The organism is Actinophytocola sp., assembly GCF_035634895.1.
Taxonomy (GTDB): Bacteria; Actinomycetota; Actinomycetes; order Mycobacteriales; family Pseudonocardiaceae; genus Actinophytocola.
Genome location: NZ_DASQCC010000185.1, coordinates 1 through 57,275, shown reverse-complemented (window position 1 = coordinate 57,275; position 57,275 = coordinate 1). Strand labels below are relative to the sequence as shown.

Here is a 57,275-nt window from a genome sequence, read left to right as displayed (position 1 = left end):
GTCCGACGTGGCCAAGCGGGACGGCTACCGCAACGCGTGGAACTGCCTGATGTCGCACACCGGGGTCGCGCTCGGCGGCACGCTGTTCCACTACGGCACCGAACAGGACTTCGGCGGCGTGTGGTTCAACCTGGTGCCGGGCAACGAGAAGCGGCTGTCCTACTTCTCGGTCGCCGCCGCGTTCGGCGGCACGCCGCCGGCCAACCGGCCGCCGGTGATCTCCCGGATGGACCTCAGCCGGGTCACCGACGTGCCGGCCGGCGGGACGTTCACCGTCAGCGTCGGGGTGTCCGATCCCGACGGTGACCCGATCACCTACGAGCTTCGGCAGAACAGCAAGTACATCGACAACTCGGGCGCGCTGGTGCCGGCGTCCTACACCGGATCCGGACCGTTCACCGTCCGCGCGCCCGATCGGCTGGGCGTGTGGAAGCTGTACGTCCTCGCCCGCGACGGGCACGGCAACGTCGGCATCGAGTCCCGGTCGTTCCGCGTGGTGGCCCCGACTCCGCAGGGCGAGAACGTGGCGCGGGGCAGGCCGGCGACCGCGTCGTCCTACCAGCAGCAGGGCGACGGAGCGCCGTTCCCGCCGTCGAACACGGTGGACGGCTCGCTGACCACCCGGTGGGCGTCGGACTGGAGCGACCCGCAGTGGGTGCGTGTCGACCTCGGCGCGACGACCACGTTCCAGCACGTGCAACTGGTGTGGGAGGCGGCGTACGGCCGCGCCTACGACCTGCAGGTGTCGGACGACGACCGCACCTGGCGGACGGTGTACTCGACCACGACGGGCGACGGCGGCGTCGACGACGTCGACGTCACCGCGACCGGCCGCTACGTCCGGCTCTACGGCCACGCCCGCGGCACCGGGTGGGGCTACTCCCTGTACGAGCTGGGCGTCTACCGGCGCTGATCGACGGAGAGCGCTCTCTCGCCGGCCGGCGAGAGAGCGCTCTCGGCCTCGATCGGCATGGGGCCGCCTTCGCGGGGCATAGTGGCGGGGCAGCTCTACAATCGACCGACAGTTGGGTGAGCCCCCGGGTAGGCACGGGTCACCCGGGGGAGAGACGACCACCCGATGGACGATTCCGCACCGGCGCTAGCGCTTTTCGACGACGACGCGCCGCACCCGCTGGCGGACCGGCTGCGGCCACGGACCCTGGAGGACGTGGTCGGCCAGGAGCACCTGCTGGCGCCCGACGCCCCGATCGGACGGATGGTCGCCCAGCAGCGGCTGGTGTCGATGATCCTCTGGGGTCCGCCCGGGTGCGGGAAGACGACGATCGCCCGGCTGCTGGCGGAGCGGACCAAGCTCGCCTTCGAGCCCCTGTCGGCGACGTTCTCCGGCGTCGCCGACCTGCGGAAGGTGTTCCAGGCCGCCACGCGGCGGCGCACGGTCGGCCAGGGCACGCTGCTGTTCGTGGACGAGATCCACCGCTTCAACCGCGCCCAGCAGGACAGCTTCCTGCCCTACGTCGAGGACGGCACGGTCCTGCTCATCGGGGCGACGACCGAGAACCCGAGCTTCGAGCTGAACGGCGCGCTGCTGTCCCGCTGCCAGGTCTTCGTCCTCAAGCGGCTGGGTGACGCCGCGTTGGAGACGCTGGTCGCCCGCGCCGAGGCGCTGACCGGCCGGTTGCCGCTGACCGACGACGCCCGCGAGGCCCTGACCGCGATGGCGGACGGGGACGGCCGCTACCTGCTCAACATGGTCGAGCAGCTCCCCGAGGGCACCGAGCAGCTCGACGTCGCCGCGCTCGCCGAGCAGGTACAGCGGCGCGTGCCGCTGTACGACAAGGCGCAGGAGAGCCACTACAACCTGATCTCCGCACTGCACAAGTCGATGCGCGGCTCCGACCCCGACGCGGCGCTGTACTGGCTCGCCAGGATGCTGTCCGGCGGGGAGGACCCCCGCTACGTCGTGCGCCGGCTCGTGCGGTTCGCCAACGAGGACGTCGGGATGGCCGACCCGGAGGCCGTGCGGCAGGCGCTCGCCGCGTGGGAGGTCTACGAACGGCTCGGCTCACCCGACGGCGAGCTCGCGATCGCGCAGGCCGTGGTCTACCTGGCCACCGCCCCCAAGTCGATCTCGGTCTACCGCGGCTTCGAGGACGCGCAGCGGAGCGCGCGGCAGACCGGGTCGCTGATGCCGCCGGCACACATCCTCAACGCGCCCACCCGGCTGATGCAGGACATCGGCTACGGCAAGGACTACCAGTACGACCCCGACTCCCCCGACGGGTTCTCCGGCGCCGACTACTTCCCCGACGGCATGGCACGCGAGACCTTCTACCGCCCGACGCGCAACGGCCGCGAGGCCCCCATCCGCGACCGCCTCGAACAGTGGGCCGCCCTGCGCGCACGACGGCAGGAGAACCCCGGGAACTGAACGGGCCTGTCCCGGTGGACGGTCCCGTTCGCCGCGGGGTCCGCCGAAATCCGCGCCCGGCTCGTGGGTTCGTGGCCCGCGGCCGAGGTGTCCGGGCGGATCTTGCTGGCCAGGTCAGCGCTTCCGCCGCACCGGGTGGTACTCCCCCGTCTGCTGGGTCGAGCCGGGCCTGCGCACCGGCTGCCGTGCGCAGCCGTCGGGACCGGTGCCCTGCTTGCCGAGCCCGTAGTGGCGGAACAGCGCCGCCTGCTCCTCGTCGGTCATGTGGTCGTCGGTCGCCTCGATCCTCGGCGACTCCATGACCTTCTCCTTGTCGACCGCGACGCACAGCTGGTCATCGCGCAGCTCGGCACGCTGCAGCGGCACGAACGACTCCTTCGTGCCGAACAGCCCGGTATGGACCGACGCCCACGCCGGGTCGCCGGTCCGGTCGTTCACCCACACCCTCTTGACGGGGCCGATCCTCTCCCCCCTCGGGTCGATGACCTGGCACTCGTGCAACCGGTCGATCACGTCATGGCGAATCACGTCGTCCCCCCTTCCACTGCCGACAGCCCACCTGGGCTACTGGCATGCTTGCCCTCCGGCGCAACGACTATGCGTGCGTGATCGCCTTCTCACCCGTGTGAGCGAACAGTCCGTACCTGGTCAGGGGCGGCTGTCGCAGCGTGTGCGGTAGGGAAGGGCATGGGCACCGTCGACGAAGGCGTTGCGCCAAGGAGGCGAGGAACACGAGTCCGTGATCGCCGCCTGCTGGTGGCGGACACCCGCCACGCCCGGCCACGGTCGAGGAGGTTCGACCGCATCCGGGTGATGATGTCCGGATGAGATCGCGGCGCCGGAACCTCACCCCGCACGGCCTGCGCCTGCTCGGCCGGTACCGCCGGAGCTGGCTGCGCCCGGACGTGCTGGCCGGCGTGACGGTCGCCGCGTACCTCATCCCGCAGGTGATGGCCTACGCCGGCGTCGCGGGGCTGCCGCCGGTGGCCGGGCTGTGGGCCATCATCGGGTCCCTGCTCGTCTACACCGTCTTCGGCACGTCCCGGCAGCTCTCGGTCGGCCCGGAGTCGACCACCGCGCTGATGACCGCGGTGTCCATCGCCCCGCTCGCCGCCGGCGACCCCGCCCGCTACGCCGCCCTCGCGGCCCTGCTGGCGCTGTTCGTCGGCGTGCTGTGCCTGCTCGGCGCGCTCGGCCGCCTCGGCTTCCTCGCGGACCTGCTGTCCCGCCCGGTCCTCGTCGGCTACCTGGCCGGCGTCGCCGTCATCATGATCATCGGCCAGCTCGGCAAGGTGACCGGCGTCCCGGTGGCCGGCGGGTCGACGGTCGACGAGTTGCGGTCGTTCGCCACCGGACTCGGCCAGGTGCACGGCCCGACGCTGGCGCTCGCGGCCGGCGTGCTCGTCTTCCTGCTCGTGGGGGGCCGGCTGCTGCCCAGGCTTCCGGTCCCGCTGTTCGCCGTCCTCCTCGCCACCGGCGCCGCCGCGGTGTTCTCCCTCGCCGACCACGGCGTCCGGCTCATCGGCACCATCCCGGCCGGCATACCGGTCCCGGCCGTGCCCGCGGTCTCCGGGGCCGACCTCGCCACGCTGCTGCTCCCGGCGCTCGGCGTCGCGGTCGTCGGCTACTCCGACAACGTGCTCACGGCCCGCTCGTTCGCCACCCGCAACGACTACCGCGTCGACGCCAACGGCGAGCTCCTCGCGCTGGGCGCGGCCAACATCGCCGCCGGCGTGCTGCACGGCTTCCCGGTCAGCAGCAGCGCCAGCCGCACCGCCATCGGCGACAGCCTCGGCAGCCGCTCACAGCTCCACTCGCTCGTCGCGGTCGGCGCGGTGGTCCTGGCTCTGGTGTTCGGCCGCCCGGTACTGGCGACATTCCCGATGGCCGCGCTCGGCGCGCTGGTGATCTACGCCGCGCTCCGCCTGATCCAGCTCGACGAGTTCCGCCGCATTGCCGCGTTCCGGGCCAGTGAGCTGGCCCTGGCACTGGCCACCACGGCGGGCGTGCTGCTGCTGGACGTCCTCGACGGCGTGCTGGTCGCGATCGGACTGTCCATTCTGGACCTGCTGCGCCGCATAGCCCGGCCCCACGACGGCATCCTCGGCCAGGTGCCGGGCGTGGCCGGCATGCACGACATCGACGACTACCCCGAGGCCACGACGATCCCCGGCCTGGTCGTCTACCGCTACGACGCGCCGCTCTGCTTCGCCAACGCCGAGAACTTCCGCCACCGCGCCCTCACCGCGGTCGACGACTCCCCCACGCCGGTCGAATGGTTCCTCCTCAACGCCGAGGCCAACATCGAGGTCGACATCACCGCCGTGGACGCACTCGAGGACCTCCGCGCCGACCTGGCGAAACGCGGCGTCGTCTTCGCGATGGCCAGGCTCAAACAGGATCTCCGGGACCTGCTCACCCCGACCGGCTTCCTCGACCGGGTCGGCGAGGACCACATCTTCCCCACCCTGCCAACGGCCGTCCGCGCCTTCACCGCGAGGTCACCATGACCATCCCAGCACGCCGGTGCCCAGTACCATCCCGGCTGGGAGGAGCGATGCACGGTCTCGGCGAACTCGAATCCGCGGTCATGGACGTGTTGTGGCAGGCGTCCGAGCCACTGCCGGTGCGTGCGGTGCTGGAGCGGCTCGACACCGGTCGCCGGCTCGCCTACACCACCGTGATGACGGTGCTGGACAACCTGCACCGCAAGGCGTGGGTGAGCCGTGCGCAGCAGGGCCGCGCCTACCACTACCGGCCGGAGATCAGCCGTGAGGAGGCCGCGGCGCGTGCGGTGCGCGCGGTGCTCGACTCCTCCGGGAACCCCAGCGCGGTCCTGATGCACTTCGTCGCGTCGGTGTCCGACGAGGAAGGGGACGCGTTGCGCAGGGCACTGCGCAGGCGGCGGCGTTGACCCTCAGCCGACCAGGAAGTCGACCAGCACGCGACTCGTCGCTTCCGGGTGGGTCATCAGGCCGGCGTGTGCGGCGCCGGGGATCTCGACGAACTCACCGTGCGGCAACAGCTCCGCGGCGGCACGGCCGGCCCGTGGCGGGAACAGCGGGTCGTGCTCGAACGCGGCGACGAGCACCGGCACCGTGATCCGCCGCAGCGCGGTGAGCCGGTCGGTGCGGCTCACCCACGTGCCCGCGGCGGCGGACTGCCCGATCTCCCCATCGGCCGAGGTCCAGAACTGGCCCTGCACGGCGAGGATCTCCCGCCACTGCCTGACGAACTCGTCGTCGTCGCGCAACGCGTTCGGCGCGAGCCCGGTGCACAGCGCCTGGAACGTCGCCGCCGCCGCCGGGATCCGGCCCGCGACGGTGATCAGCTCACGCTCCATGGCCAACGCCGCCACCAGTGCCTGGGTGGTCGGGCCGGCGCCGGCGAGCAGCACCGCGCGGGCCACGAGGTCGGGGCGGGACCGAACGAGGGACTCCAGCGTGAAGCTGCCCAACGAGTACCCGACGGCGGCCACGTCCCGCAGCCCCAACGCGTCGAGCAGGCCGGCCGCGTCCGCCGCCAACTGCCCGACGGTGTAGGGGGCGGGCGGCGCGTCGCTCGGCACCACCCCGCGGGCGGCATAGGTGACCACCTGGAAACCCCGGCGCGCCAACGCTTCCACGAGGCCACACGCCTGCCACGCGACCGGCGGCATACCGGTGCCGCCGAGCAGCAGCACCGGCCGCCCCGCACCCGCGAGCTCGTAGGCGATCCGCACCCCGCCAACCACCACCGAGTCCACGCCGTCTCTCCTTCGAGCTACTATTCTGCATAGTAGCTTGAAAATCTTCGACGGTCGGGACCCCACGTGGACATCGTGTCCGCAGGCTACTAACCCACATCGTAGCCAGCCTACGTCGCGAACCGGAAGAGCTCCTGAAGGTCGTACAGGCACTCACAGGTCCACACCACCGTGCTGACCGCGACGAGCAGCGGCACCACCGCCGGGAACCGGCGTTGGACCGACGTGTCCAGCAAGGCCATGACCCGGCGCGGCGTCTGACCGTGCCGGGAGCCGACGTGCAGGGCCCCGGCCCGCCGCGCACCCGTCGTGTGCGTCGCCACCAACCCGAGCGCGTCGGCGACCCGCTGCCGGTCGCCGACGGTCCTGGCCGCGGTCTCGTCGGCCGTGCGTTCGGCCAGGTACTCGACCTCGCGGACCATCGGGAACAGGACGGGATGGATCGCCGCGCCCAGCCGGGTCAGCCAGACGAGATCGTGGTGCCGCTGGTCGAGATGGCCGCGTTCGTGGGCGATGACCGCGGCGAGCTGGCCGGGGTCGAGCAGGTCGCGCATCGCCGTGGTGATCACGATCCGCGCGGGGCGGCCGGGCAACGCGAAGGCGTCGACGACCCGGCTCGACGCGACCACGACCTGTTCGCCACCCGGCAGCGCGGCCGCCAGCCGGCTCGCCACGCCGACCGCGCGACGATGCCGCAGGACGGCCAGGAGCACGGCGAGACCCGCTGCCGCACACCACACCAGGCACAGCCAGGGCGCCCACGGCTCGTGCACGCTGTCGGCCGCGACGACACGGTAGGACCAGCCGCCGAGGACCGCGACGGCCGGTATCTCGGCCAGCGCCTTCACCGCGAAGCTGGCGAGGTTCAACGCGGCCGAGACGCCGACGGCGAACGTGGTCCACGCGAACACGCGGACCGCGAGGTCGGGCCGGAGCCGGTCGACGAGCAGGTGTCCGGCGGCGAGCACCAGCAGCGGGACGACAACCACCGACCACGCGAAATGGTCAAACATCGAACCCCTGTACGGCCACTGACTCTCGGGTTGGGACATAGCGAGTTGGACATCTCGGGTTGCACACAGAAGCTAGCCGACCGGACGCGCCGGTGACAACGCCGGCCAGCCGGTCCCGTCCGGACCGTGCCTGACGAGGACGGCTCTGGTGTAGAGCAGGTCGAAGCCCTGTCGCTGCGCGTTCTGCTGCGACCTGGACCCGGGCTGGGTGGTGATCACCGCGATGTCGCAACCCGCCTCGGCGGCGTCGGCCAGCCGGGTCGACAGCAACGCGGACTGGACACCCCGACGGCGGTGTGCCGGCAGGGTCGCCGCGCCCGCGAACTGCGCGACGCCCTCCGCGACACGCAGGCCGGCCCCACCCGCGAGGACACCGTCGCGCAGTGCGGCATAGCGCCCCACGCCGGCCGCGGCGAGCCGGCGCTCGGCGCGCAGGTAGGTCTCACGGGGAAACTCCTCGTGCCAGGGCAGTCCCTGGCTGTCCGGGTGGGCGACACCGTCGGCCACCACCTCGAGCCAGCGTTCGAACTCGTCGTCCCCACTGCGGCGGACCACGACCCCACTCGGCATCGGCCGTTCGTACTCGCCGTCGAGGGCAAGGCCGAGCACGTTCTCGAACGACTCGAGACGGTAGCCACGCCCGGTGAGCAGCACCCCGACCGCGGGGTCGGCGAGGTGCGCGAGCTCGACCTGTACCGCGGCGCCGTGCGCGGCGAAGGCCTGCTCGATCCCGTCCAGGTCGGCCACGCCGGGCACCCCGCCGAAGCCGAGGCCGGCGACCTTGTTGAACGGCGAGCCCGGCTCGGCGAAGCACGCCACCCCGCCGGCGATGGCGCGCACGAATCCCGCCGAGTCGACCTGAGCGGCGCGACCGCACGCGGCGATGAGGCCCGCCTCGACCCGCTCGATCCGCCCGGCGAGCGCGGTGTCACAGAACAGGGACGTGCGGTTGGCGTTCACAGCGGTCCACTGTGCCCGACCCGATCCGCCGGCTCCACGCCTTTTGCCTGGCCACCGGCCCGGCGCCGGCAGCGCTCCCGAGTGGTAGTGTCCGACTACTATTCGTAGTTCTTACGGTTGATGACGACGAAAGTCTGTATGTCAACCACAAAAGATGCTTCCACTTTTGCTGTTCTGACGGAAAGATCCTCCTAGGTGGCACGACCGGGTTCCGGCTCGGGTGATCTTCAAGGAGGAAGAATGCGTTTACCATCGCGGCGCCATCGCAGGAGAGGCCTGGCCGGTCTTCTCTGTGCCGGCGTCCTCGGCTCGCTCGCCGTCCTGACGGCACCGGCTGCCACGGCCCAGCCCGCGGAGCTGCCGCCCCAGGAGCCCGGCGTCACCCTGCGCACCTACGACCTGCAGGTGCCGTTGACCGAGGTCTGCACCCTCAAGACCGGCCAGACCCCCAACGTCGACAAGCTCATGCCGACGATCGACTGGACCACCGGCGCCCAGTTCGGGCTCGAGAGCAACTTCGTCACCCATGCCATCGGCAACCTCGACATCGCGGAAGCCGGCACCTACACGTTCCGCCTGACCAGTGACGACGGTTCACGGCTCTACCTCGACGACGCGCTCGTCATCGACAACGACGGGCTGCACGGCGAGCAGGCCAAGGACGGCACGCTCACCCTGACCGCCGGCCACCACAAGCTGCGGATCGAGTACTTCGAGGCGGGCGGCGACCAGGTGCTCCGGCTCGCCTGGCTGCCACCGGGTGCCACCGACTTCGCGATCGTCCCGAGCGACGTCCTCTCGACCGACGCCGGCGTGGTGCGCGTGACCGCGCCGGGGCGCAAGGAGTGCGAGGGCCAGACCGACAGCCCCGGCGACGGTCTCCCCCTCCACGACGTGAACCCGAACTACACGCTGACCAACCTGCGCCCCGACGGGTTCGAGCCGCAGGTGTCCGCGATGGACTGGACCAAGGACGGCAGGCTCGTCATCGCCACCTGGGGCGGCAGCCTCAACACCCTCGGCGAGGTCTACATCCTCGACCACGTCACCGGGCGGACCGGCCCGAACAAGGTCACCTACAAGAAGATCGCGAGCGGGCTGCGGGAGCCCATGGGCCTCAAGGTCGTCGACGGGATGATCTACGTCTCCCAGAAGCACGAGCTGACCGAGCTGCGCGACACCAACGGCGACGACGTCATCGACAGGCAGCGGACGGTCGCGACCTGGCCGCTCGGCGGCAACTTCCACGAGTTCGCGTTCGGCCTGCTCTACCGGGACGGCAACTTCTACATGAACCTGTCGGTCGCGATCGACTACGGCGGCGCGACCACCAACCCCCAGCTCGTGCCCAACCGCGGCACGAGCCTCGTGGTGAACCGCAGGACCGGGAAGGTCACCTACGTCGCGGGCGGCCTGCGTACCCCGCACGGCATCGGCTGGGGACCGCACGACGAGGTCTTCGTGACCGACAACCAGGGCGGCTGGCTGCCCGCGTCGAAGCTGGTGCAGATCAAGCAGAACCGGTTCTTCAACCACTACACCAACCCCGCGGGTCCGTTCGACGCCAACCCGGTGACCAGGCCCGTCCTGTGGATGCCGCAGAACGAGATCGCGAACTCCCCGGCCATGCCGGTGACGCTGCGGTCCGGGCCGTTCAAGGGGCAGCTGCTGATCGGCGACGTCACCTACGGCGGCCTGCAGCGCGCGTACCTGGAGAAGGTGAACGGCGAGTACCAGGGTGCGTTGTTCCGGCACACGCAGGGGCTGGAGGTCGGTCTCACCGAGACCACGATCGGGCCCGACGGCGCGCTCTACGTCGCGGGGCTCGGCGCGGACGGCAACTGGGGCCAGGAAGGAAAGCTGAAGTTCGGCCTGCAGAAGCTGACTCCCAACGGCCACAACACCTTCGACATGAAGTCGATGAGCGCCACGCGGACCGGCTTCCGGGTCACCTACACCCAACCGCTGTCGGACGAGACCGTCGCGAAGATCGCCGAGGACGCCGGCGCGGCCTACCAGGTCCAGCAGTGGCGCTACGCCGCGACCGAGCAGTACGGCGGCCCGAAGGTGGACGAGGAGGCGCTGCCGGTCACCTCCGCCACGGTGTCCCGGGACCGCAGGACCGTGACGCTGAAGGTCGTGGGCCTCAAGTCCGACCACGTCGTGCACCTGCGCTCACCGCGCCCGTTCGCCGCGGCGAACGGCGAGGAGCTGTGGAGCACCGAGGCCTGGTACACGCTCAACGCCATCCCCGGCAGGCATGAGCGCCAGGTGTTCTACGAGGCCGAGGAAGGCCGCCGCGAGGGTGGTGCCGGGGTGAACGCCGACCACCGCGGCTACACGGGCATCGGGTTCGTCGACCGGTTCGGCAACCAGGGCGCGTCCACCACGATGCACGTGACCGTGGACCACGCCGGCCGCTACGACGTCGGGCTGCGTTACTCCAACGGCCCCAACCCGTTCTCGGGCGACAAGTCCGTGAGCGTCTACGTCAACGGCGAGAAGATCCGCCAGACCGTCCTACCCACCACCGTGACCTGGGAGGACTGGGCCACCAGGACCGAGACGCTGTCCCTGCGCCGCGGGCTCAACACGATCCAGTACAAGGTGGACGATGGTGACACCGGGCACGTCAACCTCGACCTGATCTCGGTCCGCGAACCGGGCAGGCGGGTCGTCCTGTTCGACGGCAGGAACACCGACGAGTGGCGGCACACCGACGGCCGGGTGGCGAGCTGGCCACTGGTCGGCGGCGGGGCCATGCAGGTCAAGAACGGTGACCTGCGCACCAAGGACTCGTACACCGACTTCCGGTTGCACGTCGAGTTCAAGGTGCCGCAACTGCCGCCGGAGGTGACCGGGCAGAACCGCGGCAACAGCGGTGTCTACCTGCAGGAGCGCTACGAGGTCCAGATCCTCGACTCCTACGGCGACACCACGCTCGCCGACAACGAGGCCGGCGCGATCTACACGCGCAAGGCACCGGACGTCAACGCGGCCAGGCCCCCGGAGACCTGGCAGACCTACGACATCTGGTTCCACGCCGCCCGCTACGACGCGGCGGGGACCAAGACCGAGGACGCGCGGGTGACGGTGGTGTGGAACGGCAAGGTCGTCCACCGCGACTACGCCATTCCGGGCGTGACCGGGGGCAGCATCGCGGAAGGCCCCTCGACGGGGGCCATCCGGTTGCAGGACCACGGGAACGCCGTCCAGTTCCGCGACATCTGGATCCAGCCGCTGAGCTGACGGAGCGGGTGGGGCCCGGCACCGCCGGGCCTCACCCGGTCTCGTTGTCGGCGCGGGCGGCGATCGCCGCCGCCGCCCGGCGGCCGGAGAAGACGCAGTCGGCGATGGCCAGGCCGCTGACGTAGGACTCCGAGCAGACACCCACCGCGGTGCGCCCCGCCGCGTACAGGCCCGCCACCACGCCGCCGTCCGCACGCAGCACCGCACCGGTCTCCTCGCACACCGCGAGCCCGCCCAGGGTGATGACCGGGCACGGGAACCCGGGCTGTGTGCGCAGCGAACAGTCGAAGGCGTAGTACGGTCCGGTCTCCAGTGGACGGACGTGGCCGGCGTCCTTGCCCATCGCGTCCGGCCTGCCGCTCCGGGCGTCCTCGTTGTACGTCTCGATCGTGTGCCGGAGTCCCTCGGCAGCCACGCCCAGCTCGCCGGCCAGCTCGTCGATCGTGGCTCCCCTTGCGTGACCGAACAGGAACAGGTACTTCATCTGCGTCCACTGGAACCACAGCGTCTGGCTCGGCAGCTGCCGCTTCGCCTCGTCGAGGACGCGCCGGTCCACGACCAGGTAGGCCCTCGACCCCGTCTGCCGGGCGATGTGGTCGCCGATCCTGGCGCCGTAGAGGGTCTCGTCGCAGACCCGCTCGCCTTCCTGGTTCACCAGCACGCCGTCGACCAGTGCGATCGGCGGGTTGAAGAAGCGCCAGGCCGACACCCGGTGCAGGCGGTCGGTGACCCCGCCCGCCTGCACCCCGAGCCGGATCCCGGTGCCGTCGTCGCCGATCGTGCCGAGCGAGGAGCCACCCTTGTAGGCGGGTGCGTGCTCGGCGAGCATCTTCCGGTTGAACACGAACCCGCCCGCGGCCAGGATCACCCCGTCGCGTGCCAGGAAGCGCCGCGTGACGCCGTGTCGTGCCTCGATGCGCCGGATCGGGCGGTCGAGCAGCCGGCCCGCCGGGCGGTAGTAGATGTTGAGCTTGCGGTTGGCCCCGGCCAGCATCCGGTGCGCGAGGCGGGCGAACGGCGCCACGATCTCCCGGCACTCCACCCCGACCACCCGGCCGGACGCGTCGGTGAGCAGGCGCGACGCCGCGGTCTGGTAGCGCACCCTGACGGGTCGCCGCGCCACCGCCCGGCGCAGCGCCGCGAACAGCGTCCGGCCCGACATGCCGGCGCCGTGCGCGCGGTGGCCGCGCGGCGCGGGCGGGGCCTGGTCCCGGTAGGGCCGCGCGAGCTCGTTGCCGGAGTAGTAGAGGTAGTGGTCGTTGGTCGGGTACGACGTCTTCCTCGGGGCCATGCTGGCGTCGAAGGGAACGCCGTTCTCCTCCAGCCAGCGCAGGTTGTCCACGCTCTGCGCGCAGAAGCGTTCGAGGGTCGCCGCCGACACGACGTCGCCGGTCTCGAACCGCAGGTAGGCGAGCATCGCCTCCGCCGTGTCCGTGACGCCGGCCGCCACCTGCTGGCGGGTGCCGCCGCCCGCGTACACGATGCCGCCGCTGATGGCCGTCGCGCCGCCGCCGGAGAACCGCTCCACCACCAGGACGTCGCGGCCGCGGTCGGCCGCCTCGATCGCGGCGCAGGCGCCCGCGCCGCCGAACCCGACGATCACGACGTCGGCCTCGGCGTCCCAGTCCGGGGACATCACGCGCGTCCGGGGGTGAACGTCACGGGCATGGACTCGATGCCCGACACGAAGTTGGCCCGGGGAGGAAGCCGGCGCCGCGGTATCCGTGCCATGAGGACATGCCGGCCACAGGTCAACGTGATGGACATCCGCGTCCTCCCCGGCCTCGCTTGCGTTGGACACTACAGCAAACTATCGTCTGGACACATGTCCAGTCTAGGGTGGTGGTCACCGGACGCCGCGCACCTGCTGGTCGACGGCGGGCTTCGCCCCGGACGCGCGGGCAGGTTCCCGACGGTCGACCCGGCGACCGAGGAGGTGCTCGGCACGGCGGCGAACGCGGGCGCCGCCGACCTCGACGACGCGATCGGCGCCGCCCGCCGCGCCTTCGACGACACGGACTGGTCCCGCGACACCGCGCTGCGGGCACACTGCCTGCGCAGGCTCGGCGAGGTGCTCACCGCACACGGCGACGACCTGCGTGCGCTCACCGTGGCCGAGGCGGGCGTCCCGGTCGCGCTGACCCACGGCCCGCAGCTCGACGTCCCGGTCGCCGGCCTCGCCTGGTTCGCCGAACTGGCCGGCGCCTACGAGTGGCGCCAGGACCTGGGGATCGCGACGCCCATGGGGGTCCGCAGCCGGCGCACCGTGGTGCGGGAGCCCGCCGGGGTCGTCGCCGCGATCACACCGTGGAACTTCCCGCACCAGATCGCACTCGCCAAGCTGGGTCCGGCGCTCGCCGCGGGCAACACCGTGGTGCTCAAGCCCGCGCCGGACACCCCGTGGTGCGCGGCGGCCGTCGGCAGGCTGATCGCGGAGGAGACGGACTTCCCGCCCGGGGTGGTCAACATCGTGACCTCGGCCGACCACGGCATCGGCGCCCTGCTCGCGGAGGACCCGAGGGTCGACCTCGTCTCGTTCACCGGCTCCACCGCCACCGGGCGGTCGGTGATGGCCGCGGCCGCGACCCACCTGACGAAGGTCTTCCTGGAGCTCGGCGGCAAGTCCGCCTTCGTCGTGCTCGACGACGCGGACCTCGCGAGCGCCTGCGCGATGGCGGCGTTCATGGTGTGCACGCACGCCGGGCAGGGCTGCGCGCTCACCACCCGCCTGCTCGTGCCGCGCGCCCGTCACGACGACGCGGTGGCGGCGACCGCCGCGGTGCTGAGCGGCATCCGCTGCGGCGACCCCACCGACCGTCGCACGATCTGCGGACCGCTGATCTCCGCGCGGCAGCGCGACCGGGTCGAGGGCTACCTCGCGCTCGCGACGGCCGAGGGCGGCAGGATCGTGTGTGGCGGCGGCCGCCCGCACCACAAGGGTTTCTACGTCGAGCCGACGCTCATCGCGGGGCTGGACAACGACTCGCGGGTGGCACGGGAGGAGATCTTCGGGCCGGTGTTGGTGATCATCCCGCACGACGGTGACGACGACGCTGTGCGGATCGCCAACGACTCCCCCTACGGGCTCTCCGGTGCCGTCCACGGCACCGACCTCGACCGCGCGCGTGCCGTGGCCGGGCGGATCCGCACCGGCACGCTCAGCGTCAACGGCGCGGTCTGGTATGCCGCCGACGCGCCGTTCGGCGGCTACAAGCAGTCCGGGATCGGCCGGGAGCTGGGTGTTGCCGGCTTCGAGGAGTACCTGGAGACCAAGGTCATCGCCGAGCCCGCGTAGAGGAGCTTTCATGGGTCGTTTCGACGGCAAGGTCGCCATCGTGACCGGTGCGGCACAGGGCATCGGCGAGGCCTACGCCCGTGCCCTCGCACAGGAGGGGGCGAACGTGGTGGTGGCGGACGTGAACGCCGAGCGCGGCGAGCGGGTGGCCAAGCAGATCACCGCCGACGGCGGCACGGCCGCCTACCGACAGGTCGACGTCTCGGTCGTGGCGTCCACCACCGCCATGGCTGAGTCCACTGTGGACCAGTTCGGCGGTATCGACCTCCTCGTCAACAACGCCGCGATCTACGGCGGGATGAAGCTCAACCTCCTGCTCGCCGTCGACTGGGACTACTACAAGAGGTTCATGGCGGTGAACTTCGACGGCGCGCTGCTGTGCACCCGCGCCGTCGCACGGCACATGCGGAAACGGGGCGGCGGCGCGATCGTCAACCAGTCCTCGACCGCCGCGTGGACCTACTCCTCCTTCTACGGCCTCGCGAAGGCCGGGGTCAACAGCCTCACCCAGCAGCTCGCGACCGAGCTCGGCGGCTCGGGCATCCGGATCAACGCCATCGCGCCCGGCCCGACCGACACCGAGGCCACCCGTACGGTCACCCCACCCGAGATCGTCCGGCAGATGGTCGAGCGACTGCCGATCAAACGCATGGGCACGCCGGCCGATCTGGTCGGCCTGTGTTTGTTCCTGCTCTCCGCCGAGGCGGGATGGATCACCGGTCAGATCTTCAACGTCGACGGCGGACAGGTAATGCGATGAACGAGAAACGCGAACGCGGGCTGGAGATGATGCGCGAGGTCTACGGCTGGGAGATGCCGGACCTGCCCGGCGAGTTCTTCGCCCAGACGGTGGACCACCTGTTCGCCGAGATCTGGACCCGACCGGGCCTGACCCTGCGCGACCGCCGGCTGCTCCTGCTCGGCGCGATCGCCGCGCAGGGCCTCGACGACATCGCCGCGATCCAGGTCAAGGCCGCGCTGCGCAACGAGGAAATGGACGCGGAACAGCTCCGCGAGGCCGTCGTCTTCCTCACCCACTACGTCGGCTGGCCACTGGGCAGCAAGCTGTCCATGACCGTGGACAAGGCGATAGCGAAACACGAGAAAAAAGACTCGTGAGAATTCGGTTGTCCGCGCCGCGGACCCGGCAATAACCAACCGTTCATCGCCGGCGGATATTGCCGTTCACACGCCGGGAAAACGAACGACCGCCATGATGTCGAATATCTTTCGACCTTGTCTCGACGCCGCCAACTCCCGTCGACCCGTCGCGGAACGCGCCTACAGTCGGGATATCGGGCGCCGGCTGGCTCAGGCACCCGATCCGCGAGCAGACGCCTACCGTCTGTCGAAGAGGGGAGACGAGAATGTTGGTCGCAATGCCGTTAGGAACTCTGGTCAAGCTGGTCCTGGCACTCGTCGTGGCACTGACGGTGGTCGTGGTTCTCGTGAGCGGGCTCGGCACGCAGGACACCAACGTCCCGCGGGACACGCCACCGACCGCGGACATCCGCGCCGACCGCTGAGCACACCGGTCACCGCGTGACTTCGGCCGGCGCATCGCCGGCCGCCGGCCGAAAACAGCGCACCGCTCAGCGCGGCGTCACCCGCATGGGCAGCGTCGCGAACCCACGTACGTTCGTCGAGTGGACCCGTGCCGCTGCGGTGTCGTCGATCTCGTAGTCGGCGACTCGGGCGACGATCTCGGTGAGCGCCACCCGTGCCTCCAGCCGCGCCAGGGACGCGCCGAGGCAGAAGTGGACGCCCGCACCGAAACTGGCCAGCTTCTGGCCGGGTTCGCGGTCGACTCGATACGTGTCACCGTCGGGGAAGGCGGCCTCGTCCCGGTTGGCGGAGCCGATCAGCAGCAGCACACGGGCACCGGCGGGCACCGTCCGGCCGTGGTAGTCGAGGTCGGTGGCCGCCGTGCGGACGAGGATCTGGCTCGACGTGTCGTAGCGCAGGGTCTCCTCGACCCACGCGGGCACCAGCGCCGGGTCGGCCAGCACGCGCGAACGCTCACCGGGGTTGCGCCACGCCCAGTACAGCGCGTTCCCGAGCAGCTTGGTCGTGGTCTCGTTGCCCGCCACGACCATCAGGAACAGGAACCCGACGATGTCCTCGTCGGACAGGCGTACGCCGTCGAGCTCGGCGTCCAGCAGCGCCGAGACCAGGTCGTCACCCGGCCGGCGCCGCCGTTCCCCGATCATGGTCACGTAGTACCTGGCCAGTTCGAGAGCGGCCTCGATGGCCGCCGGCGGCACGTCCAGCACGCCGTCCGCGCGGTGCATGACGGCGTCGGCCAGCGTGCGCAGCCGGTCCCGGTCCGCCACCGGAACCCCGAGCAGCTCGGCGATCACATCCATCGGGAGCTTGCCCGCGAACTCGCCGATGGCGTCGAACTCCTTTTCTGCCAACGCCTTGTCGAGGTGCTGGCGCGTCAGCTCGGTGACCCGCCCCGCCAGCTCGGCGACCCGCCGGGGCGTGAAACCCCTGGACACCAACGCCCGCATGCGCAAATGCCGCGGTTCGTCCATGGCCAGGAAGGACATCGTGCGGTACGCGTGCGGTCCGTAGGCGGCCGGGTCCAGTGACACGCCGTTGGCCGACGACAGCCGCGTGTTGTCCCGGAACCCCGCCGTCACGTCCGAATACCGTGACAGCGCCCAGAAGTCCTGGTCCTCGTTGTGGTACAGCGGCGCGTGCGCGCGCAACCACGCGTAGGTGGGGTATGGGTCCTCGTGGAAGTCGTAGTCGTACGGATTGAACTCACTGGACACATGTCCAGACACTACTCTTGACGGCGTGCCGGGGCAACGCCACGGAACAGCACCAGCACCGCGGTGGCGGTCGCGGTGACCTGGTCGCCGGCACGCAGCTCCGCCGCGGCGGACAGCCTTCGCCCGTCCCGCCGGACCAGCCGTCCCTCGACGTGCAGCGGCACCCCGTACGGCGTGCCCGCGTGGTAGTCGACGGTCAGCGAGGCCGTCATGCCGGGCGAGCCGGCCGATGCCACCGCGCGCCCGACGGCGTGGTCGAGCACGGCGGCCACCCAGCCGCCGTGCACCCGGCCGGGCGGGCCCTCGTGCGCCACCGAGAACACACACTCGGCCAGGACCGAGTCCGCGCCGGTGCGGTGCCACACCAGGGGTGGCGCGAGCGGGTTTCCCACACCCTCCACGGGATTGTTCACGCTCAGCCGGCCACCACCGGCCAGTGGCGCGAACAGCGCCGCCGTGTCCCGGGCACCCGGGCGCAGCGACGCGGTCACCGCGCCGACCCGCGCCGCGGCCGCGAGCAGGTCCACCGCGTCGTCGTCGGCCAGCAGCGCGGCCTCGACCAGCTCGCGGATCCGGGCCGCGAGCGCGACCCGGCCGGGCGGCGGTTCGCCGACCACCGGCGGGTTCGGCAGTCCCGCCGTCGCCACGAGGTCCGGCTGGTCCATGGTCGTCCTCCTCGGGCCGAACGAGAACACGTTCTTGTTCTTCGGCCATTTGACCACACCCGGAATTCCGAACTACAGTCCAGACACTTGTCCACCCATCGGGGAGGCGACCGTGAAGCCAGTGGGTTTCGTCGGGCTCGGCCAGATGGGCGCGCCGATGGCGCGGCGGCTGCTCGACTGGCCCGGCGGTCTCGTCGTCCACGACGTGCGTCCCGAGGCGCTCCAGCCGTTCCTCGAGGCGGGCGCGCGAGCGGCGGGCAGCCCGGGCGAGGTGGCCGAGTCCGCCGAGGTGATTTCGCTGATGGTCCGCGACGACGCGCAGGTCGAGGAGGTGCTCTCCGGACCGGCGGGCCTGTTGGCGACCGCGGCGCCCGGCACGGTCGTCGCGGTCCACTCCACGATCGCCGCCGGCACCGCGGCCCGGCTGGCCGCGCTGTACGGGCCGCGGGGCATCGAGATCGTGGACGCGCCGGTCTCCGGCGGCGCGCCCGGCGCCGCCAGGGGTGAGCTGGCCGTCATGGTCGGCGCCACCGACGCCGCGTTCGCGCGGTGCCGCGACGTGTTCGCGCTCTGGGCCGGTCACACCATGCACGCGGGCCCGCCGGGCGCGGGCACGGCCGCGAAGCTGGCACGCAACCTGCTGCACTTCGTGTCCTTCGCCGCGGCGGCCGAGGCCCAGCGGCTCGCCGAGGCGGCCGGGCTCGACCTGGTGGAGCTGGGGAAGGTCGTGCGGCACACCGACGCCGTCACCGGCGGCCCCGGCGCGATCATGCTGCGGCGCACGACCGCGCCCGTCGCCGAGGACAGCGGCTGGTACCCGATCCTGTCGCATGTGCGCGACCTGGGGCACAAGGACCTCACGCTGGCGGTCGAGCTCGCCGCCGAGCTCGACGTGGACACGCCGCTCGCCCGCCTGGCGCTGTCCCGACTCGCCACAGACCTGGGCGTCGCTCCTTGACAGCTGTCCGGACGACTATCATGTGGTCATGATCGAAAGCGTGGCGCCGTGATGGAACCAGTACGCCGCATCGTCGACGGCCGCCGCGCCGACACGGTGCAACGCCTGCTCACCGCCGCGCTCGACGAGGTCCGTGCCGTCCCCTACAGCGACCTCACGGTCCGCTCGGTCGCCAAACGCGCCGACGTCTCACCCGCGACCGCCTACACGTACTTCTCCTCCAAGGAGCATCTGGTCTGCGCGATCCTGTGGCAGCAGGTCCAGGACCTGCCCGCGCCGCAGGCAAAGCCGCGCCGGTCCCCAGCCGCCGCGCTCGCCGACGCGGTCCGCGGCATCACGGAGGTGTTCACCAGGGAACCCGACCTCAGCCGCGCCTGCACCACCGCACTGCTCACCGACGACCCCGAGGTCCGGCGCCTCCGCGACCAACTGGGCGCCGAACTACTGCGCCGCGTAGCCGGCGCGATCGGCCCCATGTCCCCCACCGCCCGCGAGACCCTCACCATGGCCTTCGTCGGCGCCCTGGTCCTAGCCGGCACCGGCTACCTGTCCTTCGAGGACGTCCCCCGCAAACTAGCCAAAGTAACCGACCTCCTACTCTCCAACCCCCGCCGCCACCCCAAACCCTAACCCGCGAGTCCCGCGCCCAAACACACCGAGTCCCGCGTTCACACACACCGAACTACGCTTTCGCGCACACCGAGTTGCGGTTTCATGCACACCGAACCACGGCCTCGCGCACACCGAGTTCGGTTTCGCGGACACCGAACTACGGGCGCGCGCACCGAACTACGGTTCGCGCATAACGAACCACGGGCTCGCGCACACCGAATCACGGTTTCGTGTAGATCTTGCTGTGCCCGCACCGATCCCGGTATGCACGAAACCGCAACTCGGTGCGTCTGAACGCGCAATTCGCCATGTCTGAACGCGGGGCTCGGTGTGTCTGAACGCGCAACTCGCTATGTTTGAACGCGAGACTCGCGGCCCACCGGGGTGATCGGGAGCGACCGCCGCGGCTCGAACGTGAACGACGACCCGGTGCTGATCCTCGTGACGGCGACCTCGTCGAGCTCCCTCGCCGGGACGGCGCGCGTCACCACCCGCGCGGTCCACTCCTCGGCCGTGCCCTCGACCTCGACGTCGAGCCGCGGGTCGACGGCCTGGACGACCGCGCGCAACGGCCGGCGCTCCGCCGGGCCGCACAAGGAGATCCAGGCGCCGTCCTCGTGCGCCGGCGAGGGTGTCACGGTCACGGCGTCGCCGACCGCCGCCCGCACGTACGCCGCGGGGTTGAGCAGCGGGTGCAGTTCGAGCACGCGCAGCGCGCCCTCGACACCGCCGGGCAGGCGCAGCGCGCGATGCAGGCGTTGCGCGGCGATGCCCGCGATGCCGGTGAGCTGCTTGACGCACAGGCGACGCGCGCCCTCGGCGTCGGTGCGCCGCCGGACGGCGTGGCCGAACCCGAGGTTGAGCAGGTGCATCTGCAGGCACACCTCGTCCGCCAGCCGCACGAGGGCGGACTTCGAGAACTCGGCGAAGTCCAGGTCCCCGCGCAGCGGCCCGGAGTAGTCGGCGTGACCGTCGTCGCCGGGCTCGATCGGGTCCAGCGCCACGGTGGCGGCCCTGGACGACCGGAGCCGTTGGCATCCCGGCGACTCGCCGACGGGCGGGTGGGCGTCGTCGATGACGACGGTCCACGCGCAGTGCGGGTGCCGGTCCGCGGGTGTGCGTGGCGGGCGGTGGATCGGCCGGACGCGCGCCCTCGGGTTGGTGGCGACCGCGGTCGCGTCGAACGTCGGGTCCTCGATGTCGTGGCACATCCCGGTCACGAACTCGTCCCCCAGCGGCTCGACGTCCATCAGCGCGCCGCAGTGGTCGAGCCGGAACTCACCGTGCCACCGGTCGTGCACGGTGTACCGGAAGTCCATGAACTGTGGCGGGGCGCCGATGTCCAGCTGCAGCCCCTTGAAGATCGTGACCACGTCGGTGCCCTCGAAGCCCAGCGCGCGTTGCATCCGGCGGGTGTAGACCGGGCTCGCGGCCATCCACTCCTCGACCGCGATCCGCGTCATCTCGGCCCGGCCGAAGGCGCCGATGCACCAGGCCATGCCCGACCGGTCGATGAGCTGCCCCGCCAGCAACAGCTCGGGCAGCAGTACGGCCAGATCCTGTTGTCGCAGCTGGGCGAACCTGCTCGTCACGACGGCCTCCGGTCTTGCCATGGGCAATAGTCCGTACTAGCGTCTGGACACATGTCTAGCACAGGAGGCGGCTGACGTCATGCCACGTTTCGAGCCGAATCCCGCGAGGCGGCCGTCGATCGTCACCGGTGCGTCGTCCGGCATCGGCGCCGCCACGGCGGTCGCGCTGGCCGGGGCGGGACACCCGGTGGCGCTGGGCGCCCGGCGCGTCGAGCGGTGCGAGGAGGCCGCCGAGCGGATCCGCGCGGCCGGTGGCGAGGCGGTGGCCCTGCCGCTGGACGTTGGCGACGACGAGTCGGTCCGCAAGTTCGTCGCCGCGGCGGTGGAGTCGTTGGGCCCCATCGAGATCCTCGTGTCCGGCGCCGGCGGGCTCGCGCCCTCGCCGATCCACGAGCTGGACTCCGAGACCTTCGCCGAGCAGGTCGGGATCAACCTGGTTGGCGCGCACCGGCTGGTGTCGGCCGTCGTGCCCGACATGGTCGGCCGGCGCCGCGGGGACGTCGTCTTCGTCGGCTCCGACGTGGTTCCCGCGCCACGCCCGGGCATGGGCGGGTACGTGGCGGCGAAGTCCGGGCTGGAGGCGATGGCGTACACGATGCGGATGGAGCTGGAGGGCACCGGTGTCCGCGCCTCGATCGTGCGTCCCGGCCCGACCGTGTCCGACCTCGCCGCGGGCTGGGACCAGCAGGCGACCCTGACGATGCTCGAGAGCTGGCAGCAGTGGGGTTTCGCCCGCCACCCGTACTTCCTGCGCGCGTCGGACATCGCGGCGGCCGTGACGACGGTCGTGTCCGCGCCTCGTGGCGTCCACCTCACGCTCGTCGAGGTCCAGCCCGAGGCGCCGCTGCGGGAGGTGCCGGATGCGTGAGCCGCGACGGGTCTCCGGCGGTGCCGGCGAGCACGGACACCTCGGTGAGCTGCGTGCCGATCCCATCGGCCTGATGCGCCGGGTGCGCGCGGAGTGCGGTGACGTCGGCGCGTTCGACCTGGCCGGCCGGCGCGTGCTGCTGCTGTCCGGCGCGAGCGCGAACCAGTTCTTCTTCCGCGCCGCAGACGAGGACCTGGACCAGGCGGAGGCCTACCCGTTCATGAAGCCGATCTTCGGCGAGGGCGTGGTGTTCGACGCCCCGCCCGAGCGGCGCAGGGAGATGCTGCACAACCAGGCGTTGCGCGGCGAGCACATGAAGGGGCACGCGGCGACCATCGCGCGCGAGATCGACCGGATGGTCGGCGGTTGGGGCGAGGCCGGGGAGGTCGACCTGCTCGACTTCTTCGCCGAGCTGACGATCTACACCTCGTCCGCGTGCCTCATCGGCGCGAGGTTCCGCGACGAGCTGGACGGCCGGTTCGCGCGGCTCTACCACGAGCTGGAACAAGGCACGGACGCGCTCGCGTTCGTCGACCCGTACGCGCCGATCGAGAGCTTCCAGCGTCGCGACAAGGCACGCGCCGGCCTCGTGGACCTGGTGCAGGGCATCATGAACGCACGCGCCGGGGGCCCGCCCCCCGCCCGCGACCAACGCGACATGCTCGACGTCCTGATGTCGGTCCGGGACGCCGACGGCGGCCCGCGCTTCACCGCCGACGAGATCACCGGGATGTTTATCTCGATGATGTTCGCCGGGCACCACACCAGCTCCGGCACGGCCGCGTGGACCCTCATCGAGCTGCTCCGCCACCCGGACGTGCTCGCCGGCGTGGTCGCCGAGTTGGACCGGCTGTACGCCGACGGCTCGGCGGTCAGCTTCCAGGCACTGCGCGAGATCCCGATGCTGGAGTCGGCGGTCAAGGAGGCGCTGCGCCTGCACCCCCCGCTGATCCTGCTGCTGCGGGTCGCGACCGGCGACCTCACGGTGAACGGGTACGCGGTCCGGCGCGGCGACTACGTCGGCGCCACCCCGGCGATCTCCAACCGGATCCCGGAGGACTTCCCGGAGCCGGACACCTTCGACCCGGCCCGCTACGCGGAGCCACGGCAGGAGGACCTGGTGAACCGCTGGACGTGGATCCCCTTCGGCGCGGGACGGCACCGGTGCGTCGGCGCGGCGTTCGCGATGCTACAGCTCAAGGCAATCTTCTCGGTGCTGCTGCGCGACTACACCTTCGAGCTGGCGCAACCCTCGGCGACCTACCGCAACGACCACTCCAAGATGGTCGTGCAGCTCACCCAACCCTGCCGGGTCCGCTACCGCAGGCGCGCGTCATGAGCGGAGCCCGTCCGCACGAATGGGACTTTCGTACGGACTCGGGGAGCAAACCCGGCAGCTCGCTCGTTGCCATGGAGGTAGCGTCGGGCGGGGCGGGCCCGGGCGGGTGGACGTCATGAGGATCGAGGCCGATCTCGATCTGTGCCAGGGACACGCGATGTGCCAGCTGGAGGCGCCCGAGGTGTTCGAGGTGCCCAGGCGCGGCACGGTGATCGTCCTGGACGAGGCGCCTGGCCCCGGCTCGCGCGGGCCGGTCGAGAGCGCCGTACGGAACTGCCCCACCCAGGCACTGACCATTGTGGAGTGACCGTGACCGCTTTCCCCCGCGAGGAGCTGGACGAGATGGTCCGGCGCTGGCTCGACGCCAACGAACGCTGTGAGGAGGCCGGCGACTGGCGCCCGCTCGCCGAGATGTACACGGCGGACGCCACCTACGGCTGGCACAACGGACCGCACGAGGAGTTCATGGCGGTGGGCCGCGACGAGATCCGCGACCACGCGCTCGGCACCGAGATGTTCGGGCTGGACGGCTGGACCTACCCCTACCAGAGGGTGCTCGTCGACGACCGCGCCGGCGAGGTCGTCGGCTTCTGGAAGCAGGTCGCCGACGCTCGCGGGCCGGACGGCTCGCCGTACACGGTCGCGGGCATCGGCGGCAGCTGGTTCCGGTACGCGGGTGACTGGCAGTGGTCCTGGCAGCGTGACTTCTTCGACCTCGGCGCCGCCGCGGCGCTGTTCGTGGAGATGATCAAGGCGGACGTGCTGTCCGACGGCATGCGCGAACGCATGGCACGCGCGGCCAGGCCCCAGCCGGGGCACCATCCGCGCGGCGGCTCCCCGGTCGAGATCTGGTGAGACCCCGTGCGCGCGCTGCGGATCCGGCTGTTGCTGTTCGCGATGATCGCGGTGGGCGGCGTCGTGTATGTCGGCGGCACGTACGCGGGGCTGGACCGGCTGTTCGGCGCGCACGGCTACCGGGTGACCGCGCGCATGGCCGACTCGGGCGGCATCTTCCCCAACGCGGAGGTGACCTACCGCGGCGTGGCCGTCGGCCGGGTGGAGCGGCTCGTCCTGTCCGACGACGGCGTCGACGTGATCCTCGACCTCGACGGCGCACCGCCGATCCCCGCCGACACGCGGGCGGTCGTGGCGAACCGGTCGGCGGTCGGCGAGCAGTATGTCGACCTGCGGCCGCCGGATGGGCGCGGGCCGTACCTGACCGACGGATCGGTGATCCCGGCGTCCCGGACCGAGACCCCGGCCGGCCCGGAGGTGCTGCTGTCCAACCTGGACGGTCTGGTGGCGAGCGTGCCGCTGGATTCCTTGCGTACCACGGTGGACGAGCTGTACCTGGCGTTCCGGAACTCGGGACCGGCACTGCGGGTCCTGCTGGACAGCGCCCGCGAGCTGACGGCCACGGCGGTCGCGCACCTGCCGCCGACGACCTCCCTGCTGGCCAACGGCGAGGTCGTGCTGACCACGCAGGCCGAGCAGTCGCGACGGATCCTGGACTACAGCTCGTCGCTGCGCCTGCTCGCCCAGCAGCTGAGGACCTCGAACCCCGACCTGCGCGACCTGATCACCGTGACCCCCACCGTCGCCGTGCGGGTGAACGACATCCTGCGCGACGTGGGCCAGGACCTCGGCGTGATCATCGCGAACCTGCTGACCACCATGCGGATCACCGCCACCCGCACCGACGCCGTCGAGGAGCTGCTGGTGGGCTTCCCGATGATCACGGCCAACCGGTCGGCCGCTAGCTCCGACGGAACCGGGCACGTCGGCCTGGTCCTCACGTTCAACGACCCGTTCTCGTGCACCAAGGGGTACGAGGGCACACACCAACGCGGCGCGACCGAGACGACCGAGTCCCGGCCGAACCAGCAGGCGTACTGCGCCGAGCCGCCGGGCAGTCCGATCGGTGTGCGCGGCTCGCAGAACGCCCCGTACGGCGGCAGACCCGACGCGGTCCCACCGCCGGTGACCTCGGGACTGCCGGGCATCCTGTCCTGGCCGGGGACCGCGCCGACGACGCTGCCCGGCCTGCTCGGCCTGCCGGCCGGCTGACTCCCACGCCGCTGGCGACGCTGACGACGGGCACGAGCTGGTCGATGCCGGGGTGACCTGCCGCGCCACCTTTTGGTCACGGGGGCGGGCGAGTAGGTTTCACCGCATGATCTTCATTACGGCCAAGTTCCGGGTCCTGCCCGAGCACGCGGACGACTGGCCCCGGATCAGCGCCGAGTTCACGCGGGCCACCCGCGCCGAGCCGGGGTGTCTCTGGTTCGACTGGTCCCGCAGCCTCGACGACCCCAACGAGTACGTCCTGGTCGAGGCCTTCCGCGACGGTGACGCCGGCGCCGCGCACGTCCAGTCCGACCACTTCGAGACGGCCCGGCGGACCCTCCCGCGCCACCTCGCCGAGACGCCACGGATCGTCAACTTCACCGTCCCGCAGGACGACTGGTCAGAGCTGGGCGAGATGGCCGTGCCAAAGGACTAACGGGCCCACGGCGCGCCCAGCGACGAGAACGTCTTCCCGCGCACGGCGGCCCGGGAACACCATGCCTCCACGTCGGTGACGACGGGGTGGCGGTCGTCGCCCTCACCTGACCAGCGGATGTGGTGATCGGGGATCCGGGTCGGCTCGTCAGCGGCGCGGACCGCCTCGACCACGTGCATGAAGGCCGCGGTGTCCTCCACCGGGCAGCGCGGCCGGCTGCCGGTCGCGCGGGCCGTGAGCAGGTCGTCCAGCAGGTCGACGCGGCCGAACGTCATGGTCCGGTCGTCCACGTCGACCGTGTCCGACTCGTATGCCAGCCGTACCGTGCCCTTGCTCCCGTGGACGAGAACCAGCGCGGGCGAACGCCTCGGCGCGCACAGCGTGAACCCGAAGGCCAGCCGCAGGCCGTCGGACAGGGTGACCACGCCCGACGACGTGTCGTCGGCCTCGATGTCGTTCGCCCGGTAGAGGTCCGTCTCCACCTGGGTGACCGAGGCCCCGGCCACCAACAGTGCCGTCGCGACCGCGTGCGCCAGCGGGTTCGTCACGACGCCGTCGACGACGTCCCGGCCGGCCAGCCGGCGGTGCCCAGCCCACTCCGACCGCGCCCAGTACCCCGCCGTGCGCACCCACGTCCCCACCGCGCCGTACCCGCTCACCTGCCCGATCTCGCCGGCGGCCACGATCCGCCGCACCGCGTCGATCGCCGCCGAGCCGAACGTCTGGAAGCCGACCTGGCAGATCCGTCCCGTCTCCCGGACGGCGGCCACCACGCGCGAGAACTCCGCGAGCGACGGCGCGGGCGGCTTCTCCAGCAGCACGTCACAGCCGGCCCGCATCGCCGCCACCGCCAGGTCGGCGTGGGTGTGGACCGGCGTCGCCAGCACCACCACCGCCGGCTCCTCCCGGGCCAGCAGGTCCGCCAGGCTGTCGTGCCAGGTCACGCCGGACAGCCGGGGCGCGAGCGGGCCGGGCGGGCGGGGGTCGGCCACCGCCACGAGCCGGGCCCGGCCCGCCGCGGCGAGCCGGTCCAGCCGGTCGAAGTACGACGCGCCGTGCCCGCGGGCACCGACCAGGGCCACGCGTTTCACAGGGCACCCCGGCGGGCCGCCGCGACCCGGGCGAGTGCCAGGTCCGCGAGATCCGAGGCGTCCTGTGTGGACAGCCGGCGGTCGACCACCAGTGCCACCAGCCCGAGGTCCAGGTCCTCCCCGGCGCCGATCACGCACGGCGTGTCCCACGCGAGCGCGGGCCCCGCGCCGACGTAGTCCGCCACCCGGACGAACCACGGCCTCGGCTCGCCCTCCTGGACCAGCACCACCGACGCCCACTCCCCGCCGTACCGGCCTCCGAACGCCAGCCACGGTGACCGGGACCCGTGCGCGCCGGACTCCGAGTCCGCGTCCGCCGTCAGGACCTCGGTCGAGTCCGCCGACACCAGCCGGCAGAAGATCCCGCCGTACCCGGCGCCCGGCCTGCCCCGCAGCGCCGGGCTGGAGATGGTCGCACCCGCCGGCGCGGTCAGCCTGCTGTGCCACCCGAGCGCCCACGCCTCGGCCTCCGCGATGACCACCCCGGTCAGCTGGCGTTCCTCCACGAGCTGCTGCCGGTCGTGCTGGTCCGCCCAGGTCAGCGACTCGCGCAGCCCGCCGTCGGCGACCTCGGCGCCGTGGCTGATCTGCCGCCCGTGGTTGCGCAGCAGGGTCGGGCCCTGCCCCGCCAGGAACGTCCGGCCGCCCCAGTACGTGGTGCCGTCGACGTCGGCGATGGTCAGCGACAGGCCGTAGTGGTGCCGGTGGTCGACCGGGCTGATCTCGGTCACCGCGCGCCCGGACAGCGAGTGGATCGGGTGCAGGTACGGCCGCGGGCTGTGCACCTGCGGCAGGTCCGCCCCGTCCTCGTACCGCGTCAGCGGGATGTCGCGGTGCTCCAGCACCGCCCCGCTGCCCGCCAGCCGCCAGCGCGCCTCGCCGATGACCTGCTGCCGCGCCGCCGCGGCCGTGCCCGACGACGGCACCCCGAGCCGCCGCGCCGGGGGCACCGGACCGCTGCTCGCCCGCACCACCAGCTCCGGTGCGATCATCTCGGGCTCGGTGCCGGTCTGCTCGCTTTCCATTGCCATGACCAGCCTTTCCCACGCCCGGCGCCCGAGCGCGACTGATGAGACGCTTGCCGTGGTCAGCGACGGCGTCGCGTACCGCGAGAGTTCGATGCCGTCGAAGCCGGTGACCGAGAGGTCGCCCGGGACGGCCACCCCGGTCTCGTTGAGCCGTGCCAGCAGCCCGAACGCGACGAGGTCGTTGAACGCCAACGCGCTCGTCGCCCGGCTCTCGAGGACCTCGTCGGCGACGCGGTAGCCGTCCTCGATCGTGGTGCCGGCCGGGATCGTCCGGACCCGCAGGAACGGGTGCCGGCGCGTCGCCTCCGCCAGCCCCAGCAGGCGGGCCCGGTTCGACGCGGCGTTGGGCGGCCCGGCCAGGTACGCGAGGTCGCGGTGGCCCAGGTCGACGAGGTGGTCGACGATCTCGCCGATGCCCGCGGCATAGTCGACCGCGAGCGTCGGGGCCTGCGCGACCGGCCGGTTCAGCACGACGACCGGTGCCGCCCTGGCCAGGAGGGCGGTGAGCTCGTCGGCCGGCATCCGGGGGCTGGCGAGGATGAGCGCGTCGCAGCGTAGCCGCGCCTCCAGCGCGGTCTCCGCCTCCTCGGTCACGGACTCGGCCGTCTCCGCGACCAGGATCCGGTACCCGCTCTCGGCCGCGGCAGCCATCGCGCCGCGCAGCACCTGCTGGAACATCGGGTTGCTCAGGTCGGGGACGACCAGCGCGACCGTGTTGGTGCGGCCCAACGAAAGGCTGCGCGCCACGTTGCTCGGGCGGTACTGCAACCGGTCGGCGGCGGCCCGCACCCGGGCGGCGATCTCCGGGGCCACGGTCGTCCTGCCGTTCATGACCCTGGAGACCGTCGCGCGGGACACCCCGGCCGCGGCGGCGACCTCCTCGATGGTGCTCGCACCCTTCAGCGACCGTGCCATGCCTCGTCCTTCACACCTAGGAAACCGGTTCCCCAGCTGTTACCGTAGCCCACGATAAACCGGTTTCCCATCCGGCGAGCCACGCTCAACGACGAGAGAGGTGCACGACCATGGGACTGCGAGGACGGCTGGCCGGCCTGGCCGCAGTCGCGGCGGCGCTGGCGATGGTCGGCGGCTGCGCCGGCCCGGGCAGCGGGACCACGGCAGCGCCGAAGGCCGCCACGGTGGACTGGGGCAAGGCCGAGGGCACGATCGAGTTCTGGGACACCAACGCCAACCCCCGGCTCACCGCGAAGTGGCAGGAGCTGATCGCGGACTTCCAGAAGGAATATCCCAAGATCAAGGTCAACTACGTCGGCCTGCCGAACTCCTCCTACCTGCAGAAGGTGCAGAACGCGCTCGCCACCGGCGAGATCCCCGACGTCCTGCTGATCGGCAACGACATCGCGAGCCTCATCGCGCAGAAGTCGCTCGTGCCGCTGGACGACGCGTTCACAGAGGCCGGGCTCCCGGACCGGATCGACAAGGCCATGGTCGACAACGAGCGGGTCAACTCGGCCGACCGCAAGCTCTACAAGGCGCCGCTGACCGCGCTCTCGGACATCATCTGGTACCGCAAGGACTGGCTCGCGGAGGCCAACCTCAAGGAGCCCAAGTCCTACGAGGAGTTCTTCGACGACGCCGAGAAGCTCACCAACCCGGGCGCCAACCGGTTCGGGTTCGCGTTCCGCGGCGGCCCCGGCTCGATGCCGCCGATGATCGCCATGACCTACGGCCAGTCCGGCGTCGGCGAGTTCTTCACCAGGAACGGCCAGGCAACCCTCGACAACAAGGACAACATCAAGGCCTTCAAGCGCTACGTCGGGCTGTACGGCACGGTCAGCGCCGCGGCGGACATCTCCAACGACTATCCCAAGATCGTCGCCGCGTTCGACGGCGGCTCCGCGTGGGCCATGCACCACAACCTCGGCTCCTACCAGGACCACATCACCGCACTGGGCGCGGACAAGGTGGCCGGGGTGGCGCCGTTCCCCGACGAGAAGGGCGTGATCACCGCGACGAGCCCGTCCGTCTCCGGGCTGAGCATCATGGCCGGCAGCGAGAAGAAGGCCGCGGCGTGGAAGTTCGTCGAGTTCATGAGCACCACCGCCAACTCCGCGTGGTCCGAGACGGTCGGCCAGGTGCCGGCCCTGCTCACCGCGCAGAAGGACCCGTGGGTGAAGAAGTCGCAACCGCTCGAGTCGGTCGTCAGGACGGCGGCCAACCCGAAGACGCGGTTCGTGCGGCTGCCGACCTACCTGCCCGACTGGGGCTCGATCCTCAAGACCGAGATGGAGCCGGACTTCCAGGCGGTGCTGCAGAAGACGATGACGCCCGAGGACTTCCTGTCGAAGTACGCGGACCGCTTCGAGAAGGCGCTGGCGGAGTACAAGGAACACGGCGGTAGGTAGCCGGGCTCATGTGGACAGTGCGGCGACAAGGAAGTCGATTGCCTGATCCTGCATGGGACCGTCGAAGCGGTGGGGGCCGGGCACCGTGACGCCCACGTAGGTCCCCGCCGCTTCGGCGAACCGCTGGCGCAGCAGGGCGTCGGCGCGGACCATGCCCTCGGGCGGGAACAACGCGTCGTCGGCCGCGTAGAGCACGAGCTGGTCGTGCTCGCCCCGACCGAAGGCGACGTCGGGCCAGTCCCGGCCGTCGCCGATGCCCGGGGTCGCCAGCAGCCACGAGTGCGCGTCGAGGTAGGCCGGATAGAGTTCGTCCACAGTGGACATCATGCACGCGATGACGCTGGCCCGTATCCGGGGGTCCAGTGCCGTGAGCACGGCCGCACGCCCTCCCCCGCCGGAGAAGCCCACGACGCCGAGCCGGTCCACGTACGGCAGGCCGGCGAGGACGTTCAGGGCGGTCAGGTCGTCGTGGGCGACCGCGCCCGCGAAGGACGTGCCCATGACGCCGGCGAACTTGGCCACGGTCGCCTCGTGCAGGGCCGCCGCGGTGTCGTAGCCGGGATCCCGCCCGGCCGCGCGGAGTGCCGCCATCGTGGACCGCAGCCGCCACGGCTCGGGCGTCAGCGCGAACCGGCGCGACCCCCAGGCGAACGCGTCGTGGGCGAGCACCGCGAACCCCGCGCGCGCCAGCCGCTCGGCGAGCGCGACGCCCCCGTAGCACTTCTGGCGCAACCGTTCCGCGGTCGGCTCGGGCGAGGAGACCAGCCGTTGCGCGCCGACGCTCTTGACCCCGGCGTGGCAGTGCAGGGCCAGCACTCCCGGCAGTGGTCCGGTTCTCGACGACGGCAGCGCCAGCCACGCCCTGGTCGGCGGCCCGAAGGCCGTCCGCCAGCTCAGCTCGGTCAGCTCCACCTGGCCGCGCCGCCACGCGCGTACCGCCCGCGAGGCGGCCCGTGCGGGGGCGAGAACGCCCAGCAGCGAGGCCAGCTCGCCGTCGAGGCGCTCCCCGGCGCGCCAGGCCGCGGGCCAGTCCTCGTAACCGCCGATCGCGGACGGCCGCGTGGTCAGCCCTTCACCGCCCCGGCCGACAGGCCCTGCACCAGGTACCGCTGGACGTAGGCGAACACGAGCACGACCGGCACCACGGCCACCACGCCGCCGGCCGCCAGCGCGCCGAAGTCGACGCTGTACTCGCCGAGCATGTAGCTCAGCCCGACCGGCACGGTGAACTTGTCCTGCGAGTTCAGGAACATGAGCGCGAACAGGAAGTTGTTCCACGACGAGATGAACGCGAACGAGCTGATCGCGACGATTCCCGGGCGCAGCAACGGAAGCACGGTCGCCAGGAAGCCACGCACGCGGCCGCAGCCGTCGATCCAGGCGGCCTCCTCCAGCTCGATCGGGATGTTCCTGATGAACCCGGCCATGAGCATCAGCGACAGCGGCAGGTGGAACACGGTGTCCGCGACGACGATGCTCCACAGCGAGTTGATCAGGAACGTGGCGCGGAAGACGTCGAACAGCGGGATGAGCATCATCGCGCCGGGGATGAACTGGGTGCACAGCATCAGCAGCATGAACGCGCCCTTGCCGCGGAAGGAGAACCGGGCCAGCGCGTAGCCGCCGACCAACGCGATGGCGGTGCTGAAGAACACCGTCAGCACCGCGATGATCACGGAGTTCTCGAAGAACACCGAGAAGCCGGCGCCGTTCCACACCGTCGAGAAGTGCGCCAGCGTCAGCGGCCACGGGAACAGCGAGGTCGACCCGGTCTCGCGGAAGGCGAAGAGCAGGATCCAGTAGAACGGCACCAGCGTGAACAGCAGGTACAGCGCGAGCGGTACGTAGACGACCCAGCGCGGCGTGCGGCGCGGATCGGCCGCCCGGCGGGAGGGCCGCGACTGGGGCGGTACCGGTGGCACGGACGTGACGTTGGGTGGCGCCGCGGTCATGCTCATGAGTTCTGTTCCCTCCCCATGCGCACCAGCCAGAGATAGGTGCCCGAGAACACCGCGAGGACGACGAAGGCCGCCATCGTCAACGCCGAGCCGTAGCCGAACTCCTTGGCGTCGATGGCGAGGCGCGCGACGTACAGCGGCAGCGTCGTCGTGGCGCCGCCCGGCCCGCCGCCGGTCAGGGTGTAGAGCAGGTCGACGTTGTTGAACTCCCACACCGCACGCAGCAGGGTCGAGATGACGATCGCGGTACGCAGGTGCGGCAGGGTGATCGACCAGAACCGGCGCAACCGGCCGGCGCCGTCCACCTCCGCCGACTCGTACAGGTCCCGGGAGATCGACTGCAGGTCGGCGAGGATCAGGATCGCGAAGAACGGGATCCCGCGCCACAGCTCGGCGACGACCGCCGCCCAGAACGCGGACCCCGCGTTCGCCAGCGGGCTCGTCCCGTACTGGCCGATCCCGGCGTCGGCCAGGTAGCGGCCGATTCCGGTGGTGGGGCTGTAGATGAGCAGCCAGATCGTCGTCGTCAGCACGCCGCTGACCGCCCACGGCGCGAACGCGAGCGCCCGCGAGATGGCCCGGCCGACGAACGACTCGTTGATGATCAGCGCGAGCGCGAGGCCGAAGACGAGCTGCAGGCCGACCTCCACGACGACCCACCGCGCGGTGAAGACGAGCGACCGCCAGAACTGGGTGTCGCCGAACATGGTCACGTAGTTGTCGAAACCGGCGAAACCATTGCTCCACGGCTTGGTGACGTTGTAGTCGTAGAGGCTGTAGTAGACGACGCTGCCGATCGGGTAGAGGAGGAACACCGCGACCAGCAGCCCCGCGGGCGCGATCAGCAGGTAGGGCGTCCACCGCTCTCGGCGCCGTCTCCGCGCGCCCCTGGCCGGGGCCGGGGCGTTGAGCACGGCCATTGTGCTGTCTCCACCCTCTCGGTAACCGGTTTCCGACAGTGAAACGCACACTCTCGCCTTGGTCAATCCCTTGGGTATGGTGTTGTGAGAAACCGGTTGCTCTCAGGGAGGATGCCCAGATGGTGCTCCGGCGGCGGTACGGGGTGGTCGGCACGGGGTCACGCGCCGGCATGTACGTCGACGCGATGGTCGGCGAGCACGCGGACGTCGCCGTCCCGGTGGCGTGGTGCGACACGAACGAGTCGCGGATGGCCGCCTACGACGAACGGGTCCACCCGCTCACGCCCCGGCACTACCACCCGGACGAGCTGGACCGCATGCTGACTGAGGTCGACGCCGTCGTCGTGACCTCACCGGACCACACGCACGCCCAGGTGGTCGCGACCGCGCTCGACGCAGGCGTGGACGTGGTGTGCGAGAAGCCCCTGACGATCGACGCCGAGGGGCTGCGGGTCGTCCACGACGCCGTGACGGCCTCGCCGGCCCGGCTGACGGTCACCTTCAACTACCGCTACTCGCCCCGCAACAGCGCGCTGCGCCGGGTCATCGCGGGCGGCGAGATCGGCGACGTGCTGTCGGTGCACTTCGAGTGGCTGCTGGACACCGTGCACGGCGCGGACTACTTCCGCCGCTGGCACCGCGCCAAGCGGAACTCCGGCGGACTGGCCGTGCACAAGGCGACCCACCACTTCGACCTCGTCAACTGGTGGCTCGACGACGTGCCCGAGACGGTCACCGCGCTCGGCGGCATGCGGTTCTACGGCCCGCGGGGCACCGGCCGCCCCGCGGGGGCGCGGCCGCCGCTGGCGCGGGACCTGGCCGAGGACGACCCGTTCCACCTCGACATGGCGGGCGACGACCGGATGCGCCGGCTGTACCTGGAGGCGGAGCGGGACGACGGGTACCTGCGCGACCAGGACGTGTTCGCGCCGGGCGGGGACATCGAGGACACGCTGAGCGTGCTGGTGGGCTACCGCGGCGGGGCGAGCATGTCGTACTCGCTGACCGCGCACAGCCCGTGGGAGGGGTACCGGGTCGGGGTCAACGGCACTCGCGGACGAGCGGAGCTGGAGGTCGTCGAGCGGAGCCACGTCGCCGTGGGCGACGCCGCGCGGTTGCTGGGGCCGGGTGGCAAGCGGCCGGCCGTCGACCCGAGCGTGACCCCGGGGACGGTGGACGGCACGGTGGGCACGCGGCCGCACGGGTCACGGCTCGTCGTGCAGCGGCACTGGGACGTGGCCAGGGAGATACCCGTCCCGGCGGGCGAGGGCGCCCACGGCGGCGGCGACGCGATCCTCCTGCGCGACGTCTTCCGCGGCCCGGCGGACGACCCGCTGCGCCGCCAGGCCGGCCACCTCGACGGGATGTACAGCGTCGCGGTCGGGGTCGCGGTCAACACTAGCCTCCGGACGGGCGGGCCGGTGCGGATCGCCGAGCTCGTCGCCGCCCCGGCCGACCGGTAGGCCCGGTCCCGCCTCGGGGACGCGGCCCGGCCCGGGTCGGGACGACTAGGTGTCCAGGCCGAGGACCAGCTGTGGTTGCGGGATCGTGTGGTCGTCGCGGATGGGGCGGACGGCGGTGCCGATGGCGAAGAACTCCGTGGTGTGGCCACCCCAGGTGTGGTTGTGCTGGGAGAGCTGCACCCCGACGATGCCTTCGGCACGCAACGCCTCGGCCTCCTTCTGCATGCGTTCCATCGCCAGCTCCCGCGCGTCGTAGAGCGCCTGGGTGAACTGCGGCAGCTCGGTGTTGCGGCCGACGTTGGACACGATGTTCCCGAACGTCCGGTGCGCGATGTGGTAGACGCAGGTGCCCATCACCATGCCGAGCGGCATGTAGCCGGTCTGCAGCAACGTCCAGAAGTCCTGCCCCGACAGGTCGGAGGTGAACGGACGGTCGCGGTTGTTGCGCCAGTTCCCACCGTCCTCGGCCGCCACCGCGGTACCGATCGCGATGAACTCGGCGATGTCGCTGCCCCACTCCTTGAGCTCGACCCGCAGCCGCACGGCGACGATCCCGTCCGCCCCGAGCACATCGGCCTCGGCCTCCATGCGGTCCATCGCCAGCTCCCTGGCGTGGTACATCGCCTGCGACAACGTACCCATCTCCTGGTTCTTCCCCCACCGCCCGAACTGCATCCCCACGTGGTAGATCGAGGTGCCCAGCACCAGACCGAGCGGACGGAAACCCGCCTGGCGCACCAGAAGGAACTCGTTCACCGACAGGTCGGAGGTGAAGATCGAACCCGGCCGGCCCGGCTTGAGCTCGTTGAGCCGGGTCATCGCGTCGGCCGGCAGACCTGCCTCGCTGGCGTCCATCGGGTTCCTTCCTTCAGTTGAGTCGCATCATGGGCAGCGGCGCGGGCGGCCGGTTGCCGGCGGTGTGCTCGAACGGTGTGATGGCGGTGCCGATCACGATCGCCTCGGCGACGTGGTCACGCTGGTCGTTGCCGCCGCTGCGGCACGCTCGCTCGCCGACCTGCAGCGTGGACGTGCGCACGACGACACCCGAGCCGCGGACCCGGGCGCACTCCTTGCGCAGGCGGTCCCTCGCCCAGTGGCGCGCGGTGCCGACCAGCTCGGTGAACCCGCTGACCTCCGTGTTCGACCAGGACCTCGCCTGGAGGCGGGTGCCGTAGTCGTCGTGCCGGATGGCGACGGCCACGCCGAGCACCATCCCGCAGGGCACCCATCCGGCGGTGATCAGCTTCGCGAAGTCCTGGCCGGTCAGGTCGGACAGGAAGGGCTGCCGCGCGTGCACCGGCCCGTCGGCCCGCACGGCGGTGCCGATCGCCTGGAACTCCAGGCCGCCCGCCGGGAACGGCGCGATGGTCAGGCGCACCGCGACGACGCCGTCACCGCCGAGGCCGGCGCACTCCTGGCTCATCCGGCGCATCGCGAGGGTGCGTGCCTCGTACAGGGAGGCACGCAGGCCCTCGGCCTCGGTGACGGTCGACCTGCCGCTGGTGAAGCCGCCCCAGGTGTAGCCGCAGTTCCACGAGCCGGTGTAGCCGATGTGGTAGACGCAGCTGCCCATCACCTGGCCGACCGGCGAGAACCCGGCGGACCGGATCGCGTGGTGCTCGGCGACGGTGAGGTCGGAGGTGAACGCGTGGTCGGCGGTCATCATGGCCAGCCGTTCCTGCGCCCTGACCGGCAGCCGGCCGGCCTCGAGCTCGGCGATGCTCCACTGCTCGATCTGCTCGGGCGTCAGGCCTTCGGTCATGGGAGGTCCAGCGTCGGCATGGTGAGACGGCGCACCGCGTCCGCGGCGGCGGCGTTGTCCTGCGCGTACCCGGCGAGCCGCGCGGCCAGCTCGCGGGACCAGACGTCCATGCCGACCGTCTCGGTGCGCATGACGATGCCGCCGGACTCGTGCCTGACCTGTGCGGTCACCGGCTTGCCGACGGCCTCCCGGCGCAGCGTGAACCGGCGGTCGCCGAACAGGACGCCGACGCCGAGCACCGGGGCGTCGTCCTTGACCCGGCCGAAAAGTCCCGGTTTGCGCTCGATCGACACCATCTCGGGCGGGAGGGTCGCGGAAAGGGTGTTTATCAGGAATCCCGCGTACAGCGACAGATCACCACTGTCGCGCCGCAAATTCGCGGCAAGCACCTCAAGGTCCCAACCGGACAAATCGATCCCCCTTCGACCACTTCACCCCAGATCATCCTCCTGGACACCAGGCACGACCACCAATTCAGGCACGAAACAACGTGTCGTCCACGACATTAAATGAATTCGGGCAAAACACACGGTGGGCCATGCGGTCACCACGACGGGCGGCGCGGCGGGATCTCGGGAAGGATCGAGGGTGGAAAAACGTATTCGAGCACTCCGGGAGTCGTTCATGTCCAAGCCGCCGTTGCCGCCACAGGCCGTCGAGCTGCTGCGCAAACCCAACGCGTGTGTGATGGCCACCCTGCGTTCCGACGGCACGCCGGTCTCCACCGCCACCTGGTACGTGTGGGACGACGGCCACGTGCTGTTGAGCCTCGACGCCGCCCGGGTTCGCCTCCGGCACCTGCGCGAGGACCCACGCGTCAGCCTCACCGTCCTCGACGGGGAGGACTGGGGCACCCACGTCAGCCTCATCGGCCGGGTCGTCGAGCTGCGTGACGACCCGGGCCTGTCCGACATCGACCGCATCGCCACCCACTACATCGGCGTGCCCTACCCCGACCGCGAGCGGCCCCGGGTGACCGCCGTGGTCGAGGTCGACCGCTGGCACGCCTGGGGCGCGCTCAAGGACGCCTGACCCGCGGCGGGCGTCCATGTCCCCAACTCCAGGCACCCCGGCCCGGCCCCGCGTCGGGGAAACCCCCAACGCACCCCGAGCGCCTTGGTCGCGAGCTTTTCTCACTTTCGTCCGTTCACCGCAGTGACACGCCCGGAAACCGTGGTAAGCAAGGACATCGGAGAGCGGAGGGCGCGATGACGCGTCGAGTTGCCACGGTCGTGTCCGTGGTTGTCTGTCTGGTCGGCGCCATGGTCGGCTCCGTGGCCGCCTCGGCCACCGCATCGCCGCCGTCGCGGCACGGCGGGTTGCGCATCGAGGTGCTCTCCGGCCCCGCGCGGTACGTCAGCGGCGGCGCCGCCCGGCTCCGCGTGGACGTGCGGCGCGAGACACCCGTCCAGGTGAAGGTCAACGGGACCGACGTCACCAGCCGCTTCACACCGAGTGGCCACGCACTCGAGGGCGTACTCAGCGACCTGCCCCTCGGCCCCAGCACCGTCACCGCCACCACCCGGCGGGAACGTACCGCCCTCACGCTGGTCAACCACCCCATCAGCGGCCCCATGTTCTCCGGGCCGCACCAACCCGACTTCTTCTGCTCCACTCCCGAGCACCTCGCCGGGTTCGACCTGACCGGCCCCTTCCTCGACACCGACTGCTCGCTCCCCACCCGCACCGACTACTACTACAGGTCGACCGCCAACGCCTGGCGGCCCTACGACCCGGCCGCGCCCCGGCCCGCCGACCTGGCCACCACCCCCGCCGGGGTCGACTTCGTGATCCGCTGGGAACGCGGCACCATCAACCGCTTCATCTACTCGATCGCCGTGCTCGACCCCGAAGCCGGTGGGCCAGCCGCCCTGCCGCACTGGAACCGCAAGCTCATCCACTACTTCGGCGGCGGCGTCGCGATCGGTCACTACCAGGGCTCGAACAACCAGAGCGAGTCCCGCTACGTCCACGGGCTCGGCCAGGGTTACGCGGTCGCCTGGTCCACCGGCACCAAGACCAACACGCACTACAACATGGTGCTGGGCGGCGAGACCGCCATGATGGTCAAGTCGCGGTTCGTCGTCGAGTACGGCGAACCCACCTACACCGTCGGGCTCGGCGGGTCCGGCGGCGGCATCCAGCAGTACCTCTACGGCCAGAACCACAAGGGCCTGCTCGACGCCGCGATCCCCCAGTACTCCTACCCCGACATGGTCACCCAGACCATCCACGTCGGCGACTGCGAGCTCCTCGAACGCTGGATGGACCTCAAGGTCAGGGCCGACCCGAACGCCAGGTGGCGGCAGTGGTCCAACCGCACGCTCCTCGAAGGGCTCGCCTCCTCCGACACCGTCGCCAACCCGTACCAGCCGCTAAGCCCCTGGCTCGCGACCCCGGGCTCGACCGAGTGCGTCAAAGGCTGGCGCGGCCTGTCGCCGCTCGTGCTCAACCCCAGGTTCGGCACCGCGCCGGGGATCACGCCGGAGCAGCAGGCGCGGGTCGAGTGGACGCACTGGAACGACGCGGTGAACGTGTACGGCCGTGACCCGGAGACCGGCTACGCACGGTCCACCTGGGACAACGTCGGCGTGCAGTACGGCCTGCGGGCCCTGGTGGACGGCGACCTCACGCCGGCCGAGTTCCTCGACCTCAACGCCGACGTCGGCGGCTGGAAGCAGCCCCAGGACGCCGTGCAGGAGGGCTGCCCGTTCATCGCCGCGCTCTGTCCGTCCGATGTGGACGTCTGGAGCGCGCGGAACATCAACCCGTCCGACGCCAACGGCGTGCGGCCGCGGACCGAGGGCGACGTCGACGCCATGCGGGCCGCGTACCGGGCCGGGCTCGTCTTCGACGGCCAGCTCGACATCCCGGTGATCGACTGGCGTCACTACCTCGACGCCGAGCTGGACATGCACAACGCACGCCAGTCCTTCGTGTCCCGCCAACGGATGATCGACGGGCAGGGCAGCGCAGCGAACCAGGTCATCTGGTTCACCGACGCCCGCCCGGCCCGCGCGTTCGACCAGACCCCCATGGCGCTCGCGGTCATGGACCAGTGGCTCGCCAACATCCACGACCACCCGTCCCGCGGCGTGGCCGGCAACAAGCCGGCCGAGGCGGTCGACAGCTGCTTCGCCACCGACGGCACGCTCCTCTACCGTGGCCGGGACGCCTGGCGCGGCATCCTCGACCACGGCGCGGCCGGGCCATGCACGCAACGGTTCCCGATCCACGGCACGTCCCGCACGGTCGCGGGCGGCCCGTTCGACGAGCAGCTGTACAAGTGCGCGCTCCAGCCGGTGCGAACGGCGATCGCACGCGGCCTGTACGGCTCGTGGCGGCCGACCGCCGCGGAACTCGCCCGGCTGCGGCAGATCTTCCCGTCCGGCGTCTGCGACTACCGCAGGCCGGACGTGGGCCGCCCGTAGGATCAGGTGCCCACCAGGGCGATGTCCGCCGGCGTGCTGCGGTGGGCCGGGGCGGGCCGCACCGCGCCGCTCCCCCGGTCGGTGACCATCGGCCCCTGGAGCTGCCTCGTGGTCGTGTCCGGGTTGACCTGGAACACGAACGCGCCCGTGTAGCCGGCGTGCGACCCGGCCGAGAACGCGAACGGCGTGACACCGGGTCCCGTGATCTTCCCGGACTCCAGCGCGTCGACGAGCTTGCCGCGGGTCAGGTCACGGCCGGCCAGCTTGAGCGCCTGGGCGAACGTGTACGCCTGCGCCAACCCGAAGGCGACGGTGTTGGTGAACGGCTCGTTCGGGATGTACCTGTCGTGCACCTGCCTGAACAGCGCGACCCACGGGTCGTCACTCGCCACGTCGGGCAGGTAGCCGGTGCCGATCAGCCCGTCGAGCAGCGCCGCGGCCGACACCTCCGCGCCACCGCGCCTGGCGAAGTCCCGCAGCAGCCCGGTGAGCGTCACCGGGTCGGCGCCGATGGAGGACACCACGAACCGGGGCCTGTACCCGAGCCGGGCCGCCGTGAGGATCGTCAGCGCGGTGAACGCCGGCACGCACGAGCACACGACGACCTCGGCGCCCGAGTCCTTCAGCGCGGACAGCTGTGGCAGCACGTCGGTGTTGGCCGGGTCGTAGCCCTGCCGGGACACCACGTCGGCCTTGATGAACCGGTCGAGACCCGCCTGCGCGTCCCGGCCCACGTCGTCGTTCTGGTACATCAGGCCGACCTTCCGGCCGCCGAGGTGGTCCCGGATGTACTTGCCCTGGATCTTGCCCTCCCGTTCGTAGTCGACCTGGAAGCCGAACGTCATGGGGCTGTTCCCGGGGTCGTCCCACTGCGACGCGCCGGAGGAGACGAGCAGGTCCGGCACGCCCTGCTGGTTGAGGTAGCGCACCACCTTGGAGTGGGTCGGCGTCCCCAGCCCGCCGACGATCGCGAACACCTCGTCCTGCAGCACCAGCTTCTTGACCACCTCGACCGTGCGGGTCGGGTTGTAGCCGTCGTCCTCGACCCGGTAGTCGATCCTGCGGCCGTTGATCCCGCCGTTGTCGTTGATGTAGTCGTACATGGCCTTGGCGGCGACGGAGATGCGGCTGTAGCCGGGCGCGGCGGGCCCGGTCAGTGGCTGGTGCGTGCCGATGACGACCGAGTCGTCGGTGACACCGGGCGCCGCGTCGGCCCCGGCGCCGGTCTCGCCGCCGGTGGACTCCCCCGCGCCGGCACACGAGGTGAGCAGCAGCGCGACCGCGAAGATCACGACGCTACGGACTCTTCTCATGACGTTCCTTCTTTCTCGACGTGGTGACAAGGCGCGCGACCGTCCCGTGGATGCCGCGCGGGAGGACGAGGACGACGACGATGAGCACCACGCCGAACACCGCGAGCGGCAGGTGCTGTGCCACGTCCGTGCCCAGGTCCAGCCCGTGGGTGAGTTCTTCGGCTCCCGCCTGCACGTAGACCAGCGCGAGCGCGCCCCAGAACGCGCCCCACAGGCTGCCGACCCCGCCGAGCACCATGGCCGCCAGCAGGGACAGCGACAGCGCGAGGGTGAACGAGCCGGGCGCGGCGGTGCCGAGCAGGAACGCCTGCAGGCCGCCGGCGAGCCCGCCGCAGGTGGCACTGAGCAGGAACGCCAGGATCTTCGTCCGTCCGATGTGGACTCCCGCGAGCGCGGCCGAGACCTCGTCGTCGCGCACCGCACGCAGCATCCGGCCGAACCGCCCTCGGGTCACGTTGGCCAGCAGCACGAGCGCGAGCAGCGCGGCGGCCCACACGACCCAGGCCTGCCAACGGGTCTCGGGCACGTCGAGGCCGGCAGGCAGGCTGTGCACGGTGAACGCGAGGCCGTTGCTGCCGCCCAGCGCGTCGGGAAACCGCTGCGTCACCGCGGGCAGCCCGACCGCGAGCGCGAGTGTCGCGCCGGCGAGGTAGGGCCCGTGCAGCCGGGCCGCGGCGGCGCCGGTCAGCGCCCCGGCCAGGCCGGCGGCGAGCGCGGCGAGCAGCAGGTCGAGCCAGAACGGGAAGGCCGGCACGTGGATCACCAGCAGCGCCACGGTGTACGCGCCGATGAACATGAACGCGCCGTGCCCCAGCGAGATCTGGCCGTTCGTGCCGGTCAGCAACGTCAGCCCGGCGACGGCGACGAGGTAGTACCCGACGGTCGCGATCCGCACGTTGGTGAACGGGTCGACGACGACCGACAGCGTGACCACCGCCGCGAGCGCGAGCAGCGCCAGCAGCAGGTGTCTGGTGAGCAGGCTCAACTCACACCCTCCTCGCGAGGTCGCGGCCGAACAACCCGTTGGGCCGCAAGGAGAGCACGAGCACGAGGATCACCAGCGACGCCATGGTGACCAGCTCCGGCCCGAGATAGCCGGACACGTAGGACAGTCCGATCCCGACGGTGAAGCCGGCGACGACCGTGCCGATCGGGTTGTCCAGGCCGCCGACGACCGCCGCGGTGAGCGCGTAGACGAAGATGCCGTCCAACACGGTCGGATAGAGAAGTGGCGGCACGGCCAGCAGTCCGGCCAGCGCCCCGACCGCGGCGGCGAGCGCGGCGCCCGCGGTGACCATCAGGCCGACCCGCACGCCGGCGAGGCTGGCCGCCTCCGGCGCGAAGGCGGCCGCCCGCATCCGCAGGCCGAGCGGGGTGGCCTTGAACAGCAACAGGATCGCGCCCGCGGTGACGAGCACGGCGACGACCGCGAAGACGCCGGCGGGTGAGAACAGCCCGCGGAAGTCGAAGGCGTAGCCGAAGGACCGTGGCTCGCTCGTCCAGATCATCCCCGCGATCGCCTGTGCGACAAGCAGCAGGCCGAGGGTGACGATCACCGAGCCCAGCTCGCCGTGTGCGCGGGCCGGGCGGATCAGCAGGCGGTCGGTGAGCGCCCCGAGGACCGCGCCACCGGCGATGGCGACGAGGAAGCCGAGCCAGTAGTTCCCGGTGGCCTGGTTGACGGTGAACGCGAGGTAGGTCGACAGGAGCGCGAGCGCGGGCTGGGAGAAGTTCACCACCCGCGTCGCCCGGAAGATGATCACGAGCGAGAGCCCGAGCGCGGCGTACACGGCGCCACTGGCGAACCCGCCGACGGTCAGGGTGAGGAACTGGTTCACCGCGCCCCCAGGTAGACGTCGTGCAGGGCCTCCGCGCTGATCGACTGGGCCGGCGCGTCCACGACCACGCGCCCGAGGTCGAGCACATAGGCGTGCTCGGCCACCGACAACGCACTACGCGCGTTCTGCTCGACCAGCAGCACGGTCAGCCCGCGGTCCTCCCGCAACCCGCGCAGCACCCGCATGATCTGGGCGGTCACCATCGGCGCGAGACCCAGCGACGGCTCGTCCAGCAGCAGCAGCCGCGGCCGGCCCATCAGCGCCCGGCCGATCGCCAGCATCTGCCGCTCCCCGCCGGACAGCGTGCTCGCCTGGGCGCCCACCCGGCCGGCCAGCGGCGGGAACAGGCCCAGCACCTCGTCCTGCGCGGCGGCCCGGTCGGCCCGGTCGCGGCGGAGCGCGCCCAGTCTCAGGTTCTCCCGCACGGTCAGCTCGGTGATCACGCCGCCGTGCTCCGGCACGTGCCCGAGGCCCATCCGCGCGACGCGGTCCGGCGCCGTGCCGGCGATCTCGTCGCCGTCGAAGCGGATCGAGCCCGACCGCGGTGGGACCAGACCGCTGATCGTACGCAGCAGGGACGTCTTGCCGGCGCCGTTCGCGCCGAGCACGGCCGTCAGGGTCCCCGGTGCGACCGACATCGAGACGCCGTCGACGGCACGCACCGCGCCGTACGCGGTGACCACGGTGGACAGTTCGAGCACCGTGGCCGCCTACGCCGGGACGCCGAGGTAGGCCTCGACGACCCTCGGATCGGACCGGATCTCCGCCGGGGTGCCGGTGGCGATGACCTCACCGAAGTCCAGGACCACCAGCCGGTCGCAGATCCGCATGACCAGGTCCATGTTGTGCTCCACCACGATGACCGCGCCCCGGGTGGCGAACCGCGCGATCTCCTCGCCCAGCTCCTCGATCTCGTCGGCGGCGAGGCCGCTGGCCGGCTCGTCGAGCAGCAGCAGCCGCGGTTCCGAGACGAGTGCCCTGGCGAGCGCGACCCGCTTGCGCGTCCCGTACGGCAGCGAGCCGGGCAGCGCGGCGTGCGCGTCCGCGATGCCCAGCTCGGTCAGGGTGGCCATGGCCCGCATCCGCAGCTCGGCCTCGTCCCGCGCCGCCCGGCGCAGGCCGAGCAGTGTCGACAGTGGACCCGAGCGGGCCCGGACGCCGGCGCCGACGAGGACGTTCTCCAGCACGGTCAGGCCGGCGAACAGGCCGAGCCCCTGGAGCGTGCGCGCGATGCCGAGGCCGGCGAGGGAGTGCGCCGCGTGGCCGCGCAACTCCTCGCCACACCAACGGATCGTCCCCTGTGCCGGGCGAACGAACCCGCACGCCACGTTGAACAGTGTCGTCTTGCCGGCGCCGTTGGGACCGATGACGCCGAGCACGGTGCCGGCCTCGACGGCCAGGCCGACGTCCCGCAACGCGACCAGGCCGTCGAAGCGGACCGTGACGTTCTCGAGGTGGAGCAGGGGCGTCATGGGCCGGGGCACGGGTCCCGGTAGTCGCTGATCGTCGTGTCCATCATGAGTGGGTGCTCCAGTCGGCTCGTCGTCGAGCGATGCGGCCACACTGTGGCAAGACGCGCGACGCCGGCGCATCGGTGTAATCGCCAGTCCGGTGCGCGCCCTCGGCCGCACCGGCGCGAACGCGTCGTACAGTGCGGCCGTGACCCTCACTGCCGACGAGATCGTGCGGACCGCGGCGCACTGGATCGACCGGGGCATCCGCCTCGACACCCGCACGTTCGCCACCGAGCTCGGCATCTCCCGCAGCACGCTGTTCCGCCGGGTCGGCAACCGCGAGGACCTGATGGGCGACGCCCTGTGGTACCTGGGGAACCACACCATGGAGGCCGCGAAACGCGCGTGGCGGAAGGCGCACGGGGACGCGGTCCGCTCCCCCGGCGGCGAGCTGCGCTGCCTCGCGGTGATGCGCCGGTACCGCTCGGACATCGCCGGCAACCGTGGTTTCGGCCGGCTGCTCGAGGAGGAACCGGTGGTCACGATCCGGGTGCTCACCGACCCGCACGGGCGGGTGCAGCCGCGGGTCATGGCCGCGCACGTCGCCCTGCTGGCCCGCGACGTCGAGGCAGGCGGGTTCGTGCCCGCGGTGAGCCTGGAGAGCCTGTGCTACGCGATCGTCCGCCTCGGTGAGGCGTTCCTGTACTCCGACGTGCTCGCGTCCCGCGCGCCCGACCTGGACGCGGCGTCCACGCTGCTCGCGGCCCTGGTGGAGGGCCACGTTCCGGCATCGGACCGCGGTGCGGGGTTGTGAAACACTTTCCCTTGGTGTTTCATCGGGACGCACTCACCGGTGACGCTGAGGAGGCCCGATGTCGGTCCGCAACGCCCAGTCCCGACCGCCCGGCCTGCCCGACTCCCTGGTGTATCCCGAGGTTCCGGCCGGTGCGATCCTCATGGGGTCGGCGCGGCGGTACGGCGACCGGGTGGCGTTCACCCACCACGGCGAGACGCTGACCTACGCCCAGCTCGGCGAGCGGGCCGCCCAGTTCGCGCACGGCCTGCTGGCCCACGGCGTGACGCACGGCGACCGGGTGGCCCTGCGGATGCCGAACTGCCTGGCCTACCCCGTCGCGTACTACGGGACGCTGCTCGCGGGCGCGGTGTTCGTGCCGGTCAACCCGCTGCTGCCGGCCGCCGCCGCCGAGCGCCAGATCGCCGACGCCGGCGCGGTGCTGACCGTGACCGCCGAGGACGTGCCCGGCATCCGCGAGGGCCGGTCCACGCGAGCGCCCGAGGTGGACATCGACATCCACCACGACCTCGCACACCTCGCCTACACCGGCGGCACGACCGGCGAGTCGAAGGGCGTTCGGCTGCCGCACCGCAACGTCGTGGTCAACACGCTGCAGTACGCCTGCTGGGGCACCGGTTCCGTGCCCGCGCTCGACGGCGCGGGCGGTCTCGTCCTGTCCCAGGTCGGCACCGCCGAGGAGTTCCCGACCCGGCTCGGCACCTCCGTCACGATCAACCTGACGCCGTGGTTCCACGCGATGGGCACCATCGGCGGCCTCAACGCCCTGCTGCTCACCGGTGTCAGCGCCACCCTCCACGACCGGCTCGACCCGGCCGCCTACCTGGCCGAGGCAGAGCGGCTGCGGGTCACCTCGCTCGGCGGGGCGCCCGCGCTGTTCGCCGCGCTGCTGAACCACCCGGACATCGACACCCGCGACCTGTCGTCGGTGCGGACGATCTCCTCCGGCGCGGCGCCGATGCCGCTGGCGATGACCAGGCGGCTGTACGAGCTGGCGCCCGACGCGGTGATCGGCGAGGGCTACGGGCTCACCGAGGTCACCATGGGCGCGACGAGCGGCCCGGCACACCGGTCCGGACTGCGCAAGCCCGGCACGGTCGGGCTGCCGGTCTTCGACACCGAGGTCCGGATCGACGGCGCGGCCACCCCCGGCGAGCGCGGCGAGGTGTGTATCCGCGGCCCACAGGTGATGACCGGCTACCACAACCGGCCCGACGCCACGGCCGAGGTGCTCGTCGACGGCTGGCTGTACACCGGGGACATCGGTGTCCTGGACGAGGACGGCTATCTGTCCATCGTGGACAGACTGAAGGACATGCTGCTGTACAAGGGGTACAACGTCTACCCGCGTGAGCTGGAGGAGCTGCTGGCCGCGCAGGAGGGCGTGCTGGCCGCCGCGGTGGTCGGCAGGCCGGACGAGTCGGTCGGCGAGCTGCCCGTGGCGTTCGTGGTGCCGGCCGGCGGTCCGGTGTCCGCGGACCGGCTGATGGCCGCGGTGAACGAGCAGGTGGTGGCGTACAAGCGGCTGCGCGAGGTGCACCTGGTCGACCAGCTCCCCGTCTCCGCGGCCGGCAAGGTGCTCAAGCGCGAGCTGCGCGGCCGGCTGTCGTGAGTCCCGTCCTGCGCGGCCGGGACGCGGAGGTGGGCCGGCTCCGGGAGCTTCTCGATGCCGCACGGGACGGCCGGGGCACGGGTGTCGTCGTGCTCGGCGAGGGCGGCACGGGCAAGACGGCCGTCCTCGCGGCGCTGCCGTCGGCGGGGGTGACGACACTCGCGGTACGGGGTGTGCCGGCCGAGCGGGACCTGCCCTTCGGTGGGCTGCACCGGCTGCTGTCCCCGGTGGCGTCCCTTTTCGAGGAGCTGCCCGAGGCACTGCGCGACGCGGTGCGCGGCTCGGCGGACGGGATGCCGTTGCGGTGTGGGGTGTACGAGCTGCTGTGCCGCCTCGCGACCCGGCGGCCGGTCCTGTGCCGGGTGGACGACGCGCAGTGGCTGGACACGCAGTCGTTGGAGGTACTGGGTTTCGCGGCGCGGCGGCTGGCCGGCCAGCGGGTCCTGCTGGTGCTCGCGGCGCGGCCGGAGCTGGTGCGCCCGGCCTGCGACGCCGTCGCCGGTGTGGAGCGGCTGTGGCTGCCGCCGCTGCCCGACGCCGCGTGCGAGCAGCTGCTGCGGGACCGGATCGACCGCGACGTGCCGGCCGGGCTGCGGGCGGTGATCCGTGACCTCGCCGGCGGGAACCCGCTCGACCTGGTGGCACTGGCGGAGTCGCTCACACCGGACCAGCTGGCCGGCCGGGCGCCGCTGCCCGACGAGCTGCCGGAGGGCACGCGTCGCGCGGACTACCGGGCCCGGGTCGCCGCGCTGTCGCCGGCGGCCCGGCACGCGCTGGTGTGCGCGGCCGCCGAGTCCACTGTGGACCTGACGGTGCTGCGACGACTGGGCGACGTCGACGCCCTGTTGGCCGCCGGGCTGCTGCGGGCCGAGGGCACACCACTGCCCAGCAAGGTGGTCGGCTCGACCCTGTACGCGCTGGCGTCCCCGGCGGAACGCCGCGCGGCACACGCGGCGCTGGCGGCCGAGCTGACCGGCCCGGAACGGACGTGGCACCGGGCCGCGCTGTCCCCGAGCGCCCGGCTGGGCGACGAGCTGGCCGCCACCGCGCGGTCGGCGAACCCCGCGACCGCGGCGACGCTCCTCGAACGGGCCGCGGCACTCGCGGTGGCCCCCTCGGTGCGCGACGACCGGTTGCTCGCGGCCGCCCGGCACGCGTGGCGAGCGGGCCGGCCGGGCTGGGCGCGGCTGCTGCTCACCCGATCGTCCACTGTGGACGACGGACGGCGCGCGTTGCTGCACGGCGAGATGGAGCTGCGCGACGGCGACCCGGCGGTCGCCACGCACGAGCTGGCCACGGCGGCGGCCCGCCTCACCGACCCGGACGAGGTGACCACCGCGCTGCTGCTGTCCGGCGAGGCGAGAAGGCTCCGCGGCGACCTGCCGGGGTATCTGGCCATGGCGCGCTCGGCGGACCACCTGGACCATTTCGCCGGGCTTTCCGCGGTGTTCGAAGGGCGGTACGCGGACGCGGTCGAGCCGTTGCGGCGGGTGATCGACCATGGGCGCGCGGCCGACGACGTCGGCCCGGCGGTGTGGGCGGCGGAGGCCGCGTTCGCGCTCGGGCGCGGCGAGGATGCGTTCGAGTGGGCGTCGGCGGCGGTCAGCCGGGCCCGGCTGACCGGGCGGGAGTCGCTGCTGCCGTGGGCACTCGTGCAGTTCGCCCTCGCGGCGATCGTGCTGGACCGGCACGACTACGCGCGCTCGGCCGCGGCCGAGGGGCTGGCCGCCGCCGCGGGTCAGCGCAACACCTGGGTGGAACACCTGTCGCTGCTGGGACTGTCGGCCGCGCTGCGTGGCGACCGCGACACCGCACTGTCCATGCTGGACACCGCGGCGCCCGGGATCGCCGAGCGGGCACTCGGCCGCCCGGGTGCGATCGTGTCGTGGGCGCACGCGTGCCTGGACCTGGCCGATGACCGGCCGGCGGACGCGCTCGGGCGGCTGGAGTCCATGGCGGCGGGGGTGAGCGGCGCGCAGCCCGCGGTGCAGGTGCTCGCCACGCCGCTGCTGGTGGAGGCGGCCGTGCTGGTGGGCCGGCCGGACCGGGCGCACCGCGCGCTGGTGGTGTTCGACCGGTGGGCGCTGGCGGGCGGGAGTCCCGCGTGGCTGGCGCTGTCGCACCGCTGCCACGGCCTGCTCGCGACCGACCCGGCCGAGGCGGAGCAGCGGTTCACGACCGCGATCGCCCTGCACCGGACCGCCGGCGCGGCGATGGAGCTGGCACGGACGCAGCTGGCGTACGCGCGCCGGCTGCGTCGCCACCGGCGTACCCGGGACGCCCGCGCGCAGTTCCGTGACGCCCTGCGGGTGTTCGAGATCGCGGGCGCGGACCGGTGCGCCGAGAAGGCCCGTGCCGGGTTGCGTGCCACGGGTGCGACGGTGACCGGCGCGGGCGACGCCGTGGCCGGCCCGGACCCGCGGCTCATCGGCCTCACCCCGCAGCAGGCGGAGATCTCCCGCCTGGTCGCGGACGGCGAGACGAACAAGGAGATCGCGCGGCGCCTGGTGATCAGCCACCGCACGGTGGACCACCACCTACGCAACATCTTCACCGCGTTGGGCGTGCGGTCGCGGGTGGAGCTGGCCCGCCGCGTCACGAGCATGAGCGGCCCGGACCAGTAGCGGTGCCCGGTCGGGTGGCTGGCGGCCCGGCACCATTACCTGGCTCGCGGCAACCCGGCGCCGCACGCGCCCGCCCGCTCCTACTGTCGTGCCCCGTACCGGTTCCCGTGTGCGAGGGAGTTCTCGATGACCACCGCCATGCTGTCACTGGAGTCGCTGTCGGCCGCGGTTTCCGCGGTGCGGGCACGCATGGAGGCGGTGAGCCTGGCCATTCACGCGCGGCCGGAGCTGAAGTTCGCCGAGCGCCACGCGCAGGAGGTGCTCACCGGCTGGCTCGCCGAGGCGGGCTTCGCGGTGCGCGCGCCGATCGGCGGGGTGGAGACCGCGTTCGTGGCGGTGCACAACGGGGTCAAGCGCGGTCCGTGTGTCGCGGTGCTCGCCGAGTACGACGCGCTGCCCGGGGTCGGACACGGCTGCGGCCACAACCTCATCGCCGCCGGTGGCGTGGCGGCGGCGATCGCGGTCAGCGCCGCGCTGCCCGACCATCCCGGCACGGTCGCGGTCATCGGCACGCCCGGCGAGGAGATGGGTGGCGCGGGCAAGGTCCGGCTGGCGGAGGCCGGGGTCTTCGACGGCGTGGACGCGGCGGTGATGTTCCATCCCGGTGACCGGTCGCTGACCGCGCGACCCGGGCTCGCCGCCGCGCACCTACGCGTCGAGTTCGCCGGCCTGAGCGCGCACGCCTCGGTCAGCCCGTGGCTGGGGCGCAGCGCGCTGGCCGCGGCACAGCTGTTCCTGCAGGCGATCGACGCGTTGCGGCAGTTCGTCCCGCCCACGGTTCGCCTGCACGGCATCGTCTCCGACGGCGGGCTGGCGCCGAACGTCGTGCCGGCGCATGCCGCGGTGGACCTGTACGTGCGCGACCGCACGGCGGTGTCGGTGGTGGAGCTGCTCAAGCGGGTGCGGGCGGCGGCCGACGGCGCGGCGCTGGCCACCGGGACCTCGGCGACGGTCGGCGAGACCGGCCCGCTGTACACGGAGCGCCGCAACAACATGGTGCTCGCGCAACGGTTCGGCGAGACCGTTCGCGCGCTGGGGGTGGACATCGCGACCGACGACCCGGAACACCCGGCCGGTTCCTCCGACATCGGCAACCTGTCGATGCTGCTGCCGGTCATCCACCCGTACGTCCAGATCGCCGCGGCCGGCACGCCCAGCCACTCCGACGCGATGCGCGAGGCGGCGGCCTCGCCGTTCGCCCACGACCGGACCCAGGTGGCGGCGACCGGGCTGGCGCGCGTGGTCGCCGACCTGCTGACGGAGCCGGACCTGCTGGCAGCGGCCCGCGCGGAGTTCGCGGCGTGAGAGGCTCGAGCCATGTCGGTCGTCGTCGTGCTGGAAGGGGTCGGCCCGGACCGGTTCACGGTCACGGTGTCGCCGCTCGCGGAGCTGGCCGCGGCGTTGCACGTGCTGACCGAGCACACACATCATCCCGAGCACGCGCCCTGGGCGCAGGGTGTCGTCCAGGACGCCCCACCCGCGCTCAGGACGGGCCTGGACCGGTTCGCTCCACTGTGGACAGCGTTGCGCTGGCGTGGTTTCTACCCCGGGCTGGCCGGGATGTGCCTCGACCGGTTCGCCGAGCTGACCGCGTACACGTGTGTGAGCGGCTACCACGGGTACCACTTCGACCGGGTGCTGCACCGGCCTCGTCAGGCCGCGGCGTTGCGTCAGGCCGCGGCCATGCTGCCCGAGCCGCATCCGCGGCTCGCCGAGGACCTGCTGCGCGACCCGTCGGCGTTGCGCGCGGACGTGCTCGGGTTCGTCGACCTGTGCCGCGAGGTGTTCTTCAACGAGCTGTGGGCCGGGACCGCACCCGCGCTCACCCGCGCCGCGCACCGGCTGCGGCAACGCCTCACCCGCGACGGACCCGCGGCGGCACTGGCCGCGCTGAGCCCTTCCACGCTGCAGGAGTCACCGACCCGGGTGATCTTCGACAAGGTCCACCACGCGGTGCTCAACCCGGCGCACACGCCGGTCATGCTGATCCCCAGCAGGTTCGGCGCGCCGCACCTGCTGGTGAAGAACGAGCCCGGCCTGCCGCCGGTCGTGCACTACCCGGTGGAGGCGCCGGGCGTGGCCCTCACACTGGCACGGAACCGGCTGATGGCACTGACGGATCCGCACCGGGTACGCCTGTGCCGACTGATCGCCCGCCAGGCGATGACGACCGCCGACCTGGCCGACCGGCTGTCGATGACGCGGCCGCAGGTGGCCAGGCACCTGCGGGCGCTCCGCGAACTGGGGCTGGTGCGGGTGGAGCGGCACGGCCGGTACGTGCACTACGGCCTCGACATGGCCGCGGTCGAGCGGATCGGGCGGGACGCGGCCACCGCGTTGCAGCGGTGACGTCGTGAACCACTACCCGATCGTCGAGCAGCCGCGCCAGGCAGCGAGCCGAGGCGGGGGGCACCACCGGCCGCGTCCTCACCGCCGCACCGGGCGCTCAGGCCGTTCTTCCGCCGCACGGCCGCGGACCTCGTGGCGGTCAGCGGCGGTCGGCGAAGCTCTCGTACAGGGCGCTGAGGTCGAGGGAGTCGATCGGGTCGGGGCGGATCTCGCCGGGGCGGTCCACGAGGTGGTGGAGGGCCTCCATCTTCTCGTCGAGCTGGGCCGCTGCGTCGGCGGCGAGGGTCAGCTCGGTCCGCAGGTTCGCCGGCACCTCGCCCCGGTACTTGTAGTAGATCTTGTGTTCCAGGCTCGCCCAGAAGTCCATCGCGATCGTGCGGATCTGGATCTCGACCGGCATGCGGTCGGTGCGCCCGGCCCGGAACACCGGGATCGACACGATCAGGTGGAGGCTCTGGTACCCGTTGGTCTTGCGGCGGGTGATGTAGTCACGCTCGTCGAGCAGCGTGATGTCCTCCTGGCCGAGCAGCATGTCCCGGATGTTGCGGATGTCCGAGATGAAGCTGCACACCACCCGCACGCCCGCGATGTCGAGCACGTTCTCCCGGATGCTCGCCAGGTTCATCGGGTAGTTCTTGCGCCGGGCCTTCTCCAGCACGCTCTCCGGCGACTTCAACCGCGAGTTGATGTGCTCGATCGGGTTGTGCTCGTGGGCGTTGTTGAAGTCCTCGCGCAAGATGTTGATCTTCGTGACGATCTCGTCGATCGCGAACTTGTAGCCGAGCATGAAGTCCGCGAGCTGCCCCCTGAGCAGGCGGAAGTCCACGACACCCGTCGCGCCCGCGTGCTGCTGCCATGATCTCATCAACTTCCATAGTGCCACGTCAGTGGCTGGGCCCGGCCCGGTAGGTGGACGAGCCCGAGCCGGTGAGCCGCGGGTCCGCCAGTGCCGCGCGCACGCGTTCGACGGCGTCGGGCCCGGTCGAGGCGTGCGGCGACAACCGCACCTGGTCGGGCCGGATCGTCGCCGTCACCTCGACGTCGGCCAGCGCGGTCGCCACTTCCGCGGCGGTGCGGCCGGGCACCTGGAACGCCAGGATCCCGGCCCGCCGGTCCGTCGCGGACACGATTCGCGCACCGCCGGACCGCAGCACCTCGTCCAGCTCGGCCACCCGGTCGGTGATCCGCCCGGCGATCACCGCCGGCCCGATCTCCTCCGCCAGCTCCAGCGCCCTGGCCAGCGCGCCCGCGGTCACGGGGCTCAGGTTGCTCACCGACCACGACCGCGCGTCCGGTGCGATCTCGTGGATCTCGTCGTCGAACAGCCCCGGGTCGGCCGCCCCGGTCCAGCCCGAGATCAGCGGTTCCAGCCGCGCCAGCGCCCGCTCCGACAGCACGGCGAACCCGGTCCCCCACCCCGCGCGCAACCACTTCTGCCCGCCGCACACCAGCACGTCGGCGACCTCCCACGGCTCGTCGACGACCCCGACGCCCTGGATCCCGTCCACGACCAGCAGCCGGTCCCCCACCACCTCGCGCAGCGCGGCCAGGTCCGCCCGGTAGCCGGTGCGGAAGTCCACCGCGCTCACCGACACCACGGTCGTGTCGGTGGTCAACGCGGACGCCACCACCGCCGGCGTCACGGCGGGCACCCGCAGCCACCGAACCGTCAACCGCCCGGCCCGCTCGGCCCGCGCCCACGGGTAGGTGTTCGCCGGGAACTCCGACGCCGACACCAGCACCTCGCCGGCCGGCACGCTGAACGCCGCCTGGAACAGCCCCTGGCTCGTGTGCGGCAGCAGCACCACGCGCTCGGCGACCGCGCCACACAGCCGCGCCACCGCCGCCCTGGCCCGGTCGTCGCACGTCATCAGGTCGTCCACCGTGGACATCCCGGCCGACGCCACCCTGCCCAGCAACGCCGCGCTCTCCTCGACCACCGCCCGCGACGGTGGCCCGACCCGCGCGAAGTCGAGGTAGCCGGGCGACTCGTCGAACTGCTCGCGCCAGATGTCATCCATCGCCGCGGAGCATATACAACGTTGTAAAACCCGGCTAACCTTCGTCTCGGTGTCATCGCGGTGCGGCGTCTCGCCGGGCCGCACCCTGCCGGCATCCGACGAGCACGAGGAGCGTCATGCGCTCGCTTCGACCCCTGTGTGTCGCGATCATCCTGCTGGCCGCGCCGACCGCGCCGGCGCAGGCCGCACCCGACTCGCACCAGTCCGGGGTGGGGCCCGGCACCCACCTGCTGGACCACGCCGCGAAGCTGGCCGGGTTCGTCGAGCCGGAGTGGTACGAGGCCAACATCCCGTTCGTCGACCTGCCCGACCCCGCGATCGAGGACACCTACTACTACCGCTGGCGCACCTTCAAGGAGGCGCTCAAGTACACCGGCCCCGACGACGGCTGGATCGTCTCGGAGTTCCTCGGTCCGGTCGGCTACTCGGCACCCAACGGCGGGATCGTGGCCGCCGCGGGACATCACATCTACGAGGGCCGGTGGCTGCGCGACGGCCGCTACCTCGACGACTACATCGACTACTGGCTGCGCGGCAGCGGCGCGGGCCCGAAACCCGCGACCGACGGCCTCAACGAGAACACCACCGACTGGGCCCACCAGTACTCGTTCTGGGCCGCCGACGCCGTGCTCGCCCGCGCCTCGGTCGACGGGCGGTGGGACTTCGCGACCGACCGGCTGCCGGAGCTGGAGAAGCAGTGGGCGACGTGGGCGCCGCAGTTCGACAACCGGCTCGGCCTGTACTGGCAGGTGCCGGTGTGGGACGCGATGGAGTTCACCGCCGGCTCCTACCAGAGCCCTGACCCCTACCACGGCGGCGCCGGCTTCCGGCCGACGCTCAACGCCTACCAGTACGGGGACGCGATGGCCATCGCGTCGCTCCTGCGCATGCGTGGCGACCGGCGGCTCGCCGACCGGTACGAGCAGGCCGCCCGGTCCCTGCGGGCGAACCAGGAACGTCACCTGTGGGACGGCGGCGGCCAGTTCTACAAGCACGTCATGCGTGACACCGGCACCATGATCGCGGACCGCGAGGAGATCGGCTTCGTCCCCTGGTACTTCCACATGGCGCCGGCGAAGGACGCGGCGGCGTGGGCGCAGCTGACCGACCCGGCGGGTTTCGCCGCGCCGTACGGGCCGACGACCGTCGAGCGGCGCAGCCCCTGGTTCATGCACGACGCGCTCCTGGGCTGCTGCCGCTGGTCGGGCCCGAGCTGGCCGTACGCGACGAGCCAGACCCTGACCGCACTGGCGAACCAGCTCGTCGACTACCCCCGCCAGTCCTTTGTGGACAAACAGGACTACTACGACCTGCTCCGCGGCTACGCGCTGACGCAACGCAGGAACGGCCAGCCGTACGTCGCGGAGGCGCACCACCCGGACGAGGACCGGTGGCTGTACGACTCGCGCAACCACAGCGAGGACTACAACCACTCGACGTTCAACGACCTGGTCCTGTCCGGGCTGCTCGGCATCCGGCCGCAGCAGGGCGACCACGTCCGGCTGTCCCCGCTCGTGCCGTCCACCTGGGACCACTTCGCGGCCGAGAACGTGCCGTACCACGGACGGAACCTGACGGTCGCGTGGGACCGGGACGGGCACGCCTACGGCCGGGGCGCCGGGCTGAGCGTCTGGGTGGACGGCACGCTCGTGCACCACCAGGCCGACCTGCGCCCGACCGACGTGCCGGTGCGGCCCGGCAGGCGGCAGAGCCACCCACACACCGTCGACGACCTGGCCAACGTCGCGAGGACCGGCTACCCGGCGGCGACCGCGTCCTACACGTGGTCGGGCGACCGGCCGGCCAACGCGATCGACGGCCAGGACTTCCACCTCGACGTCCCGACGACACGCTGGACGAGCTACGGCAGCCCCAACCGGCAGGACTCGCTCTCGGTCGACCTCGGCGCCGCGACCAGCGTGTCCGACGTCCGGATCTCCTTCTACGACGACGGTGGCGGGGTACGCACCCCCGACGCCTACGAGTTGCAGTACCGGAAGCCGGACGGCTCGTGGGCCGGCCTGCCCGGGCGGGTGCCGAAACCGGTGCGCGGTCAGCTCAACCGGGTCGCCGTGGACCCGCCCGTCCACACGGACGGGCTCCGCGTTCTTCCGTCCAGAGTGGACGGTGGGGCCGTCGGCATCACCGCGCTGCAGGCGTGGCGGACGGAGGACGAGCGGGTCAGCGTGCGGCTCGACGACATCGGGCAGGTCCGGCCGGGACAGACCATCGACGTCACCGGGACCGTGCGCGCCACAGGGCCGGTCACCATCCGGCCGGAACTGGCGCTGCCGCGTGGCTGGACGGCCCGGCTGGTCAGCGGCAAGGTCACCGCGGGCAGGCCAATGCGCTGGCGGGTGTCGGTCCCCGACACGATGCCGGTGGGCGTCCGGCTGCCCGTGCGGCTGCTGGTCTCGACGCTCGAGCACGGCAGGGAGGTCCGCGCCACCGCCGACCTGGCCTACGCGGAGACGGCCTTCGACCCGGCCGACTTCGGCACGACGGTGTGGGACGACGACTTCACGCGGCTCGGTGACTACCGGGTCGGCGCCCGGTTCGGTGAGCCGGCACCCGATCTCCACGTGGCCGACGGCGCGCTGGTCGCGACGCCGGCGGGCCGCCAGTCCGCGGCGGTGCTGGTCGCGCCCGTGGCGGCGCCGGCCGGCGACTTCGCGGTGATCCTGGCACCGCGGTCGTTCGGCGGCGGGTCGCCGGAGGACAGCGTGTTGCTCGGCCGTGCGGCCGGACCGGACGACCTCGTCCTCGCCTGGTACAACAACCGGTTCCGCACGTCCGGGGCGGACGTGCGGGTGGCGGGCCGCGACCTCGGCGACGACGCGACCGGCGGCTGCTGCGCGGACGTGACCTGGTCGGCGGGCGACCGGTTCGCGACCGTGTTCACCGGCGGCACGATGACGAGCTGGCTCGAACACCAGGGCGAGTGGCGACTGCTGCGCACGGTCCCGTTCGGCACCGCGGCCGACCATCCCGACTGGTCCCCCGCGATCGGCCTGCGGCTGACCAGCGGGCAGGTCGCCGTCGACCGGATGACCGTCATCGCCCGGTAGTCCGGGGTCCGGTGCGCCCCCGGCGGGCAGGTCCCGGTCGTATCCCCCCGGCGGTCCCCAGGCGTTCTCCGTCCGGCGAGTGCCGGCTGCGCGGCGGTCAGTCGCGGTCGCGGCGGTCAGTCGCGGTCGCGGCGGTCAGTCGCGGTCGCGGCGTCGGCGGCGGTTCGCGAAGCGCCGGACCGCCTGGCGCTGGCG

General features: G+C 72.0%; 50 protein-coding genes and 1 pseudogene (1 of these 51 running past the window's edge). 27 read left to right on the top strand and 24 right to left on the bottom strand.

Translation table 11 applies throughout. The features are described from left to right. Both VET29_RS27215 and VET29_RS27210 read left to right on the top strand, forming a co-directional pair. Window positions 1-913: the 3' portion of a discoidin domain-containing protein gene (locus tag VET29_RS27215; protein ID WP_324925502.1), read on the top strand. It extends 794 nt beyond the left edge of the window; only the last 913 of its 1,707 coding nucleotides appear in the window; its start codon lies beyond the left edge, outside the window; the stop codon is at window positions 911-913. Window positions 914-1,078: 165 nt separating this feature from the next. Further along, window positions 1,079-2,389 (top strand): replication-associated recombination protein A, encoded by a 1,311-nt coding sequence (locus VET29_RS27210; protein WP_324925500.1) that lies wholly within the window; start codon window positions 1,079-1,081, stop codon window positions 2,387-2,389. 114 nt (window positions 2,390-2,503) lie between these two features. Here the strand turns inward: VET29_RS27210 and VET29_RS27205 are convergent, their stop codons facing one another. Further along, window positions 2,504-2,917: a PRC-barrel domain-containing protein gene (locus tag VET29_RS27205; protein WP_324925499.1), complete on the bottom strand. Its 414-nt coding sequence runs from the start codon at window positions 2,915-2,917 to the stop codon at window positions 2,504-2,506. 296 nt (window positions 2,918-3,213) lie between these two features. Here VET29_RS27205 and VET29_RS27200 point away from each other — a divergent pair, with 296 nt between their 5' ends. Together VET29_RS27200 and VET29_RS27195 are read left to right on the top strand one after the other, a co-directional pair. After that, a complete protein-coding gene (locus tag VET29_RS27200) occupies window positions 3,214-4,899 on the top strand; it encodes a SulP family inorganic anion transporter (protein ID WP_324925497.1) in 1,686 nt (561 codons plus the stop codon). Between the two features lie 47 nt (window positions 4,900-4,946). Next, window positions 4,947-5,303, top strand: coding sequence for a BlaI/MecI/CopY family transcriptional regulator (locus VET29_RS27195; protein ID WP_324925495.1), 357 nt, complete (start codon window positions 4,947-4,949; stop codon window positions 5,301-5,303). 3 nt (window positions 5,304-5,306) lie between these two features. Here the strand turns inward: VET29_RS27195 and VET29_RS27190 are convergent, their stop codons facing one another. From VET29_RS27190 to VET29_RS27180, 3 genes are all read right to left on the bottom strand, one after another. Continuing rightward, a complete protein-coding gene (locus tag VET29_RS27190; protein WP_324925493.1) occupies window positions 5,307-6,134 on the bottom strand; it encodes an alpha/beta hydrolase in 828 nt (275 codons plus the stop codon). 110 nt (window positions 6,135-6,244) lie between these two features. Beyond that, a complete protein-coding gene (locus tag VET29_RS27185; protein WP_324925491.1) occupies window positions 6,245-7,147 on the bottom strand; it encodes a M56 family metallopeptidase in 903 nt (300 codons plus the stop codon). A gap of 72 nt (window positions 7,148-7,219) precedes the next feature. Next, the gene (locus VET29_RS27180) at window positions 7,220-8,107 is read right to left on the bottom strand and encodes a GNAT family N-acetyltransferase (protein WP_324925489.1); all 888 of its coding nucleotides are present in this window, start codon (window positions 8,105-8,107) and stop codon (window positions 7,220-7,222) included. A gap of 240 nt (window positions 8,108-8,347) precedes the next feature. Between VET29_RS27180 and VET29_RS27175 the strand changes: the two genes are divergently transcribed. Then, window positions 8,348-11,356: a family 16 glycoside hydrolase gene (locus tag VET29_RS27175; RefSeq protein ID WP_324925487.1), complete on the top strand. Its 3,009-nt coding sequence runs from the start codon at window positions 8,348-8,350 to the stop codon at window positions 11,354-11,356. 31 nt (window positions 11,357-11,387) lie between these two features. Here the strand turns inward: VET29_RS27175 and VET29_RS27170 are convergent, their stop codons facing one another. Together VET29_RS27170 and VET29_RS27165 are read right to left on the bottom strand one after the other, a co-directional pair. After that, entirely contained in the window at window positions 11,388-12,992 is a 1,605-nt protein-coding gene (locus VET29_RS27170) for an FAD-binding protein (protein ID WP_324925485.1), read from the bottom strand. Then, complete coding sequence (locus VET29_RS27165) at window positions 12,992-13,123, bottom strand: hypothetical protein (protein WP_324925483.1); 132 nt, start codon at window positions 13,121-13,123, stop codon at window positions 12,992-12,994. The genes VET29_RS27170 and VET29_RS27165 overlap by 1 nt, the downstream gene beginning before the upstream one ends. Before the next feature lie 58 nt (window positions 13,124-13,181). Between VET29_RS27165 and VET29_RS27160 the strand changes: the two genes are divergently transcribed. The 4 genes from VET29_RS27160 to VET29_RS27145 all read left to right on the top strand — a co-directional run bounded on the left by VET29_RS27160 (window position 13,182) and on the right by VET29_RS27145 (window position 16,177). Beyond that, a complete protein-coding gene (locus VET29_RS27160) occupies window positions 13,182-14,651 on the top strand; it encodes an aldehyde dehydrogenase (protein WP_324925481.1) in 1,470 nt (489 codons plus the stop codon). Between the two features lie 10 nt (window positions 14,652-14,661). Beyond that, window positions 14,662-15,411, top strand: a complete 750-nt coding sequence (locus tag VET29_RS27155; RefSeq protein WP_324925479.1) for an SDR family oxidoreductase — start codon at window positions 14,662-14,664, stop codon at window positions 15,409-15,411. Beyond that, window positions 15,408-15,770 (top strand): carboxymuconolactone decarboxylase family protein, encoded by a 363-nt coding sequence (locus tag VET29_RS27150; protein ID WP_324925477.1) that lies wholly within the window; start codon window positions 15,408-15,410, stop codon window positions 15,768-15,770. The genes VET29_RS27155 and VET29_RS27150 overlap by 4 nt, the downstream gene beginning before the upstream one ends. Before the next feature lie 260 nt (window positions 15,771-16,030). Beyond that, window positions 16,031-16,177: a hypothetical protein gene (locus VET29_RS27145; RefSeq protein WP_324925475.1), complete on the top strand. Its 147-nt coding sequence runs from the start codon at window positions 16,031-16,033 to the stop codon at window positions 16,175-16,177. 66 nt (window positions 16,178-16,243) lie between these two features. Here VET29_RS27145 and VET29_RS27140 read toward each other — a convergent pair whose 3' ends face one another. Then, on the bottom strand, window positions 16,244-17,431 hold the full coding sequence (locus tag VET29_RS27140) for a cytochrome P450 (protein WP_324925473.1): 1,188 nt from the start codon (window positions 17,429-17,431) through the stop codon (window positions 16,244-16,246). An 11-nt stretch (window positions 17,432-17,442) separates the two neighbouring features. Next, window positions 17,443-18,096, bottom strand: a complete 654-nt coding sequence (locus VET29_RS27135) for a PaaI family thioesterase (protein WP_324925471.1) — start codon at window positions 18,094-18,096, stop codon at window positions 17,443-17,445. A gap of 112 nt (window positions 18,097-18,208) precedes the next feature. On the opposite strand from VET29_RS27135, the gene VET29_RS27130 reads away from it, so the two are divergent. Further along, on the top strand, window positions 18,209-19,054 hold the full coding sequence (locus VET29_RS27130; protein WP_324925469.1) for an NAD(P)-dependent oxidoreductase: 846 nt from the start codon (window positions 18,209-18,211) through the stop codon (window positions 19,052-19,054). A 51-nt stretch (window positions 19,055-19,105) separates the two neighbouring features. Then, entirely contained in the window at window positions 19,106-19,684 is a 579-nt protein-coding gene (locus tag VET29_RS27125; RefSeq protein ID WP_324925553.1) for a TetR/AcrR family transcriptional regulator, read from the top strand. Window positions 19,685-20,016: 332 nt separating this feature from the next. Here VET29_RS27125 and VET29_RS27120 read toward each other — a convergent pair whose 3' ends face one another. After that, window positions 20,017-21,279, bottom strand: coding sequence for a hypothetical protein (locus VET29_RS27120; RefSeq protein ID WP_324925467.1), 1,263 nt, complete (start codon window positions 21,277-21,279; stop codon window positions 20,017-20,019). 58 nt (window positions 21,280-21,337) lie between these two features. Here VET29_RS27120 and VET29_RS27115 point away from each other — a divergent pair, with 58 nt between their 5' ends. The 6 genes from VET29_RS27115 (at window position 21,338) to VET29_RS27090 (ending at window position 25,968) form a co-directional block, all read left to right on the top strand. Continuing rightward, complete coding sequence (locus VET29_RS27115; protein WP_324925465.1) at window positions 21,338-22,126, top strand: SDR family oxidoreductase; 789 nt, start codon at window positions 21,338-21,340, stop codon at window positions 22,124-22,126. Beyond that, on the top strand, window positions 22,119-23,465 hold the full coding sequence (locus VET29_RS27110; RefSeq protein ID WP_324925463.1) for a cytochrome P450: 1,347 nt from the start codon (window positions 22,119-22,121) through the stop codon (window positions 23,463-23,465). Before VET29_RS27115 ends, VET29_RS27110 begins: the two co-directional genes overlap by 8 nt. A gap of 115 nt (window positions 23,466-23,580) precedes the next feature. Beyond that, the gene (locus VET29_RS27105) at window positions 23,581-23,772 is read left to right on the top strand and encodes a ferredoxin (protein ID WP_324925461.1); all 192 of its coding nucleotides are present in this window, start codon (window positions 23,581-23,583) and stop codon (window positions 23,770-23,772) included. A 2-nt stretch (window positions 23,773-23,774) separates the two neighbouring features. Further along, complete coding sequence (locus tag VET29_RS27100) at window positions 23,775-24,320, top strand: nuclear transport factor 2 family protein (protein WP_324925458.1); 546 nt, start codon at window positions 23,775-23,777, stop codon at window positions 24,318-24,320. Window positions 24,321-24,326: 6 nt separating this feature from the next. Then, window positions 24,327-25,532, top strand: a complete 1,206-nt coding sequence (locus VET29_RS27095) for an MCE family protein (RefSeq protein ID WP_324925456.1) — start codon at window positions 24,327-24,329, stop codon at window positions 25,530-25,532. Window positions 25,533-25,638: 106 nt separating this feature from the next. Beyond that, a complete protein-coding gene (locus VET29_RS27090; RefSeq protein WP_324925454.1) occupies window positions 25,639-25,968 on the top strand; it encodes a putative quinol monooxygenase in 330 nt (109 codons plus the stop codon). Here VET29_RS27090 and VET29_RS27085 read toward each other — a convergent pair. Both VET29_RS27085 and VET29_RS27080 read right to left on the bottom strand, forming a co-directional pair. After that, on the bottom strand, window positions 25,965-27,059 hold the full coding sequence (locus VET29_RS27085) for a Gfo/Idh/MocA family oxidoreductase (RefSeq protein WP_324925452.1): 1,095 nt from the start codon (window positions 27,057-27,059) through the stop codon (window positions 25,965-25,967). The two genes, VET29_RS27090 and VET29_RS27085, sit on opposite strands and share 4 nt — an antisense overlap. Then, a complete protein-coding gene (locus VET29_RS27080; RefSeq protein ID WP_324925449.1) occupies window positions 27,056-29,002 on the bottom strand; it encodes a DUF6807 family protein in 1,947 nt (648 codons plus the stop codon). Before VET29_RS27080 ends, VET29_RS27085 begins: the two co-directional genes overlap by 4 nt. A 110-nt stretch (window positions 29,003-29,112) precedes the next feature. Here VET29_RS27080 and VET29_RS27075 point away from each other — a divergent pair, with 110 nt between their 5' ends. After that, on the top strand, window positions 29,113-30,453 hold the full coding sequence (locus tag VET29_RS27075; protein ID WP_324925447.1) for a sugar ABC transporter substrate-binding protein: 1,341 nt from the start codon (window positions 29,113-29,115) through the stop codon (window positions 30,451-30,453). A gap of 6 nt (window positions 30,454-30,459) precedes the next feature. Here VET29_RS27075 and VET29_RS27070 read toward each other — a convergent pair whose 3' ends face one another. The 3 genes from VET29_RS27070 to VET29_RS27060 form a co-directional block, all read right to left on the bottom strand. Then, a complete protein-coding gene (locus VET29_RS27070; RefSeq protein WP_324925445.1) occupies window positions 30,460-31,365 on the bottom strand; it encodes a dienelactone hydrolase family protein in 906 nt (301 codons plus the stop codon). Window positions 31,366-31,517: 152 nt separating this feature from the next. After that, window positions 31,518-32,411, bottom strand: coding sequence for a carbohydrate ABC transporter permease (locus VET29_RS27065; RefSeq protein ID WP_324925443.1), 894 nt, complete (start codon window positions 32,409-32,411; stop codon window positions 31,518-31,520). Continuing rightward, the gene (locus VET29_RS27060) at window positions 32,408-33,331 is read right to left on the bottom strand and encodes a sugar ABC transporter permease (RefSeq protein ID WP_324925441.1); all 924 of its coding nucleotides are present in this window, start codon (window positions 33,329-33,331) and stop codon (window positions 32,408-32,410) included. Before VET29_RS27060 ends, VET29_RS27065 begins: the two co-directional genes overlap by 4 nt. A gap of 119 nt (window positions 33,332-33,450) precedes the next feature. Between VET29_RS27060 and VET29_RS27055 the strand changes: the two genes are divergently transcribed. Continuing rightward, window positions 33,451-34,794 (top strand): Gfo/Idh/MocA family oxidoreductase, encoded by a 1,344-nt coding sequence (locus tag VET29_RS27055; protein ID WP_324925439.1) that lies wholly within the window; start codon window positions 33,451-33,453, stop codon window positions 34,792-34,794. Between the two features lie 45 nt (window positions 34,795-34,839). On the opposite strand, the gene VET29_RS27050 is transcribed toward VET29_RS27055, so the two are convergent. Genes VET29_RS27050 through VET29_RS27040 form a run of 3 tightly spaced genes read right to left on the bottom strand, consistent with a single transcriptional unit; the run spans window position 34,840 to window position 36,945 of the window. Next, window positions 34,840-35,649, bottom strand: coding sequence for a heavy metal-binding domain-containing protein (locus tag VET29_RS27050; protein WP_324925437.1), 810 nt, complete (start codon window positions 35,647-35,649; stop codon window positions 34,840-34,842). Between the two features lie 13 nt (window positions 35,650-35,662). Beyond that, the gene (locus VET29_RS27045) at window positions 35,663-36,556 is read right to left on the bottom strand and encodes a heavy metal-binding domain-containing protein (protein WP_324925435.1); all 894 of its coding nucleotides are present in this window, start codon (window positions 36,554-36,556) and stop codon (window positions 35,663-35,665) included. Continuing rightward, window positions 36,553-36,945: a hypothetical protein gene (locus VET29_RS27040; RefSeq protein WP_324925433.1), complete on the bottom strand. Its 393-nt coding sequence runs from the start codon at window positions 36,943-36,945 to the stop codon at window positions 36,553-36,555. Before VET29_RS27040 ends, VET29_RS27045 begins: the two co-directional genes overlap by 4 nt. 235 nt (window positions 36,946-37,180) lie before the next feature. Here VET29_RS27040 and VET29_RS27035 point away from each other — a divergent pair, with 235 nt between their 5' ends. Next, a complete protein-coding gene (locus tag VET29_RS27035; protein ID WP_324925431.1) occupies window positions 37,181-37,588 on the top strand; it encodes a PPOX class F420-dependent oxidoreductase in 408 nt (135 codons plus the stop codon). Window positions 37,589-37,764: 176 nt separating this feature from the next. Next, window positions 37,765-39,987 carry a DUF6351 family protein gene (locus VET29_RS27030; RefSeq protein WP_324925429.1) on the top strand — a complete coding sequence of 741 codons (2,223 nt, stop codon included), beginning with the start codon at window positions 37,765-37,767 and terminating at the stop codon, window positions 39,985-39,987. A gap of 2 nt (window positions 39,988-39,989) precedes the next feature. Here VET29_RS27030 and VET29_RS27025 read toward each other — a convergent pair whose 3' ends face one another. From VET29_RS27025 to VET29_RS27005, 5 genes are read right to left on the bottom strand one after another with little or no spacing between them, the layout of a single operon-like run. After that, entirely contained in the window at window positions 39,990-41,300 is a 1,311-nt protein-coding gene (locus VET29_RS27025) for an ABC transporter substrate-binding protein (protein WP_324925427.1), read from the bottom strand. After that, complete coding sequence (locus VET29_RS27020) at window positions 41,284-42,285, bottom strand: branched-chain amino acid ABC transporter permease (RefSeq protein ID WP_324925425.1); 1,002 nt, start codon at window positions 42,283-42,285, stop codon at window positions 41,284-41,286. Before VET29_RS27020 ends, VET29_RS27025 begins: the two co-directional genes overlap by 17 nt. 1 nt (window position 42,286) lies before the next feature. Beyond that, complete coding sequence (locus VET29_RS27015) at window positions 42,287-43,138, bottom strand: branched-chain amino acid ABC transporter permease (protein ID WP_324925423.1); 852 nt, start codon at window positions 43,136-43,138, stop codon at window positions 42,287-42,289. Beyond that, complete coding sequence (locus tag VET29_RS27010; RefSeq protein WP_324925421.1) at window positions 43,135-43,839, bottom strand: ABC transporter ATP-binding protein; 705 nt, start codon at window positions 43,837-43,839, stop codon at window positions 43,135-43,137. The genes VET29_RS27015 and VET29_RS27010 overlap by 4 nt, the downstream gene beginning before the upstream one ends. Before the next feature lie 9 nt (window positions 43,840-43,848). Further along, the gene (locus VET29_RS27005) at window positions 43,849-44,610 is read right to left on the bottom strand and encodes an ABC transporter ATP-binding protein (protein WP_324925419.1); all 762 of its coding nucleotides are present in this window, start codon (window positions 44,608-44,610) and stop codon (window positions 43,849-43,851) included. Between the two features lie 187 nt (window positions 44,611-44,797). Here VET29_RS27005 and VET29_RS27000 point away from each other — a divergent pair, with 187 nt between their 5' ends. The 5 genes from VET29_RS27000 to VET29_RS26980 all read left to right on the top strand — a co-directional run bounded on the left by VET29_RS27000 (window position 44,798) and on the right by VET29_RS26980 (window position 51,991). Next, window positions 44,798-45,406, top strand: a complete 609-nt coding sequence (locus tag VET29_RS27000) for a QsdR family transcriptional regulator (RefSeq protein ID WP_324925417.1) — start codon at window positions 44,798-44,800, stop codon at window positions 45,404-45,406. Window positions 45,407-45,464: 58 nt separating this feature from the next. After that, a complete protein-coding gene (locus VET29_RS26995) occupies window positions 45,465-47,018 on the top strand; it encodes a class I adenylate-forming enzyme family protein (protein WP_324925415.1) in 1,554 nt (517 codons plus the stop codon). Further along, on the top strand, window positions 47,015-49,642 hold the full coding sequence (locus tag VET29_RS26990; RefSeq protein ID WP_324925413.1) for a LuxR family transcriptional regulator: 2,628 nt from the start codon (window positions 47,015-47,017) through the stop codon (window positions 49,640-49,642). The genes VET29_RS26995 and VET29_RS26990 overlap by 4 nt, the downstream gene beginning before the upstream one ends. Before the next feature lie 126 nt (window positions 49,643-49,768). Continuing rightward, window positions 49,769-50,947 carry an amidohydrolase gene (locus VET29_RS26985; protein ID WP_324925411.1) on the top strand — a complete coding sequence of 393 codons (1,179 nt, stop codon included), beginning with the start codon at window positions 49,769-49,771 and terminating at the stop codon, window positions 50,945-50,947. 12 nt (window positions 50,948-50,959) lie between these two features. Then, window positions 50,960-51,991: an ArsR/SmtB family transcription factor gene (locus VET29_RS26980; RefSeq protein ID WP_324925409.1), complete on the top strand. Its 1,032-nt coding sequence runs from the start codon at window positions 50,960-50,962 to the stop codon at window positions 51,989-51,991. A 139-nt stretch (window positions 51,992-52,130) separates the two neighbouring features. Here the strand turns inward: VET29_RS26980 and VET29_RS26975 are convergent, their stop codons facing one another. Together VET29_RS26975 and VET29_RS26970 are read right to left on the bottom strand one after the other, a co-directional pair. Next, window positions 52,131-52,856, bottom strand: coding sequence for a GTP pyrophosphokinase family protein (locus tag VET29_RS26975; protein ID WP_324925407.1), 726 nt, complete (start codon window positions 52,854-52,856; stop codon window positions 52,131-52,133). A gap of 61 nt (window positions 52,857-52,917) precedes the next feature. Beyond that, window positions 52,918-54,012, bottom strand: a pseudogene (locus tag VET29_RS26970) (aminotransferase class V-fold PLP-dependent enzyme); the annotation flags it as partial. Between the two features lie 116 nt (window positions 54,013-54,128). Between VET29_RS26970 and VET29_RS26965 the strand changes: the two are divergent. Next, window positions 54,129-57,080: a discoidin domain-containing protein gene (locus VET29_RS26965; protein WP_324925405.1), complete on the top strand. Its 2,952-nt coding sequence runs from the start codon at window positions 54,129-54,131 to the stop codon at window positions 57,078-57,080. The last annotated feature ends 195 nt before the right edge of the window (window positions 57,081-57,275 follow it).

What these genes read in the sequence shown, in the direction of transcription:
- VET29_RS27210 (WP_324925500.1), top strand. Translation starts at nt 1,079, where the DNA reads ATGGACGATTCCGCACCGGCGCTAGCGCTTTTCGACGACGACGCGCCG.
- VET29_RS27200 (WP_324925497.1), top strand. Translation starts at nt 3,214, where the DNA reads ATGAGATCGCGGCGCCGGAACCTCACCCCGCACGGCCTGCGCCTGCTC.
- VET29_RS27195 (WP_324925495.1), top strand. Translation starts at nt 4,947, where the DNA reads ATGCACGGTCTCGGCGAACTCGAATCCGCGGTCATGGACGTGTTGTGG.
- VET29_RS27185 (WP_324925491.1), bottom strand. Translation starts at nt 7,147, where the DNA reads ATGTTTGACCATTTCGCGTGGTCGGTGGTTGTCGTCCCGCTGCTGGTG.
- VET29_RS27175 (WP_324925487.1), top strand. Translation starts at nt 8,348, where the DNA reads ATGCGTTTACCATCGCGGCGCCATCGCAGGAGAGGCCTGGCCGGTCTT.
- VET29_RS27170 (WP_324925485.1), bottom strand. Translation starts at nt 12,992, where the DNA reads ATGTCCCCGGACTGGGACGCCGAGGCCGACGTCGTGATCGTCGGGTTC.
- VET29_RS27165 (WP_324925483.1), bottom strand. Translation starts at nt 13,123, where the DNA reads ATGTCCATCACGTTGACCTGTGGCCGGCATGTCCTCATGGCACGGATA.
- VET29_RS27160 (WP_324925481.1), top strand. Translation starts at nt 13,182, where the DNA reads ATGTCCAGTCTAGGGTGGTGGTCACCGGACGCCGCGCACCTGCTGGTC.
- VET29_RS27155 (WP_324925479.1), top strand. Translation starts at nt 14,662, where the DNA reads ATGGGTCGTTTCGACGGCAAGGTCGCCATCGTGACCGGTGCGGCACAG.
- VET29_RS27150 (WP_324925477.1), top strand. Translation starts at nt 15,408, where the DNA reads ATGAACGAGAAACGCGAACGCGGGCTGGAGATGATGCGCGAGGTCTAC.
- VET29_RS27145 (WP_324925475.1), top strand. Translation starts at nt 16,031, where the DNA reads ATGCCGTTAGGAACTCTGGTCAAGCTGGTCCTGGCACTCGTCGTGGCA.
- VET29_RS27135 (WP_324925471.1), bottom strand. Translation starts at nt 18,096, where the DNA reads ATGGACCAGCCGGACCTCGTGGCGACGGCGGGACTGCCGAACCCGCCG.
- VET29_RS27125 (WP_324925553.1), top strand. Translation starts at nt 19,106, where the DNA reads ATGGAACCAGTACGCCGCATCGTCGACGGCCGCCGCGCCGACACGGTG.
- VET29_RS27120 (WP_324925467.1), bottom strand. Translation starts at nt 21,279, where the DNA reads ATGGCAAGACCGGAGGCCGTCGTGACGAGCAGGTTCGCCCAGCTGCGA.
- VET29_RS27115 (WP_324925465.1), top strand. Translation starts at nt 21,338, where the DNA reads ATGCCACGTTTCGAGCCGAATCCCGCGAGGCGGCCGTCGATCGTCACC.
- VET29_RS27110 (WP_324925463.1), top strand. Translation starts at nt 22,119, where the DNA reads ATGCGTGAGCCGCGACGGGTCTCCGGCGGTGCCGGCGAGCACGGACAC.
- VET29_RS27105 (WP_324925461.1), top strand. Translation starts at nt 23,581, where the DNA reads ATGAGGATCGAGGCCGATCTCGATCTGTGCCAGGGACACGCGATGTGC.
- VET29_RS27090 (WP_324925454.1), top strand. Translation starts at nt 25,639, where the DNA reads ATGATCTTCATTACGGCCAAGTTCCGGGTCCTGCCCGAGCACGCGGAC.
- VET29_RS27080 (WP_324925449.1), bottom strand. Translation starts at nt 29,002, where the DNA reads ATGGCACGGTCGCTGAAGGGTGCGAGCACCATCGAGGAGGTCGCCGCC.
- VET29_RS27075 (WP_324925447.1), top strand. Translation starts at nt 29,113, where the DNA reads ATGGGACTGCGAGGACGGCTGGCCGGCCTGGCCGCAGTCGCGGCGGCG.
- VET29_RS27065 (WP_324925443.1), bottom strand. Translation starts at nt 32,411, where the DNA reads ATGAGCATGACCGCGGCGCCACCCAACGTCACGTCCGTGCCACCGGTA.
- VET29_RS27060 (WP_324925441.1), bottom strand. Translation starts at nt 33,331, where the DNA reads ATGGCCGTGCTCAACGCCCCGGCCCCGGCCAGGGGCGCGCGGAGACGG.
- VET29_RS27055 (WP_324925439.1), top strand. Translation starts at nt 33,451, where the DNA reads ATGGTGCTCCGGCGGCGGTACGGGGTGGTCGGCACGGGGTCACGCGCC.
- VET29_RS27050 (WP_324925437.1), bottom strand. Translation starts at nt 35,649, where the DNA reads ATGGACGCCAGCGAGGCAGGTCTGCCGGCCGACGCGATGACCCGGCTC.
- VET29_RS27045 (WP_324925435.1), bottom strand. Translation starts at nt 36,556, where the DNA reads ATGACCGAAGGCCTGACGCCCGAGCAGATCGAGCAGTGGAGCATCGCC.
- VET29_RS27035 (WP_324925431.1), top strand. Translation starts at nt 37,181, where the DNA reads ATGTCCAAGCCGCCGTTGCCGCCACAGGCCGTCGAGCTGCTGCGCAAA.
- VET29_RS27030 (WP_324925429.1), top strand. Translation starts at nt 37,765, where the DNA reads ATGACGCGTCGAGTTGCCACGGTCGTGTCCGTGGTTGTCTGTCTGGTC.
- VET29_RS27025 (WP_324925427.1), bottom strand. Translation starts at nt 41,300, where the DNA reads ATGAGAAGAGTCCGTAGCGTCGTGATCTTCGCGGTCGCGCTGCTGCTC.
- VET29_RS27005 (WP_324925419.1), bottom strand. Translation starts at nt 44,610, where the DNA reads ATGACGCCCCTGCTCCACCTCGAGAACGTCACGGTCCGCTTCGACGGC.
- VET29_RS26995 (WP_324925415.1), top strand. Translation starts at nt 45,465, where the DNA reads ATGTCGGTCCGCAACGCCCAGTCCCGACCGCCCGGCCTGCCCGACTCC.
- VET29_RS26985 (WP_324925411.1), top strand. Translation starts at nt 49,769, where the DNA reads ATGACCACCGCCATGCTGTCACTGGAGTCGCTGTCGGCCGCGGTTTCC.
- VET29_RS26980 (WP_324925409.1), top strand. Translation starts at nt 50,960, where the DNA reads ATGTCGGTCGTCGTCGTGCTGGAAGGGGTCGGCCCGGACCGGTTCACG.
- VET29_RS26975 (WP_324925407.1), bottom strand. Translation starts at nt 52,856, where the DNA reads ATGAGATCATGGCAGCAGCACGCGGGCGCGACGGGTGTCGTGGACTTC.
- VET29_RS26965 (WP_324925405.1), top strand. Translation starts at nt 54,129, where the DNA reads ATGCGCTCGCTTCGACCCCTGTGTGTCGCGATCATCCTGCTGGCCGCG.